Origin of the sequence: Nostoc sp., from assembly GCF_036916575.1 — a bacterium.
Taxonomy (GTDB): Bacteria; Cyanobacteriota; Cyanobacteriia; order Cyanobacteriales; family Nostocaceae; genus Nostoc.
Genome location: NZ_JBALGC010000114.1, coordinates 1 through 52,375 on the forward strand (window position 1 = coordinate 1; position 52,375 = coordinate 52,375).

At 42.7% G+C, this 52,375-nt stretch carries 46 protein-coding genes, 1 tRNA gene and 2 pseudogenes; 25 read left to right on the forward strand and 24 right to left on the reverse strand.

Translation table 11 applies throughout. The features are described 5' to 3' along the window. Positions 1–73: 73 nt before the first annotated feature. The 3 genes from V7L29_RS25260 to murA form a co-directional block, all read right to left on the reverse strand. On the reverse strand, positions 74–217 hold the full coding sequence (locus tag V7L29_RS25260; RefSeq protein ID WP_334737185.1) for a hypothetical protein: 144 nt from the start codon (positions 215–217) through the stop codon (positions 74–76). 178 nt (positions 218–395) lie between these two features. Next, positions 396–1,274: a M48 family metallopeptidase gene (locus tag V7L29_RS25265; protein WP_334737153.1), complete on the reverse strand. Its 879-nt coding sequence runs from the start codon at positions 1,272–1,274 to the stop codon at positions 396–398. A 188-nt stretch (positions 1,275–1,462) separates the two neighbouring features. After that, positions 1,463–2,830, reverse strand: a complete 1,368-nt coding sequence (murA, locus tag V7L29_RS25270) for a UDP-N-acetylglucosamine 1-carboxyvinyltransferase (protein WP_334737182.1) — start codon at positions 2,828–2,830, stop codon at positions 1,463–1,465. A 540-nt stretch (positions 2,831–3,370) separates the two neighbouring features. Here murA and V7L29_RS25275 point away from each other — a divergent pair. Beyond that, positions 3,371–3,451, forward strand: a tRNA-Leu gene (locus tag V7L29_RS25275). 176 nt (positions 3,452–3,627) lie between these two features. Further along, entirely contained in the window at positions 3,628–4,419 is a 792-nt protein-coding gene (locus tag V7L29_RS25280) for a TrmH family RNA methyltransferase (RefSeq protein ID WP_334737154.1), read from the forward strand. Positions 4,420–4,473: 54 nt separating this feature from the next. On the opposite strand, the gene V7L29_RS25285 is transcribed toward V7L29_RS25280, so the two are convergent. Beyond that, positions 4,474–4,953, reverse strand: coding sequence for a hypothetical protein (locus V7L29_RS25285; RefSeq protein ID WP_334737155.1), 480 nt, complete (start codon positions 4,951–4,953; stop codon positions 4,474–4,476). A 130-nt stretch (positions 4,954–5,083) separates the two neighbouring features. On the opposite strand from V7L29_RS25285, the gene V7L29_RS25290 reads away from it, so the two are divergent. Both V7L29_RS25290 and V7L29_RS25295 read left to right on the forward strand, forming a co-directional pair. Beyond that, positions 5,084–5,767: a glutathione S-transferase family protein gene (locus V7L29_RS25290; RefSeq protein ID WP_334690614.1), complete on the forward strand. Its 684-nt coding sequence runs from the start codon at positions 5,084–5,086 to the stop codon at positions 5,765–5,767. 78 nt (positions 5,768–5,845) lie between these two features. After that, positions 5,846–6,697 carry a CmcJ/NvfI family oxidoreductase gene (locus V7L29_RS25295; protein ID WP_334737156.1) on the forward strand — a complete coding sequence of 284 codons (852 nt, stop codon included), beginning with the start codon at positions 5,846–5,848 and terminating at the stop codon, positions 6,695–6,697. Positions 6,698–6,979: 282 nt separating this feature from the next. On the opposite strand, the gene V7L29_RS25300 is transcribed toward V7L29_RS25295, so the two are convergent. Together V7L29_RS25300 and V7L29_RS25305 are read right to left on the reverse strand one after the other, a co-directional pair. Next, positions 6,980–8,383 (reverse strand): tyrosine phenol-lyase, encoded by a 1,404-nt coding sequence (locus V7L29_RS25300; RefSeq protein ID WP_334690612.1) that lies wholly within the window; start codon positions 8,381–8,383, stop codon positions 6,980–6,982. Positions 8,384–8,474: 91 nt separating this feature from the next. Further along, the gene (locus tag V7L29_RS25305) at positions 8,475–8,714 is read right to left on the reverse strand and encodes a hypothetical protein (protein WP_334737157.1); all 240 of its coding nucleotides are present in this window, start codon (positions 8,712–8,714) and stop codon (positions 8,475–8,477) included. A 644-nt stretch (positions 8,715–9,358) separates the two neighbouring features. On the opposite strand from V7L29_RS25305, the gene V7L29_RS25310 reads away from it, so the two are divergent. Continuing rightward, entirely contained in the window at positions 9,359–9,673 is a 315-nt protein-coding gene (locus tag V7L29_RS25310) for an S-layer protein (RefSeq protein ID WP_334690610.1), read from the forward strand. 155 nt (positions 9,674–9,828) lie between these two features. On the opposite strand, the gene V7L29_RS25315 is transcribed toward V7L29_RS25310, so the two are convergent. Beyond that, positions 9,829–10,407 carry a Uma2 family endonuclease gene (locus V7L29_RS25315; protein ID WP_334737158.1) on the reverse strand — a complete coding sequence of 193 codons (579 nt, stop codon included), beginning with the start codon at positions 10,405–10,407 and terminating at the stop codon, positions 9,829–9,831. An 87-nt stretch (positions 10,408–10,494) separates the two neighbouring features. Next, entirely contained in the window at positions 10,495–11,628 is a 1,134-nt protein-coding gene (aroB, locus tag V7L29_RS25320; protein WP_334737159.1) for a 3-dehydroquinate synthase, read from the reverse strand. Between the two features lie 98 nt (positions 11,629–11,726). Here aroB and V7L29_RS25325 point away from each other — a divergent pair, with 98 nt between their 5' ends. Together V7L29_RS25325 and petL are read left to right on the forward strand one after the other, a co-directional pair. Next, positions 11,727–11,921, forward strand: coding sequence for a hypothetical protein (locus V7L29_RS25325; protein ID WP_334690607.1), 195 nt, complete (start codon positions 11,727–11,729; stop codon positions 11,919–11,921). Between the two features lie 28 nt (positions 11,922–11,949). Then, positions 11,950–12,045: a cytochrome b6-f complex subunit PetL gene (gene petL, locus V7L29_RS25330; RefSeq protein WP_334690606.1), complete on the forward strand. Its 96-nt coding sequence runs from the start codon at positions 11,950–11,952 to the stop codon at positions 12,043–12,045. Positions 12,046–12,153: 108 nt separating this feature from the next. On the opposite strand, the gene bioB is transcribed toward petL, so the two are convergent. After that, a complete protein-coding gene (gene bioB / locus V7L29_RS25335) occupies positions 12,154–13,161 on the reverse strand; it encodes a biotin synthase BioB (RefSeq protein WP_334737160.1) in 1,008 nt (335 codons plus the stop codon). Between the two features lie 97 nt (positions 13,162–13,258). On the opposite strand from bioB, the gene V7L29_RS25340 reads away from it, so the two are divergent. The 3 genes from V7L29_RS25340 to V7L29_RS25350 all read left to right on the forward strand — a co-directional run bounded on the left by V7L29_RS25340 (position 13,259) and on the right by V7L29_RS25350 (position 14,874). Next, a complete protein-coding gene (locus tag V7L29_RS25340) occupies positions 13,259–13,399 on the forward strand; it encodes a hypothetical protein (RefSeq protein WP_334737161.1) in 141 nt (46 codons plus the stop codon). 59 nt (positions 13,400–13,458) lie between these two features. Further along, positions 13,459–14,034 (forward strand): GNAT family N-acetyltransferase, encoded by a 576-nt coding sequence (locus V7L29_RS25345; RefSeq protein ID WP_334737162.1) that lies wholly within the window; start codon positions 13,459–13,461, stop codon positions 14,032–14,034. 384 nt (positions 14,035–14,418) lie between these two features. Beyond that, positions 14,419–14,874, forward strand: a complete 456-nt coding sequence (locus tag V7L29_RS25350; RefSeq protein ID WP_334690602.1) for a hypothetical protein — start codon at positions 14,419–14,421, stop codon at positions 14,872–14,874. Positions 14,875–14,899: 25 nt separating this feature from the next. On the opposite strand, the gene V7L29_RS25355 is transcribed toward V7L29_RS25350, so the two are convergent. After that, a complete protein-coding gene (locus V7L29_RS25355; protein WP_334737163.1) occupies positions 14,900–15,577 on the reverse strand; it encodes an SMI1/KNR4 family protein in 678 nt (225 codons plus the stop codon). Positions 15,578–15,699: 122 nt separating this feature from the next. Between V7L29_RS25355 and V7L29_RS25360 the strand changes: the two genes are divergently transcribed. After that, complete coding sequence (locus V7L29_RS25360; protein WP_334737164.1) at positions 15,700–17,157, forward strand: protein adenylyltransferase SelO; 1,458 nt, start codon at positions 15,700–15,702, stop codon at positions 17,155–17,157. A 57-nt stretch (positions 17,158–17,214) separates the two neighbouring features. Here V7L29_RS25360 and V7L29_RS25365 read toward each other — a convergent pair whose 3' ends face one another. Continuing rightward, positions 17,215–18,939 carry an ABC transporter ATP-binding protein gene (locus V7L29_RS25365; protein WP_334737165.1) on the reverse strand — a complete coding sequence of 575 codons (1,725 nt, stop codon included), beginning with the start codon at positions 18,937–18,939 and terminating at the stop codon, positions 17,215–17,217. Positions 18,940–19,805: 866 nt separating this feature from the next. Here V7L29_RS25365 and htpG point away from each other — a divergent pair. Together htpG and rpmB are read left to right on the forward strand one after the other, a co-directional pair. Further along, positions 19,806–21,797, forward strand: a complete 1,992-nt coding sequence (htpG, locus tag V7L29_RS25370; RefSeq protein ID WP_334737166.1) for a molecular chaperone HtpG — start codon at positions 19,806–19,808, stop codon at positions 21,795–21,797. Between the two features lie 270 nt (positions 21,798–22,067). Beyond that, a complete protein-coding gene (gene rpmB / locus V7L29_RS25375; RefSeq protein WP_334690597.1) occupies positions 22,068–22,304 on the forward strand; it encodes a 50S ribosomal protein L28 in 237 nt (78 codons plus the stop codon). A 136-nt stretch (positions 22,305–22,440) separates the two neighbouring features. Here the strand turns inward: rpmB and V7L29_RS25380 are convergent, their stop codons facing one another. Continuing rightward, positions 22,441–22,647 (reverse strand): hypothetical protein, encoded by a 207-nt coding sequence (locus V7L29_RS25380; RefSeq protein ID WP_334737167.1) that lies wholly within the window; start codon positions 22,645–22,647, stop codon positions 22,441–22,443. Positions 22,648–22,660: 13 nt separating this feature from the next. On the opposite strand from V7L29_RS25380, the gene topA (V7L29_RS25385) reads away from it, so the two are divergent. Next, positions 22,661–24,829 carry a type I DNA topoisomerase gene (gene topA / locus V7L29_RS25385; protein ID WP_334737168.1) on the forward strand — a complete coding sequence of 723 codons (2,169 nt, stop codon included), beginning with the start codon at positions 22,661–22,663 and terminating at the stop codon, positions 24,827–24,829. Between the two features lie 401 nt (positions 24,830–25,230). On the opposite strand, the gene V7L29_RS25390 is transcribed toward topA (V7L29_RS25385), so the two are convergent. Then, positions 25,231–25,749: a phosphoribosyltransferase gene (locus V7L29_RS25390; protein ID WP_334693425.1), complete on the reverse strand. Its 519-nt coding sequence runs from the start codon at positions 25,747–25,749 to the stop codon at positions 25,231–25,233. A 325-nt stretch (positions 25,750–26,074) separates the two neighbouring features. Between V7L29_RS25390 and V7L29_RS25395 the strand changes: the two genes are divergently transcribed. The 4 genes from V7L29_RS25395 (at position 26,075) to V7L29_RS25410 (ending at position 30,592) form a co-directional block, all read left to right on the forward strand. Further along, complete coding sequence (locus V7L29_RS25395) at positions 26,075–27,526, forward strand: MFS transporter (protein WP_334737169.1); 1,452 nt, start codon at positions 26,075–26,077, stop codon at positions 27,524–27,526. Positions 27,527–27,684: 158 nt separating this feature from the next. Beyond that, positions 27,685–28,743 (forward strand): chlorophyll a/b binding light-harvesting protein, encoded by a 1,059-nt coding sequence (locus tag V7L29_RS25400; protein ID WP_334693423.1) that lies wholly within the window; start codon positions 27,685–27,687, stop codon positions 28,741–28,743. Between the two features lie 83 nt (positions 28,744–28,826). Next, positions 28,827–30,347: a chlorophyll a/b binding light-harvesting protein gene (locus tag V7L29_RS25405; protein ID WP_334737170.1), complete on the forward strand. Its 1,521-nt coding sequence runs from the start codon at positions 28,827–28,829 to the stop codon at positions 30,345–30,347. Between the two features lie 53 nt (positions 30,348–30,400). Then, on the forward strand, positions 30,401–30,592 hold the full coding sequence (locus V7L29_RS25410) for a hypothetical protein (protein ID WP_334737171.1): 192 nt from the start codon (positions 30,401–30,403) through the stop codon (positions 30,590–30,592). Positions 30,593–30,741: 149 nt separating this feature from the next. Here V7L29_RS25410 and V7L29_RS25415 read toward each other — a convergent pair whose 3' ends face one another. The 6 genes from V7L29_RS25415 to psaK all read right to left on the reverse strand — a co-directional run bounded on the left by V7L29_RS25415 (position 30,742) and on the right by psaK (position 36,246). Next, positions 30,742–31,824, reverse strand: a complete 1,083-nt coding sequence (locus V7L29_RS25415; protein WP_334737172.1) for a TIR domain-containing protein — start codon at positions 31,822–31,824, stop codon at positions 30,742–30,744. Between the two features lie 113 nt (positions 31,825–31,937). After that, positions 31,938–32,408: a toll/interleukin-1 receptor domain-containing protein gene (locus tag V7L29_RS25420; protein ID WP_334737173.1), complete on the reverse strand. Its 471-nt coding sequence runs from the start codon at positions 32,406–32,408 to the stop codon at positions 31,938–31,940. A gap of 173 nt (positions 32,409–32,581) precedes the next feature. Further along, positions 32,582–33,628 carry an RNA 3'-terminal phosphate cyclase gene (gene rtcA / locus V7L29_RS25425; protein WP_334737174.1) on the reverse strand — a complete coding sequence of 349 codons (1,047 nt, stop codon included), beginning with the start codon at positions 33,626–33,628 and terminating at the stop codon, positions 32,582–32,584. 398 nt (positions 33,629–34,026) lie between these two features. Next, positions 34,027–34,854 carry an ABC transporter permease gene (locus V7L29_RS25430; RefSeq protein WP_334693418.1) on the reverse strand — a complete coding sequence of 276 codons (828 nt, stop codon included), beginning with the start codon at positions 34,852–34,854 and terminating at the stop codon, positions 34,027–34,029. Between the two features lie 14 nt (positions 34,855–34,868). After that, positions 34,869–35,642: an ABC transporter ATP-binding protein gene (locus V7L29_RS25435; protein ID WP_334737175.1), complete on the reverse strand. Its 774-nt coding sequence runs from the start codon at positions 35,640–35,642 to the stop codon at positions 34,869–34,871. 343 nt (positions 35,643–35,985) lie between these two features. After that, positions 35,986–36,246 (reverse strand): photosystem I reaction center subunit PsaK, encoded by a 261-nt coding sequence (psaK, locus tag V7L29_RS25440; RefSeq protein ID WP_334693416.1) that lies wholly within the window; start codon positions 36,244–36,246, stop codon positions 35,986–35,988. A 903-nt stretch (positions 36,247–37,149) separates the two neighbouring features. Here psaK and V7L29_RS25445 point away from each other — a divergent pair. Beyond that, positions 37,150–38,385, forward strand: a pseudogene (locus tag V7L29_RS25445) (glycosyltransferase family 4 protein); the annotation flags it as partial. A 757-nt stretch (positions 38,386–39,142) separates the two neighbouring features. After that, the gene (locus tag V7L29_RS25450) at positions 39,143–40,876 is read left to right on the forward strand and encodes an Rqc2 family fibronectin-binding protein (RefSeq protein ID WP_334737176.1); all 1,734 of its coding nucleotides are present in this window, start codon (positions 39,143–39,145) and stop codon (positions 40,874–40,876) included. Positions 40,877–41,492: 616 nt separating this feature from the next. Here V7L29_RS25450 and V7L29_RS25455 read toward each other — a convergent pair. The 5 genes from V7L29_RS25455 to topA (V7L29_RS25475) all read right to left on the reverse strand — a co-directional run bounded on the left by V7L29_RS25455 (position 41,493) and on the right by topA (V7L29_RS25475) (position 49,516). Beyond that, entirely contained in the window at positions 41,493–44,252 is a 2,760-nt protein-coding gene (locus V7L29_RS25455; protein ID WP_334737177.1) for an HD family phosphohydrolase, read from the reverse strand. 490 nt (positions 44,253–44,742) lie between these two features. After that, positions 44,743–45,687: an ADP-ribosylglycohydrolase family protein gene (locus V7L29_RS25460; protein ID WP_334693412.1), complete on the reverse strand. Its 945-nt coding sequence runs from the start codon at positions 45,685–45,687 to the stop codon at positions 44,743–44,745. A 100-nt stretch (positions 45,688–45,787) separates the two neighbouring features. Beyond that, on the reverse strand, positions 45,788–46,237 hold the full coding sequence (gene aroQ, locus V7L29_RS25465) for a type II 3-dehydroquinate dehydratase (protein WP_334737183.1): 450 nt from the start codon (positions 46,235–46,237) through the stop codon (positions 45,788–45,790). A 22-nt stretch (positions 46,238–46,259) separates the two neighbouring features. Next, positions 46,260–46,400, reverse strand: coding sequence for a hypothetical protein (locus V7L29_RS25470; RefSeq protein WP_334693411.1), 141 nt, complete (start codon positions 46,398–46,400; stop codon positions 46,260–46,262). Positions 46,401–46,864: 464 nt separating this feature from the next. Beyond that, entirely contained in the window at positions 46,865–49,516 is a 2,652-nt protein-coding gene (gene topA, locus V7L29_RS25475) for a type I DNA topoisomerase (protein WP_334737178.1), read from the reverse strand. Positions 49,517–49,955: 439 nt separating this feature from the next. On the opposite strand from topA (V7L29_RS25475), the pseudogene V7L29_RS35625 reads away from it, so the two are divergent. The 5 genes and pseudogenes from V7L29_RS35625 to V7L29_RS25495 form a co-directional block, all read left to right on the forward strand. After that, positions 49,956–50,183 (forward strand): annotated as a pseudogene (locus V7L29_RS35625) (hypothetical protein). A gap of 43 nt (positions 50,184–50,226) precedes the next feature. Further along, the gene (locus tag V7L29_RS25480; RefSeq protein WP_334737179.1) at positions 50,227–50,652 is read left to right on the forward strand and encodes a hypothetical protein; all 426 of its coding nucleotides are present in this window, start codon (positions 50,227–50,229) and stop codon (positions 50,650–50,652) included. Between the two features lie 54 nt (positions 50,653–50,706). Further along, complete coding sequence (locus V7L29_RS25485; RefSeq protein WP_334737180.1) at positions 50,707–50,916, forward strand: hypothetical protein; 210 nt, start codon at positions 50,707–50,709, stop codon at positions 50,914–50,916. Continuing rightward, the gene (locus V7L29_RS25490) at positions 50,823–51,044 is read left to right on the forward strand and encodes a DUF6745 domain-containing protein (RefSeq protein ID WP_442944259.1); all 222 of its coding nucleotides are present in this window, start codon (positions 50,823–50,825) and stop codon (positions 51,042–51,044) included. Before V7L29_RS25485 ends, V7L29_RS25490 begins: the two co-directional genes overlap by 94 nt. A 650-nt stretch (positions 51,045–51,694) precedes the next feature. Then, the coding region (locus V7L29_RS25495) for an Npun_F0296 family exosortase-dependent surface protein (RefSeq protein WP_334737181.1) at positions 51,695–52,375 on the forward strand (681 nt) is incomplete at its 3' end.

A 52,375-nucleotide genomic window follows, 5' to 3' on the forward strand; every position in this document is an offset into this window, starting at 1 on the left:
CACCGAATTTTAATTACTGTACCGTATATGCTGCGCTGTTTCTTGAATCCTTTACCAGTAAGCATTTCAAGACTTAACGGGAAAAGTCAGGTACAAAATAAACATCAATCTCTCGGATTTGGGCTGGAACTTTCCGACTTGTTTCCACTTCCCCCAATGGTTGTAACAATTCTTTAAGATAGTCTTTGGCGAACTGGTCGTAAGGGAACCTGGCCATTAGCTGATTTTTCGGCTGTACCAATATTTTAGATCACAGTGCAATCGCCCATAGCTTGCCTGAAGAAATTTAGGAAGTGCGATGTCTACGACGGGCTGCGCCAACGCATTAGCAAATCCTCTGGAGTATTGTAAGCTAAAACACATCTAATTTAGATAACTAAATTTCATTTGTAGCTCTACCAGTTTCGCCATCCGCCTTTGGGTACAACTTCATTACTTGTAGACTTAAGTCCATGACTTTGCAACAGAGTTTGATATTCTGTGCTGCTTGACCAACGGTCAATTTCTCGCGCCCGCAGCACTGGTACTGGATGGGTTAATTGGGCTGTACGGGCAGCTTTGACCATTTCGCCTAGTTCGGTCTTGCTAATGTCATCGTAAGCGCGGGCTTGGGCAACAAAGGCATCGAGATTCAGTTGTGGCGCTAAGGTGGGGGAACCACCCGCCAGCTTCATTAACACTGACATGACAACTTTGGGATCTTGGGTTGCTAGTAATGCGGCGCGATCACAGGTAAACTCAGCACAGCGAACCCATTCTAAAAGCTGCGCCTGTATCGCTTGAGCAACGAAGGTGCCAACATTGGGCACAATCGCCGCAGCTAATATTAATAAATTTACAGGAGTCAAATAAACGCTATGGTCACACTTGAGATGCCCCAATTCGTGGGCAATTACTGCTTGTATTTCCTCTGGTGTGAGGATATCAATCAGGGATGTGTGTAGCACAACAAAGGGCTGCTTACCCCGCACAGCAAAAGTATAGGCGTTGGGAGCCGGATGTTGCCGGACGTACAACTGGGGAGGCTCTATATCCAGGATTTTACAGGCGTCTAACAACAGCTTATATAAATCAGGCAGTTGCTGTTCACCCACCAGAACGCTGGAAGCAATATTTTCCACATAGAAAACCTGCTCTGCCATTGGGCCGAGCCAATTTCGCACCAACATATCTATGCCTGGTATTTGCTTGAGCGTTTTGGTAGCTTCCAGGTCTAATGGATGACGAAATGAGTCAGCTTTTAAACCAATCAGCGGGGTTTTGAAGAAGGACATAGTGCAGCAAGCTATAAAAAAACACAACTATGGAATCTGGCTGGTTAAATAAACAGCCTCCCACAGTTAGTATAACGATTTAAGTAGGGTGGGCAGGGGGAGCAGGGGAGCAGGGGGAGAAAATTTTACTTTGTCTCCCTCGTTTCCCTCATTCCCCTTGTTCCAACATCAGTCTCAACCGATCAATTTCAACTTGACAGGCTACTAATGCTGGAAGCGATTTCTGCATCTGCTGATGTTTCGCCTACGCGCAAGATTTTAGCCCCCAATTGCTGTAACTTCACATCGAGTCGATCATAGCCGCGATCAAGGTGCTGTAATCCCTGAATTATGGTTTGTCCTTCTGCCGCCAGTCCTGCTATGACTAGCGCTGCCGATGCTCGTAAGTCTGTGCCTAATACTGGTGCGCCAGACAATTTTGGTACTCCCCGAACGAAAGCAGCGTTGCCTTTGACACGAATATCTGCCCCCAAGCGATTCAATTCTGAGGCATGACGTAAGCGATTTTCAAAGACGGATTCGTTAATCACGCTGTCGCCTTCCGCCAATGCCAGCAAAGCCATGAACGGCGCTTGCATATCTGTGGGAAAACCTGGATGGTATTGAGTTTCAATATCCGTTGCCTTGAGGGTTTTCGCTGGCAGGATACGTAAGTATTCAGGCTTTTCCTCAATTATTATCACCCCAATATCCCGCAGCTTGGCAATCACTGGTACAAGATGTTCTGGAGCCACCGGCGAGAGGGTAAGTTCTGAGCGGGTAATTGCTGCTGCTAACAAAAATGTCCCGGCCTCAATGCGATCGGGAATAATACTGTAGTCAACAGAATGCAACTTGGGAACTCCTTCAATAATAATTCTGCTAGTCCCCGCCCCCTTTATCTTAGCTCCCATCGCGTTACAGAAGTTAGCCAAATCAACTACTTCCGGTTCTCTGGCAGCATTTTCGATGATCGTTTCGCCCTCTGCCAGGGTAGCCGCCATCATCAAGTTTTCCGTCGCTCCGACGCTAGCGATATCTAAGTAAATCTTCGCACCTTTTAATCTCCGGCTGCTGCCAGGAACGTAGGCATTACAAATGCCATGCTCAATCTGTACCTCAGCTCCCATTGCTTGCAGTCCCCGGACATGCAAGTCAACTGGTCTTGCCCCAATAGCACAACCGCCTGGTAAGGGCATTTGCGCTACTCCCAATCTTGCCAGAATGGCACCAATGGCGAAAAAACTCGCCCTCAACTGGGTAACTAGTTCGTAGGGAGCTTTTGATGTTTTAATTTCGCTGGCGTTGATGTCTAAAATGTCGCCTTGCCGTGTTAAGCGTACACCCAAAGCCGATAATACCTGACCCATCCGCTCTACGTCCGCTAATAACGGGACATTGCGGATGCGACAATCACCTGGACACAGTAAGGCTCCAGCCATGATTACCAGTGCTGAATTTTTTGCCCCACTAATTTTCACATGACCTCGCAAAGGATGCCCACCCCAAATTTGCAAGACTGAGGAGTCTGCTTTTGGAGCAAATTTGGCATCTGGTAAGCTGGTAAAAGGATTAATAAGCCTACCTCCAAAAGTAATACGTATTTTATATGTTTGAAGTTGGTTTTGATTCTACAGTAAAGATTCAATTTGTCCACGTTTTAAGGCAAAATCTTGCAGAAAAAAATTGTTTTTTGAATGAAAAACATAAGCTGAAAATAAGCAATAGCAAGCTTTTTGACCTCTTTAAAGATTTAACAAAAAAGAACGAATAAGTAGTAACTTTATGCAAAATTAAATACTCAGTAAAATAACTTAAGTATTTTCTAAAAATCATTGCTGTATTGTTGAGTTAATATTTTGATTCGACCTAAGTAAGTCGGCACAATAAAACCAAACTGTGTGAAGAAAAATAAACAAGGCTCAAACCCTTTTTCCCCCAGTTAAAAGCCGCCAGCAAGAACTGCCTTATCCCAACGATAATTATTCACGCCAACCTACTTATCCCCTGAAAAGCTCATTTCCAGTTTGAGACTTATAACAAGAGGTAATGTTTTTACTTGACAAAGGTAAAAAATTACGCAATAATAAAGAATTGTCGATTAAAGATAATTGCCAGCGGAACTGGCGGAATGGCAGACGCGCTAGATTCAGGTTCTAGTGCCGCAAGGCTTCCGGGTTCAAGTCCCGGGTTCCGCATATTAATTTTGGATTTTAAATTGCCGATAGCGCAGCGTAAAGCCTTCTCCTAACAGAGACGCTGCGCGAACGGCATAGCTTCTCTACAAGACGCTAACGCGAACGCTTAGAGCGAGTCCGCAAGCGTCTTTTAGATTAATCCAAAATCCAAAATCCAAAATCCAAAATCCAAAATCGTGTTGACCAGTTTACAAAATTCCCTAGTCAAGCAAATCCGCAAACTCCACTCCACCAAGGAACGGCACAAGCAGCAGTTATTTTTGCTGGAAGGGACGCACCTTTTAGAGGAAGCTTGTACGGTGAATTACCCACTAGAAACAGTATGTTGTACCCCAGAATGGCAAGCAGCCAATACTTGGCTGTGGTCAAAAGCTTGTAGCCGATGCGATCGCGCCGAAATTGTCAGTAAAGAAGTCTTGGATGCGATCGCTACTACAGTCCAACCGGATGGTGTGGTTGCAACGGCAAAACGAAGCTATCGCCAAACTCAACTACCATTTACTGGTTTAGTGCTAGCTTTAGAAACGGTGCAAGATCCGGGGAACCTGGGTACGATGATCCGCACTGCTGCTGCCGCTGGAGCATCGGGGTTGTGGCTAAGTGGAGATAGTGTAGATTTAGACAACCCTAAAGTTCTCCGGGCTTCAGCAGGGCAATGGTTTCGCCTAGCAACGGCAGTAACCGAAGATTTAAAAGCTACAGTTAAACAAAGTCAGCAGGCAGGAATGCAGGTAGTGGCAACCTTACCCAGTGCGACTTTAACTTATTGGGAGGTGGACTGGCGCAAACCCAGTCTGATTTTACTGGGGAATGAAGGTGCTGGATTGTCGGCAGATTTAGCAGCGATCACAGATAAACAAGTCAGAATTCCTTTGAGTCCTGGGGTAGAATCCTTGAATGTGGCGATCGCAGCCGCTTTAATGTTGTACGAAGCTCGGCGGCAAATGAGTCAAGAGAGACGCGATTAATCGCGTCTGTACAGGAGTTAGAAGTTAAAACTTAGAACTCATAACTCATAACTTTTATTTGGTTTTCGTTTTTTCTTCGAGATATTGTTCAATATCAGCAACTGCGTCCTCAAGAGCAGCTAACTCAATCGTTGTCAAGTCTTGATCGAGTTCGACTTCAGTGACAGTACTCGTATGCACTTGGGGGATCTCTTTTTCCTCAGTCAAACTTTCTTGTAAGATATCCTCCAACTGATCCAGGGATTGTTGAAATACTTGATCAGCGGCGCGGCGCTGTTGTGGCTGACTTTGCTCCATAATATTGACTTGAAAATCCTGATTTACTGACTTAATTTTGATTGCAGTTCCTACAGATTTAAATTTTGCACTTATAACATCATAGTTGTGTGCTGTATCAACTTTAGCAGTGGTTATCAAGAATATCGATACTTGGCTTTTGTTACTTTTGCCAAGCTGTCTCCAATTGTTAAGACTTGTATTTTTGCAAAGACTATCAAATACTCCTAAGGCATAAAACGGTAAACCGATAGACAATTAGTAGTATTATTTTATAGTATGTGATGGCGCTCTTGCGTCCAAACTGGGCGGTGTCTAGCAACAAGCCTGGAGTTTCTGATTCTTTGGGGCTGCACTGTCTACGCAATATTTACAAGGAAAGTATTTTATGAGTACCGTACAACTTTACTTTGCCAAAGCCTCCACCTTTTCCCAAAGAACGCGTGTGGTTTTACTAGAAAAAGGAATTGACTTTAGCGCCACTGAAATTGACTTACAAAACAAACCAGATGGCTACACTCAGATTTCGCGCTACGGCAAAGTCCCTGCGATCAAACATGGGGATATCGAAATTTATGAATCTGCCATTATCAACGAATATCTTGACGAAGTCTTCCCAGAACCACCTCTATTACCCCGCGATCCGGGTGCTAAAGCGATCGCCCGGATCTGGATCGACTATGCCAACACTCGGTTTGTACCCGCCTTTAACAAACTCCTGCGTGGTAAAGATGCTCAAGAACAGGGACAGGGACAAAGAGAGTTTTTAGAATCTCTGTTGTACATTGAACAAGAAGGACTAGGTAAGGTGTCTGGTGATCGCCCTTACTGGTTAGGAGATCAGCTGAGTTTAGTAGATATCAGCTTCTATCCCTGGTTTGAACGCTTGCCCCTCCTGGAACACTTCCGCAATTTCACCTTACCAATAGAAACCCCCCGCTTGCAGAAATGGTGGAATACTGTGCGCGATCGCCAGTCAATTCGGGCTGTGGAAAATCCTGCAAGCTTCTATATAGAACGATTTGCCAAGATTCTTGGTGCGCCCACTGCCGTTGCTTCTGCTCAAAAGTAAGACAAGAAATAGGGAACAGGTTAGAGTCCCTGTCCTCTGTCATTAAAACATTGTTGAATTCACTGGGAGATTTAATCCATGAGCTTAAACAGTCAATTGTTCAAGGATCTACCGCACGTTGAGGGAGAACTCAATTACCTCACCCCGACAGCAGAAAAACCTGTCAACTACACCTACGAACCACTGCCAGGGATTCCACAGCGAAGCGGGAAGTATGAGGTATACAAACTCCCAATCTACGATGCTCGGACAATCTCAGAAGATGTGTCCTTAGATCAACAGGGATTCGCTTTGGCCGAACACCACACCACTATTAAAGACTTTTATGATCAAGATGAGGTGAGCCACGTTTACTACCCTGAGGCCGAGCAATTCCTCAAGGATTTGACAGGTGCCCAAAAGGTGATAGTGTTCGATCACAACCTCCGTAATGCCGAACGGGCGAAGCAGGGGGAGCAAGGCATCAAGACGCCAGTAAGAGGCGTACACAACGACTTCACCGCTAAATCTGGCTATAGTCGTGCCCGTGCGGTGTTGGAAGCAATCGGTACTGAAGACGCTGATGAGCTTCTACAGCACAGATTCAGTGTAGTCAACCTCTGGCGACCGATCGCAGGGCCAGTGCAGGAGTCGCCATTAGCAGTGTGTGATGCCCAAAGTATCGCACCAACAGACCTTGTGGCTACCGACCTTGTATATCGCGATCGCGTCGGCGAAACCTACGCGATTACATACAACCCGAAACATCGGTGGTTCTACTTTCCGCAAATGCAACGGAACGAGGCGCTACTCATCAAGTGTTTTGACTCAGCAGAGAAAGGTTTGGCGCGGTTCACCGCCCACACTGCATTTGATGACCCAACAAGCCAACCGGATGCCCCGCCACGTGAGAGTATTGAGTTACGGACATTGGTTTTCTATGCCGCATAAGAAATAGGCAGGGGAGCAGAGGGGCCTGGGAGTGGAGTTCAAAGACTCGTTGGCGAGTATCAAAGACTCATTCACAACTATTAAAGACTCGTCGGCGAGTATCAAAGACTCATTCACGGAGTTCAAAGACTCGTCGGCGAGTATTAAAGACTCATTCACGGGTATTAAAAACTCGTCAGCGAGTATTAAAGACTCATTCACGAGTATTAAAGACTCGTCAGCGAGTATTAAAGACTCATTCCCTATTCTCCATGCCCCATGCCCAATACCCAATACCCCCTACTACTGCAATTCAAATCTTGCCTGAAAGAAGCGGAGATACTTCGGCTCGTAAATCATTTTGAGTCCGCGTAGGCGATCGCGATTATAATAAACTTCTTCAACTGCCTCAGCAGTAAGATCCATGTGAGCTTGGGTGTAAACGCGGCGTGGAATAGTCAAACGTACTAGTTCTAACTCTGGATAATAATTATCGCCTGTTTCTTTGCTGCGTCCTGCTGAAACAATACCCCGTTCCATTGCCCGAATACCTGCTTCTAGATATAGTTCTGCTGCTAGACGTTGTGCCGGAAATTGGTCTTGGGGAATTTGTGGTAAAAAGCGTTTGGCATCTAAATAAATGGCATGACCACCAATAGGCACAACAATTGGAATATCCCAATCTAAAAGCTTTTGTCCGAGATACTCAACTTGCCCCACACGGGCACGAATATGATCATCTTGAACTGACTCTTCTATACCCCGTGCCATAGCTTCCATATCCCGCCCAGCCATACCACCGTAAGTATGTAGACCTTCATAGATTACTATCAGGTTACGTGCTTCTTCGTAAAGGTTATAGTCATTCAGAGCTAGCCAACCACCGATGTTAACTAGTGCATCCTTTTTGCCACTCATGGTGCAACCGTCGGTATAGGAGCAAAATTCTTGTAAGATAGTTGTGATCGCCTCTTTACTATAATCCTCCTCTCTCTGTTGAATAAAATAAGCGTTTTCCACAGCGCGGGTGGCATCAAGAATAATGCGGATACCGTAGGTTTGGGCTAACTGATATACCGCCCGCAGGTTAGCCATTGAAATCGGCTGTCCGCCAGCCATATTCACAGTTCCAGCGACGCTGATATAGGGAATACGTTCTGCTCCGACTCGCTCGATTAGGTCTGTGAGCTTTTGCAAGTCTACATTGCCCTTAAATGGATGCAGTGATTGGGCATTGTGGGCTTCATCAATAATCACATCTACAAAAGTGCCGCCTGCTAACTCCTGATGCAGTCTGGTTGTAGTGAAATACATATTGCCAGGTATGTAGTCACCTGGTTTAATTAGTATTTGAGAAAGGATGTTTTCTGCACCACGCCCTTGGTGAGTGGGCACAATATGGCGATAGCCATAATACTTCTGGATGCTTGCTTCTAAATTGTAGAAATTTTTGCTGCCGGCGTAAGCTTCATCACCCAGCATCATTCCTGCCCACTGGTAATCACTCATGGCTGAGGTGCCGCTATCAGTCAGCAAATCAATGTAAACATCTTCAGAACGTAACAGAAAAGTATTGTAACCCGCTTGAGCGATCGCCTGTTCACGTTCAGCACGAGTGGTGATTTTTAATGGCTCAACCACCTTGATTTTATATGGCTCTGCCCAAGAGCGACGGCGGCGCGGGGAAGTTTGCTTGGCGTCAGTCATAGATTGATTCTCCTTTATGTATGTTGGCTGAACATTTGCATACCATTTTGGTTGCTAATACTTGCTGTTGCCAAGACTGTCATAACTAGTTTTAGCGCTCTTGAGGGGCACACCACTGAGCTATTGGTTCAATTCGTGCTTGCTGCATCAATTCCAAAACTTGCGATTGATTACAACCATAGGTAGATGCTAATAATTCCTCGCCTTGTTTTTTTGCCTTGTCGGCAGATACACCAAATGCAATGATTTCTTCGTCTTGATTAGCTGTAATTCTCTCAACTGGAATAATACAGATATATTGCGGTTCATTATGTCTTATTTGTTGCACCATTATTTACCTACCAATTTCACTGTTAATTGTGTCTATTTTCAAGTCTAGAGAAATCGCAAGTGAAAGTGAAACAGACTCACTATTTACGTAGTTTGTGATTTGAGAAACACTAACTTTTATCCGTGGTTAACACAACATTAAGAATTCTCTCAAAATCACCAAATTTTTGAGTGTAAACACTTACGTATGGGAAAATCAAGTTAAGCATCAACAAATATTTTTTTGTAATTTTTTGTTTTTAGATCAGTGATGCGTTGAGACATATGCATTGGCGATTGCTGCATAGATTAATTTAAATCTATGCTGGTTAATCTTTGGGAATCAGCAAATTAAGGCTGATATCCCCAAAGATGAATTTTTTTTACTCAATGCAGGCTTAATGCATTGAGTTAGTACAAGTTTCATAAAAATTGGAGGTTATAAAATGGCAATTCGGAATAATTTAGTCGCAAATTTCTGGCAAAAAGTACAAAAAGATTCAGTTAGTTGGGGATCGTTAGCCCTTTGGATCAGTGCATTAGTTGTTCTATTAGTAATGCTTACAATGTTTTCTAACGCTTAATCTGAGTAAGGTTATTCTAGTTCCTGGGCAGCAGCCTGGGAACTAAGATAGGGTAGACTTTCATCCCTAAAAAACTCAAATTATGAACTGTAAACTTCTGGCAACAGTTATAGTGCTAGCTACTACTAGCTTTGTTACTCCTGCTAAATCTCAAGAACCTACTACCGACACTCCAGGAAAATCGAATCAAGTTTTGAATGCTTGTGTCCAAAATCAAGCAGAAACTTTACCAAATCCCTTTAGTGATGTGCCAGCAAATCATTGGGCTTTGAAAGCGGTTATGACTATGCACTACTGTGGCGCTTTCCGCAAAGCTACACCACCAGCTTTATTTCAAAAACTACAACCAACAAATAATCAGCAGCAACCACAGAAAGAACCGCAGTTTCAAAAATAGGGCGTTGCTCACTAAGGCGATGTCTACGACGGGCTACGCCTACGCTTGATTCATATTTTGGTTTAGCAGCGCCGAAATTTGAGTAGCTAAAGCCGCCGATTGAAATTTAAATGGATGTTGAGATGAAGAGAATTGTGCTAGATGCAAAAAGTGTGCTATTCGGTATCTAATGGTATTTTTGCCTTTTGAAATACCTGATCAACAGTAAATTCCAATCCATCAAATAAAGAATCTTTGAGCAATTCTTCTCCCATATAAGTTTGTGGTGCTGCATCTGGATAAAAAACAGTAATACTTCTAGCTTTACTATCTAATACCCACACCCGCAGCACCTTAGCATCTAAATAGTCTTTGGCTTTAGCTGCCATTTGTCCAAAGGTTTGTCCTGGCGAAATAATCTCAATCACTAAATCGGGAGGAACAGGACAAGCTTCGTCTTCGTCCCAGTTGGCGGGAAAACGTTCATTAGAGATATATAAAATATCTGGAATTGGCATCCAATCTCGTCCCCGACGGGTTAATGCAACAGCCCATTCTGGGTAAACCTCTCCTTTCCCCTCACACGATTGCTCAATCAAATTGAGAAGGACGCGGGTAAGTTTTGCGTGAAAAAACTTTGGTGACATCTTAAGAATTGCTTGACCATCAACAAGTTCGTAGGTAATATCTCCCTCGCCTGGTGGAAGATTCAAGAACTCTTGCAAAGTTAATTGATTTTTGGCTTGGAGTATCATGGCTGAATAATTCGTAATTCGTAATTCGTAATTGAAGAACAGAGCAAATAATTTTACTTCTGATTCCTAAATTCTTCTTCAAATTGTTCACATTCCCCGCAACACTTGCCGAATAATATCCGATGGCACTTCATCGGTAACTGTGACTACACCAATCTCTGTTGGTAAAACAAACCGCACTTTCCCTGCTTTGACTTTTTTATCTAACTGCAACGCCTGAATAATTTCTTCAATATCCACCCCAGCTGGTAACTGAGTCGGTAAACCCGTTTTTTGAATTAAAGCATTTTGACGTTCCGTGTCTTTTTTTTGCCACAGTCCCAAATCCACAGCAATTTGTCCGGCTGCTACCATGCCAATAGCCACCGCTTCACCGTGATTCACTAGACGATAACCAGTCAAACTTTCCACTGCATGACCGATGGTATGTCCATAGTTGAGAATCGCCCTCAATCCGCCTTCTTTTTCATCTTTGCTAACAACGTCAGCTTTCGCTTGACAAGAGCGCGTTAATATATTGTTTATTAATTCAGGTTTTAGATAGCGGAGTTGGTCGAGGCGTTTACTTGCTTCCAATTGGGCAAACAATTCGGCATCCCAAATCACACCGTACTTAATAACTTCTGCCATTCCTGCCCGAAACTCGCGCATAGGAAGAGTTTTCAACACATCTGGGTCAATCAAAACCAAGCGCGGTTGATGGAATGCCCCAATTAAGTTTTTGCCGTGGGGATGATTCACGCCAGTTTTGCCACCAATTGCCGAATCCACCATCGCCAAGAGAGTGGTAGGTACTTGGACAACATTAATGCCGCGCAGCCAAGTTGCGGCGGCAAAGCCAGTCATATCGCCAATCACACCTCCGCCCAAAGCCACCATCGTAGAAGAACGTTCTAGGCGGTTTTCCAAGGCGATATCGTAAAGTTTTTGGATGGAATTGAGAGTTTTGTAGCGTTCACCAGGTGGTAGGGTGCAGCTAGCAACTTCAAATCCAGCAGATGTCAGGGATGCGTTAGCGGAGCTTAACGTTCGCGTAGCGTCTCGCAGAGAAGTTATCGCTCTTTCCCCATAATGCTTAAAAATCGTCGGATTAGAAACTAGCAGTACCTTCTTGCCTAACTTCAGATTGGCCATGTGTTGACCCAGTTGATCTAAACTCGAAGGTGCGATCGCAATCTCATAAGACTGCTCTGGTAAATTCACATTAATTACAGAAGTCATTGCCCAACCCCAAACGAGCGCCCGTGGGCTGTATTCTATCGCAATCGGGGAGTGGGGAGTAGGGAGATGAGGGGGACAAGGGCAATAACCCATGCCCAATGACGCCAGTTGCTTCTCCTGTTGGAGACGCTCTTGCTAGCTTGCTTCCCCGTAGGGGTACAACGGATAGCGTTCGCGTAGCGTCTCGTAGAGAAGCGGTAGCGAGTCTTGCCTACGGCACGCTGCACGACCGAGCGTCGGGAACCTTTGCAACGCACTGGCTCCCCAATGCCCAACAACTAATGATTCAATAGATTTAGGAAGTATTGTGGAGAAAAACAAATGTTTGCAATTGCAGCTTACATCGGCTTTTTAGCTTTGTTCTTTGGTTTAACTGTAGGTCTGTTCTTCGGTTTGCGGACTGCCAAAATAATTTAACCAAGACTCTTGTGGGGCGGGCAGCGTTCGACTGAGCGCTCACGCCGAAGTCTTGCCTGCCCTCAGTTTAATAAGGACGAGCGAGACGCCCATCCCACAAGAAGATATTTATCCCATTACAGCTGGACTTGCTACCTTTTCCTGTCTTTGAGAAGGCGGACGCATTCCTAAACCAAGTAAATTCAGCATTTCTCGGTCAGTATCGTAATCTGGACAGGGAGTAGTCACTGTCAACATCTTGTTATCGTCACTGGAAAAAATAGAATTGGCTCCTGCCATAAAGCAGAAAGCTTGTTCTACTTGAGAAAGTCTAGCTCTACCGGCACTAAGACGCACATCGGAAGCTGGCATTAAAATCCTGGCTGTGGCAATCATTCGCACAATATCCCAAATGGGAACATCAGGCTGATTTTCTAAGGGTGTGCCTGGTACTTGTGAAAGAATATTAATTGGTACTGACTCTGGATGCGGATGTAAGTTTGCCAGAGTTTGTAACATACCAACACGGTCATCGACAGTTTCGCCCAATCCCAGGATACCGCCGGAACAGACAGTAACATTTGTTTGACGGACATTTTCAATTGTGTTCAAGCGATCACTATATGTTCTCGTAGTAATAATTGTGCTGTAATATTCTTGCGAGGTATCTAAATTATGGTTGTAGGCGTAAAGTCCGGCTTCTTCCAATTTCCTAGCCTGATTTGCCGTCAACATACCTAGAGTGCAGCACACTTCTAAACCCATTGCGGTTACATCCTTGACCATTTCCAGGACTTCCTCAAATTGTGAGTTATCCCGCACTTCCCGCCAAGCAGCACCCATGCAAATGCGACTAACACCAGTTTCTTTAGCTTTCTGGGCGATGCTAACTACCGTTTCCTTTTCTAAAAGTGCTTGTGCCTTTACTTGTGTTTTATAGCGGGAAGATTGGGCACAGTAGCTACAATCTTCTGGACAACCTCCCGTTTTAATCGATATGAGTTTACAAACTTGTATTTTTGTTGGGTCATGATATTGGCGATGCAAGCTAGCAGCTTGATAAATAAGCTCTAGCAATGGCGCGTTGTATATCGCCCGAATCTCTAATTCCTGCCAATCGTAGCGTATTCCCACCACATCACTATCCTTCTTGTAGACTGGGTTAAATCTTGAGCTGTCTTTTGGTTGAATTTCCTGCGGTACAGCGTTTGGGCAAAGCGATTTTATTGAAGTTATGCCGCGCACTGTGCTTTATCACCCATTGGCTCTCAATCCTTCCACTCTAGATATTAGACATCAGCTTATCAAGATTTTGGTTGAATGGCAGATTCACAGCAAAAATACTCACTTCACTGCTGCTAAACCACAGGTATGAGAGAATTTACAAAATTAGCGAGAATGTTTTGGGAAGAGATCCCGTCGATTAAGTAGTTTATGATATCAGAACTGCCACTAATTACAAGCGATCGCCTATTATTACGAGCAGCGATCCATAAAGATATACCCCAAATTATCAAATACTTTACTGATAATAAAACTTATCTCACTCCATTCTACCCTCTTTGGGGCGATGGTTTTTTCACTGAAGAATATTGGCACTATCACATAGAGAATAGTTTTTTGGAATTTATCAATGGGCAATCTTTAAAACTATTTATTTTTACCAAAAAAAATCCAAATATAATTATTGGAACGATCAATTTTAATAATTTTGTCCGAGGAGCCGCTCATTTTTGCTATGTGGGATATAGCCTTGCTGAAAAGAAACAAGGTAAAGGATACATGACAGAAGGGCTAAAAGCCGCAACTCAATATCTATTTCAAGAGTTAAATTTCCACCGAGTCATGGCTAATTATATGCCTCACAATCGTCGAAGTGGCAGTGTACTCAAAAGACTGGGTTTTGTCATTGAAGGATATGCTAGAGACTATTTGTTAATTAATGGGCAATGGGAAGATCATATTATGACAAGTCTGATCAATCCTAATTGGCAAGCACCTAAGTTTTAAAAGTTGCTGAGTACTATTATTAATATTTCTTTTCTTTCCCCACTATCCCTACTTTTTAATTTACTTATTTATAAATACTATTTTTGAACGCAACTTCGGCAACTTTTCGGGAGTGGGTAATGCTTAACTTTCGCTCAAACCCTTATTTTTAGTTTGTCAGCATTACCTATCCTACAGCTATTGATAATGGTACAATATCTGAGTTTTAATGAATTTGAGATATCAGTTGTGAATCTCTACAATTTCATAGTAAATTCATAATAAATACACAACAACTCCACAAGCAAATGCAATAGTAATATTTGTTCACTACCCGGCTCAGTTATCAAGGTTCGCTTTAGCCGATGTGTCCAATTTTATTAAATGATTGAGGAGTTTTTTCAAATGTCTATTAATTCTATAAAGCGTTTATCTATCTTTTCTACCATCTTCGCTTTTGCTACCATCTTACACGGAGTTGTCTTAGCAGTACCAGTTCCCAATTCCGCCACGACACCAGCCTCAAAAACTCAGACTAGTCCTGCATCACACCAGCCAATCAAACTCACAAAGCAACAGCGATTACAAATCCAAATGGCTCGCCAGCAAAGAGATAAGGATATTGAGGCTCTATTAAACGCGCCTCAAGATACTAAATTCAAGGCGGCACTGCAATCCCGTCAGAGAATCAGAATAGTGTTAAAATCTTTGGATCTGAATCAAGACCAACAGAAAAAGGTTCAATCAATTTTGCAAACTTATAACCAGCAAGTGAAACAAATTCTATCTTCACAGGCATCACAACCAACATCAAACTCAGTAGGAATTACTCCACAAACATCACAACCAATTAAAAAATAAAAAACTCAGTTTTCTTTAATCAAGGTTAAGTTTCGGAAGACTGGCGGATTTGATCCAAACTTCGGTTGAGCCAGTCTTCATACCAATCATAAAAATATAAAGATTGTTCCTCATCACTATCTTGATGAAAATCATCAGAGTTGGTGTCATGGAAAGCATGACAAAAACTCAAAGAAGCAGGATATATCCCATTATCATTAGTACGGTCATCTATCCAGATTTTTCCTGACTGCTCCCCAGTAATGACTAACATCGCATAAATTCCACAACCATAATTTGTAATGGTGAGAGTGCCCTGAATCAACTTATCATCAAAGTAAGCATCACTCTTGGCAACAAAACCTGTATTATTCATGACAATCAAATCTAAATCATTCCATGCTGCTGTTAAAGGAAATGGTTTAGAGAGAATTTTGTCGTTCTCCTGGTATAGTTTTTCTGGGGTGACATCTTTAGATTCAATTCCCGATAGTCCGGATAACCCGTATCCTGGCCCCGCACCACCATTGCCAACTTCTAAAAGAAAGTTTCGATATTCACTTGGTAGCGTAATATTGTATCTGGATTCAAACGCTTGAATATCTTTGTTACTCAAGCAAGGTTTAAATTGATATCGGTGTGATTCTGAGCCAAAAACCTCAAATGTAGCGTCTAAGATAGCTAATTGAGTTAACTTTTCCTTTAATTGTAAAACTTTATTCATTATGCGCTCTAGATTTTGATGGTGGCGCTGCCATATTTAAGATATGGGTCGCTTTTTGCGTCTATGCTGATGCTGAAGCCAGAGGTAGTATTAAGGGAAGAATGAATTAAGCTTTGCTCGTAATGACTCTGGCTGAAACTCCAAACTACAAGAATTCTAGCAATCCTTTTCTCACCCTCAAATACGAAAGCGCCTTAGAATCTTTAGGCGGTGACTATTACGATGAGGTTGCAGCGGCGGAATTTCCCCAACACCTCCTGCGTTGGCGTAACGATGAACTATTACCCCGTTTCGGTCTAGACCCCCAAATAGTCAAAGACGAAGATTTTATCACAGCTTTTGGCAAATTTCAGGGGCGCAAACCCTTGTTGGCACTTCGTTACCACGGCTATCAATTTGGTGAGTATAATGGACAGTTGGGTGATGGTAGAGGCTTTCTCTACGGGCAAGTACGCGCCAATGATGGCGAATTGTACGATTTTGGCACGAAAGGTTCTGGGAGAACGCCCTACTCCCGTGGTGGCGATGGTATGCTTACGCTCAAAGGTGGGATGCGGGAAGTTCTGGCTGCGGAAGCACTGCACTACTTGGGTGTACGTACTTCGCGCTGTCTGAGCATGATTGAAACAGGTTTACCCCTCTGGCGGGGCGATGAACCTTCACCTACCCGTTCATCTGTGATGGTCAGGATGAGCAGTTCTCATATTCGGTTTGGCACTTTTGAGCGACTGCACTATTTCCAGCGTCCAGATTTAACTAAGAAGCTGTTAGACCACGTAATTGAGCATTATTATCGACACTTAAGTGCTGAACAAGATAAATATGCCTTGTTTTACGCCGAATTAGTTAAACGGGTTGCAGAACTAGCAGCACAGTGGATGGCGGCTGGCTTTTGTCATGGGGTTCTCAATACTGACAATATGTCGATTACGGGAGAAAGTTTTGATTATGGCCCTTACGCGTTTATCCCTAGTTATAATCCTTACTTTATAGCTGCATATTTTGACTATTCTGGACGCTACTGTTACAGTCACCAACCAACTATTTGCCAGTTGAATCTAGAAATGCTCCAGGAACCTTTAAAGGCAATTATTAATAAAGGTGAAATGGAAGCTGGATTAGTTAAGTTTGGCGAATATTATGAAGCTGAATACAGTTCTTTGATGTTGAAAAAGTTGGGTTTTGAAGATTTGCCGCATCCAGAAGCAGGGAAACTCTTGAATCTAACGATTGAATTCTTGAAAGAGAGCCAAGTTGGTTATCACCAATTCTTTTATGAGATGGCTCGTACTTTTTCATCTAAATGGCGAGATGAACCAGGTTTTGTGATGAATAGTTCAGATATTGTACCAGTACCGGGTGCGTCAGGAATTTTTGATGATTGGTGCATACTGTATCATACAATTTTGAATGATTTGGAGCGCGATTGTATCGATGTAATTGCCCAAACTCTAACTGTTCATAATCCGGAAACGGCATTATTAAGACCTGTGATTGAATCTATTTGGGAATCAATTGTTCAGGAAGATAATTGGCAACCTTTTTATGATTTAGTGGAGCAAATTCAATCTAGAAAATAGTTAACAAGGAGGCATTGGGCATGGGTTATTCCCTTTGTCCCCTTGTCCCCCTTGCCTCTAACTAAACTGCTGGGCATAAGACCGCGCATAGCGACGCTCTAGGGCTAATAATTCTTCATGGGTTCCCGATTCGACGATTTGTCCCTGTTCGAGAACTAAAATGCGATCGCACCGTCTGACTGTAGATAAACGGTGAGCAATAATAAACACTGTGCGTTTTTGCATCAGTCTTTCCAGCGCTTCCTGTACCAGTGCTTCTGACTCGGAATCTAATGCTGATGTCGCCTCATCAAGAATCAAGATTTGGGGATTGAGCAGAACAGCACGAGCGATCGCAATTCTTTGTCTTTGTCCACCTGATAAGTTTACCCCACGTTCACCCACCCAAGTCTGATAACCCTCTGGCAGTTTGCTAATAAACTGATGGGCATTAGCAATTTTCGCCGCCTCTTTAACTGCTTTAATGTCAAAAACATCTTGTCCAAAGGCGATATTTTGGGCAATTGTCCCCGAAAACATAATGGTTTCTTGGGGAACAATCCCAATTTGTCGCCGCAAACTATGCAGCTTGACATCTCGAATATCAACACCGTCAATGAAAATTTGCCCAACTTCGGGGTCGTAAAAACGCGGTAGGAGATTCACAAATGTGGTTTTACCAGCACCAGAAGCACCTACAAGAGCGATCGCTTCACCTGGTGATACCAATAAACTGATATCTTTTAATACAGGTTCACCTGGTTTATAGGCAAAAGAAATATGACGATATTCTACCTTGCCGTTGACTGGGGGTAAAGCGATCGCATTTATCTTTTCGCTCACCGTCGGTTGAATTGCCATCAATTCAAAAACGCGGTCAACAGATGCTTCACCCTGCTTAAATTCGTTGTAGTTGTTAGTAGTGTGACCAATGGGGTCAATTAACAGCGCCGCCGCCGCCAGATAACTGAAAAAATTCGCCACTGTCAAGTTACCTTGGGAAATTTGCCATGCTCCCACAATCAGTAACGATAACGCACTTAAGGCTTCCAGAAATCCGACGATGGGAATTTGAATCGCTTTCAGGCGTTCGGCTGAGTATTTTGCTTTAAGACTGCGTTCTGCTTCATGGCCAAAGCGGGCGATTTCGTAATTTTCGGCAGCAAAAGCCTGTACCAAACGAATACCGTTGAAAACTTCTGCGAGGATAGCTGATAAACCCGACACGCGATTTTGACTTTTCAAGGAATACTTGCGTAACCGTTCCCCAAACCAGCCGACTAAAATACCCATCAGCGGTGCAACTATCACTGTTGCTAGTGTTAATTGCCAATTCAAGTAAATCATGTAAATCGGAATTGCCAGCAACTGCAAAATGCACGGGATAAAGTCGTGAAATACTTTATTTACTACTTCGCCAACCCGGTCAACATCTTCTGTGAGGCGGTAAGATAAATCACCTGCTTTTGCCGTTTCAAAATAGCTAAGATTTAGCTTTTGGAGATGGGCGTAGACTTGCTGGCGGAGATGAAAAGCAACTCTCAAAGCAGCTTTTGCCATGTACATATCTTGTATAGACTGAAACAAGCCTCTGACAAGAAAGACTAAGGCACAGCTGCCAGTTATTTGAGCGATCGCTACTACATTACCTTGTGCAAAGGGAGTTGCCAATTTACCGGCGAGATTGATCAACACTAATGTCGCCAGTACGTATCCCAAGATACCAACAAATCCCTTGATAATGGTTTGCAACTGGAGTCGGATATAAGGCAGCAGTAGCCAGTAATTAGAATGCGTTTTCAAGCTCGAAAATCCACAACGATATTCTCCTTTGTTTGACGCTATCAGCTTTTGGGGAGTTTCTGAGCAGTTAACCTAATTAGTTTCAAGTGGCGTTGCTAAATCAGGAGCAAAACAGATCAACTTTCTCTTCTTCCTAGCCTCTGGGTATTGGTAACAACTTAACAAAAAGGTAAGCTTGTCACTAATAGTCAGTCACTAATAGTCAGAGACTGGGAACCAGACAAACCCACCTGCGTGGGTTTCAAAAGCTCAGTCCGCGAAGGCGGACTTCGTTTGTATAGCCACGACTTCTAGTCGTCGGGTCAAAGTACTGTTATTTTCAAAGTTTTTCCAGGAATCCTGTAGTTGTATAACCACCACATTTGTCAGTCCATCAGGTTAGGTAGGCATTGTTTATGCAACTCATCACCTCGTTAGATATTATAAATTCGGAATATTTATCCAAAAATCGGCTCATTAGTTACCATCACCAGTTGCGTCTAATTTTTTCCCTGGGTAATCAGGATATCCCAAAAAGCGGATTTTAAACTCTGTTGCCAAAGCTGGGTTAACTCTCAAGCAAGAATTTATCGATCCAACTTATCCGTACCATTATTTTTTGATGTTAGAGAAAAATTCCAATAATACTTAGACAGGAGTCTCAACTAGGCTAATAGACCTCCGTTGAAAATCGGCAGTAGGGAAATCCGAATCACAAAATGGGGGCAAACAATGCTTAAAAAACGAGCGATGCCTAAGCTATGATTTTAAAATTCTAATTGGTATCGTGTCTTTCTATGTTCTCCGGGTTTATCCTGGAAAACAGAGGGCTAGGCTATATTAGCCACTATCATCATTTCAGATACTAACGTCGAAGATTACCAATTATGCTAGAACAAGGCACTATCAGTATTCATACTGAGAATATTTTCCCGATCATTAAGAAGTCGCTCTACTCAGATCACCAAATCTTCTTGCGGGAACTGGTATCCAACGCTGTAGACGCCATCCAAAAGCTGAAAATGGTATCCCGCGCCGGAGACTACGCTGGAGAGATAGGCGACCCGGAAATTGAAATTGCCATTGACAAAGATCACAAGACTCTATCCATCTCTGATAACGGTATCGGGATGACCGCAGAAGAAGTTAAGAAATATATCAATCAGGTTGCCTTCTCTAGTGCTGAAGAATTTATTCATAAGTATGAAGGCAAATCAGATCAACCGATTATTGGTCACTTCGGTCTTGGCTTCTACTCCTCATTCATGGTGGCGCAAAAGGTAGAGATTGATACTCTCTCATACCAAGAAGGGGCGCAGGCAGTTCACTGGACTTGCGATGGTTCTCCAGCTTTTACCCTAGAAGAATCGCCCCGGACAACTCGCGGCACCACTATTACTCTCAGCCTGCAAGGAGAAGAGGAGGAATTTTTAGAATCAGCACGAATTAAAAATCTTGTCAAGACCTACTGTGACTTCTTACCAGTACCGATTAAACTTGATGGCGAAGTATTAAATAAGCAAAAAGCACCGTGGCGAGAGTCTTTAAGTAACCTGAGTCAAGAAGATTATTTAGAGTTTTACCGCTACCTGTATCCTTTTCAGGAAGAGCCGCTGTTGTGGGTACATCTAAATACTGACTATCCCTTTATCATCAACGGGATTCTGTATTTTCCCAAAATGAAGCCGGATGTAGATGTTACTAAAGGGCAAATCAAGCTATTTTGCAATCAAGTTTTTGTTAGCGACAACTGCGAAGAAATTATCCCGCAATTTTTGACTCCAATGCGGGGTGTAATTGATAGCACCGATATTCCCCTGAACGTATCGCGCAGTGCCTTGCAAGGCGATCGCACCGTGCGGAGAATTGGTGACTACATTGCTAAAAAAGTAGGTGATCGCCTCAAAGAACTTTTCCGCGATAACCGTGAACAATACATTAGCACTTGGAAGGATCTTGGTACTTTTGTGAAATTTGGCGTTCTCAACGACGAGAAATTCAAAAAACAAATTGAAGATATCATTGTCTTCCGCACCACAGCCAAGTTTACAGAAAAACCTGCTACTGAAACTCCAGCAGTTGAAGTACAGTCTTCTGAAGGTGATGCTTGGCAAGATGTCACTCCTCCCTCACCCAGTCCTGAAAACTCAGCATCCAGCGCTCCTTATACTACCCTCAAAGAGTATCTAGAACGCAACAAAGAACGCCACGAAAACCGGGTTTTCTACAGTACCGATGAAGCAACCCAAGCTACCTATATAGAACTGCACAAAAATCAAGGCTTGGAAGTCCTATTTATGGACTCCTTCATCGACACCCACTTTATCAACTTCCTAGAGCGGGAATATCAAGATGTTAAATTTACGCGCGTAGATTCCGACTTAGATAATACCCTGCTAGAACAAGACAAAACTACGGAAATTATTGATCCTAAGACTAACAAAACTCGGAGTGAGACGATCAAAGAGTTATTTGAGAAATCCCTCAACAAACCTAAACTTAACATCCGCACCGAAGCTTTGAAATCAGACGATCCTCAAGGGACACCACCTGCGATCGTGCTTTTACCAGAGATTCTCCGCCGCCTGCGAGAAATGAATGCCATGATGCAGCAGCAGACAGCAGAGTTTCCCGAAGACCACATTTTGCTGGTGAATACTGCTCACCCGTTGATTCAAAATCTGGCAAATCTTAACCAAGGTAGTATCATTCAAGGTGAGGGTCAATCGCCTACAGAGCAGTTAGTGAACTTGATTTGCCAACACGTCTATGATTTAGCGCTGATGTCTCAGAAAGGGTTCGACGCTGAGGGGATGAAATCCTTCGTCGAACGTTCAAATGAGGTACTCACCAAGCTGACGGAACAAGCTAGTAGATAGTGCTGTTAGCGGATAGCTATGGTTTAGGCCGTGCTGAGTTAGAAGTTAAGAGCAAAGCCGGAGACGCTCCGCCTCCGGTTAGAAGTTAGGAGCAAAGCCGGAGACGCTCCGCCTCCGGTTAGAGTCAGGAGTCAAGAGTCAGGATTTTTTTCTCCTTCATCTCCTCCTGCTCCCCCTGCTCCCTCTGCTCCCCATCTCCTCTCCTACTTCTGTTGCCTAAGACCTAAAATGAAAAGGCTGTATTAAAATAACAATCTGGAGATACTTGCTATGTCCCGTCGCTGTGATCTAACTGGTAAGAAGGCAAATAACGCCTTTGCTGTATCCCACTCCCACCGCCGTACTAAACGCCTTCAGCACGCCAATCTGCAAAGCAAGCGTGTTTGGTGGCAAGGCGGAAATCGCTGGGTGAGATTAAAGCTGTCTACCAAAGCAATCAAAACCTTAGAAATTAAAGGGTTAGAAGCAATGGCAAAAGAAGCTGGCATTAACCTGAATCATTACTAAGTAATGTATAATGTATATTTCATAACCTGAGACTTTCGGAAAGTGGAATACAGGTGATTTGTAGGGGCGCACAGCTAGCTGTGCGCCCCTACTATTTAATATCAAACCTAATCTCACTAGATTGTTGAGGCTAAAATCATAGTAGTTGAGCCAATTCCAACGGCGATCGCTGTTGGAGGAGTATTGCGTTGGAATGATTTACTTCTAAACTGAATTCAGCAATTTCTAAAGCTTTTTGGTACAGTATTAATCTAGAAAATCCAGATAACGAGAAGAGGCGTTCGCCTTTGGCGTTGGCGCAGCCATCGCTAATTGCAATTGCCAGTTTATTGCTTAGAATCAAGAATGCAGTTGCTATGATCAAACGCCTGCTTGTGGTCGAGTCTCCCGGAAAAGTCAAAAAACTCAGTCAAATTCTGGGTTCAGATTGGAAAGTTCTCGCCAGTTGTGGTCACATCCGAGAACTTAGCAATGAAGGGGACGATTCCTTAGGCTTCGTCATGGACGGCAGTAATGTCCGGTGCAATTACGTGCCGCGTGACCAACGAGCAAAGGAAACAATCCAGAAGCTTAAATCTGCGGTGAGGCAGGTTGATGAAGTTGTCTTAGCAACTGACCCAGACCGGGAAGGCGAGACTATCGCTTGGCATCTCAAAGAAACGCTGGGTTTAAGGGAACCGAAACGAGTAATTTATACTGAGATTACAGCATCGGCGGTGCAGAGTGCGATCGCTAATCCCAGAAAGCTAGACCAAAATTTAATCGGTGCTGGGCTGTGTCGAGATTGCCTAGATAAGTTGGTAGGTTATAAAGGTAGTCCTTTAGTTTGGGCATTGAATAACGGCGCTAAGAGTGTTGGCAGAGTCCAAAGCGCGACTTTGCATCTGATTTGTCAGCGAGAAAACGAAATTCTGACTTTTGTACCCCAAGATTACTGGAGTGTCTGGGTAGATTATGCTGAAGGATTTCGAGCTTTTTACAAAGGTACGGTCGATTCTGCAAAAGATACAGCAGAACAAGAAACTGAAACTCATGATGATGCAAAGGTAGGTAATAGTCCAGAAACACCCGAATCTAAACGTGTTCTTTCTGAAGCAGAGGCTACACGTTTAGTTGAAGAAGCACAGCAACATCCACATCAGGTGATTCATTTTGAAGGAAAAATTGTTAATCGCCAGCCACCGCCACCATTTACAACTTCCAGCCTTCAGCAAGCTGCTGGTTCAAAGTTGAGGTTTGCTCCTGATAAAACTATGGTTGTTGCCCAAAAGCTGTATGAAGCAGGGCTAATAACATATATGCGAACAGACTCCGTAATGCTGAGTCCAGAATTTTGTGCCAGCGCCCGTAAATGGTTAGAGCAAAATGATCCGCCGAATGTACCGCCGCAAGTCGCCAAGCATCGCAGTAGCAAATCGGCTCAAGAAGCACATGAAGCGATTCGTCCCACGGATGTGTTTCGCCCCTCAGTTCAATTGCGCTCTGAACTTCCTGATGATCAGTTTAATCTGTATGTGATGATCTGGAAACGGTCAATTGCTTCTCAGTGTCGTGCTGCTCAATTGCGTAAAACTCTGGTGATTACTCAGTCTGGTTCTTTACTGTGGTCAGCGAGAGGGCAAGTGATTGAATTTTACGGTTATGCCCGCTACTGGAACAATCTCAGCAAGGATAGTGTTTTACCTTCATTACAACAGGGACAAGCATTGAAACTTGAGAATGCTGGACATGAAAAAAAGCAAACGCAGCCACCACCGCGTTATAGCGAACCAAAGTTGGTGCAATTGATGGAACGTAAAGGAATTGGTCGCCCAAGTACTTATGCTCCTACTGTTGCTACCTTAAAAAAACGAAATTATGTCGAGTTGAAAAAAGACCATCTGCAACCGACAGCGTTAGGGTTAGAAGTTGATGCATTTTTACTCAAAGCACTGCCTGATTTACTAGAGGCGGAATTCACAGCAAAAATGGAAGATGCTCTTGATGCCATTTCCGAAGGAAAAAACTCTTGGCAGCATTATTTAACTAGTTGGAATCAGAATTATTTAGTACCAGCGCTCTCCAAAGCTAAAACTGTAGTTGCGAGTTCCTCAACAGGTAAAGCTAATGTGATAAACGAGCGCAAATATGAAACTTCTAAGACTCGATGCCCTGAATGCAAAAATTTTCTTGCTAAAATTCCGAGTAGTAAGGTTAAAAAGAAATATTTCCTCAAATGCACAAAAGGCTGTGAAAATGTCGTGTTGTTTTGGAGCGACTTTAACAAAACTTGGCAGCCACCACAAACGAAAGCAGTCCAGGCTGAGAATCAACAAAAGCCTCCCATGAAGATGACGGCATATCCCTGCCCGGTATGTAAGAAAGCTCTGGAAGAGTACAGTTATATCAAAGAGGGGCAGAGTAAGACAATGTTGCGATGTTCTGACTCACAAGCTCGTAAGGATACCAAACATAAAGATGTGGCTTACTTCAGTACCCCAAAAGGGTGGTGGAGTCCTAAGTTTGGGGAGATATCAAAAACTTAATGTTATTGGATTAATGAAAAGTCCTATTAGCCAGGGAATCCAGTCTCGAAGCAACCCCATTTGCTCGTGCTTAGACCATAATATATCACTTATCCATGCAGTAAATAAATAAACTACAGTAGCGGTAATTGCTGCCAACAACCCGAAAGTTAGAGGAGAAAGACGAAATTTTTTTTAATTATTAGATATGCAACAGGATTAAATCGGTGAAGGTTTCGTTTGTACGAAATATCGTTTGTCATTCTTTCTTTAACATTTTTGAATTCTTAATCAGGACTTACGCAAGAACTCTCTGAAACTCTTATTCCTTTGTATCCTTTGCGTCCTTGGCGGTTCGTTTTATCATGATTTTGCGTAAGTCCTGTTAATTTTGAATTTTGCGTAGCGGAACTAAGTATTTATCAACACCGTTGACTGACCTTAGCGGCGAGTTCTGCGGGGTTCAGATACTCGTAATGTTCAAAGGGTTGGTGAATCCAGGGGTTGTCAGCCAAATAATCGACATAATAATCGGGTGCTATAACTGAACAGGCTTTATACCAAAGTACAGCAGTGCGAATTTCTTCAATGGGAAAATCAATATTTTGCTTGAGCCAAGGTATAGTCTGTTGGAGTGTGATCCCAGAGTCTACTAAGTCATCCACTAGGAGAATGCGCGAACCTAACTTTTCGGCAGTCATTGTCAAGTGGCGAGAGAAAATTAAATTACTTCTTTCTTGCTTACCAGTCCCACTGTAAGATGAGGTTGCTAAAATTGCCAGTGGTTGCTGGTATATACGGGAGAGAATATCTCCTACTTGTAGTCCTCCTCTGGCAAGACAGATAATCTGGTTAAATTCCCAACTGGATTCATAAATCTGAATAGCCAGTTGTTCAATTTTTTGGTGATAATCTGACCAAGAAACATAAAGGTCTGGCATAAGTCTAACGGGAGTGGTAGATAGCTAGTGTATTGAAGGCAATGTCTGTCTTGAAAAGTGACGCTCCTGCGTCGCTCTAAGCGTTGGCACAGTCTCTTGTAGAAAAGCTATGCCGTAGGCTTTACGCTGCGCTATCAGAGACGCTCGCGGACTCGCTACCGCTATGCTAACGGCGGAAGCCGCCGCTTTGACGCCAGTTGCTACCCTGTGGGAACGCTAAGAGCGAATAAGTCGGGAAACCGCAAGGGCGCACTGGCTCGACTTTTCGCTACGACAGGCTGTTTGGTGACGCAAACTTTTTATTTTAGTATGAGCGCAAGTTATTATGAACGATTCTGCCGCTAATAGCGATACCCAACGAGATCCTAAGAGTGAAAAACTCGACCTTAAAACAAAACTGGCTTACGGTGCAGGGGATTTAGGCCCAGCAATTACTGCAAATATTTCCGTCTTTTATTTGCTGTTTTTCTTTACCAATATCGCTGGTATCCCTGCGGGTTTAGCTGGCAGTATTTTGATGATTGGCAAAATCTGGGATGGGATAAATGATCCGATTATCGGGTTTTTGAGTGATAAAACGAAATCTCGTCGCTGGGGCCGTCGTCTTCCTTGGATGTTTTATGGAGCAATCCCCTTTGGAACTTTCTTTTTCTTGCAGTGGATTGTACCGCAATTTAGGGCAAATCAGAGTGATAATATTTGGCCGATGTTCTGGTATTACGTAGTGATTGGGGTGCTATCTCAGTCCTTTTACACGATTGTGAATTTGCCTTATACGGCGATGACTCCAGAACTAACTCAAGATTACGACGAACGCACCAGCCTTAATAGCTATCGTTTTACATTTTCCATTGGTGGTAGCATTCTGTCATTGATTTTAGCGCAAATCGTTTTTTCCCAAATTGCCGATCGCCAACAACGATATCTCGTTTTAGCAGCAATTTGTACTGTAATTTCGATTTTAGGATTATATTGGTGCGTTTTTGGAGTTCGCGATCGCATCCTGGCTTTTGAGTCCAAACGTATTCAAGCTGAAGAACCTGCATCTCTCTCCTTCTTGGAACAGCTAAAAATTGTCTTTAGCAACCGACCTTTTTTATTTGTTATTGGTATATATCTTTTTTCTTGGCTAGGTGTGCAGATTACAGCCAGCATTATTCCCTATTTTGTAGTCAATTGTATGGGTCTCAAAGAATCAGATGTGCCCACACTGCTGATTGCAGTGCAAGGGACTGCCCTGCTGATGCTATTTGTCTGGGAGGCGCTGAGTAAAAAAATCGGCAAAAAACTTGTTTATTTTATGGGAATGAGTTTATGGATAATAGCCGCCGCTGGACTATTTTTCTTACAGCCCGGTCAAATAGGTTTGATGTATTTGATGGCTGTGATGGCGGGTGTTGGTGTATCCACAGCTTATCTAATTCCCTGGTCAATGATTCCAGATGTGATTGAATTAGATGAACTCCAAACCGGACAACGCAGAGAAGGCATTTTTTATGGCTTCATGGTTTTGCTACAAAAATTTGGTTTAGCTTTCGGGCTGTTTTTGGTGGGAAATGCTTTGCAACTAGCCGGTTTCAAAGAATCTGTAGCCGGAAGTCCACCACCCATGCAACCGGAATCAGCACTGTTTGCTATTCGCATTGCTGTTGGCCCTATACCTACAGTTTGTTTGATTTTTGGCTTAGTTTTAACGTATTTTTACCCAATTACCCGTGAGATGCACGCCCAAATCATGCTGAAACTCAAAGAACGGCAAGAGAAGAGGGAGAGTTAGGGCAGTACCTAATTATCTTGGAAATTTGGTAAATCCAGCCAAGTCGTCAGTCACCATCTTCAAATTATTAATGAGAGTAACTTGCATTAAATAAAATTTTAGGGTAAGCTATTTTTAAATTTGTTGCAGATAATTATCAACAAACTATAGGTAGGAAAATGACAATTTCTAGAAGTCCGCTGTCGGTGGAGCAAGACCTTACCGATTCGCCTTGGTGGGCTGGTAATGCTAGACTTACCAGCTTATCAGGGAAATTACTAGGCGCTCACGTCGCTCATTCTGGTCTAATCGTTTTCTGGGCAGGAGCTATGACTTTATTTGAGCTAGCCCACTTTAATCCAGCAGAACCGATGTACACGCAAGGCTTAATTTTGTTACCTCACCTAGCTACTGAAGGTTGGGGTGTTGGCGCAAATGGTGCAGTCGTGGATACTTATCCCTACTTTGTAATTGGAGCTTTGCATCTAATTTCCTCAGCCTTTTTGGGTTTCGGAGGAATCTTTCATTCCCTACGTGGCCCGGAAAAATTAGAGGGCAAAGTTCCTTTCTTTGGCTACGACTGGTCAGACACGGGCAAAATGACCACAATCCTTGGTATACATCTGGTTTTACTGGGTTGTGGTGCATTCTTGTTAGTCGCCAAAGCAATGTACTTTGGTGGTTTGTACGACCCAAATGTTGAAAATGTCAGGGTAATTACAAATCCAACATTAAACCCAGCTGTCATTTTTGGCTATCTATTTGGCGCAATTAATAGATTCTGGATTGCTGGCGTTGACAACCTAGAAGACGTGGTTGGCGGACACATTTGGATTGGTGCGATATTGATTATTGGTGGACTTTTCCACATAGCAACTAAGCCCTTTACCTGGACGCATCCACTATTTGTTTGGTCTGGAGAAGCTTACCTTTCTTACAGTCTCGGTGCTTTGGCACTGATGGGCTTTATTGCAACTCTGTTTGTATCGGTAAACACCACTGTTTATCCTGAAGTTTTTTATGGGCCAGCGCTCGTGGTTAGGCAGAATATTGTGCCCTACTTTTCATCACCTGACCCTGACCTTGTAACTGCTCGGACTTGGTTAGCCAATGCCCACTTTTGGTTAGCTTTCTTTTTTCTCCAAGGTCATATCTGGCACGCCTTGCGGGCGCGTGGGTTCGATTTTCGCAAAGGTAGGGTGAGTCAGGAGGCAGTGATTCCTCAACCAATTAGCTAAATTCAATTTAATGCAATTAATTTGCAATTATCTGAAAGCAGAAGTTCAAAAAAATTGCTAAATATTTTCAAGGAGTACTAGAAATGACAGCAGTAATTGAAGATAGCCCATACAAGCAACAAATACCTGATGTTGGCTGGTGGGCTGGTAACTTTCGTCTCACTAATTTATCAGGAAAATTACTAGGCGCTCATGTTGCCCATTCTGCATTGATTTTGTTATGGGCTGGAGGGATGACGCTGTTTGAACTGTCACGCTTCAATCCTAATGTGCCAATGTATGAGCAAGGGTTAATCATACTGCCTCATCTAGCGACTCTCGGTTTTGGTGTCGGTGCTGGTGGGCAAGTTATTAGCATCTATCCCTACTTTGTAATCAGCGTCTTACATCTGATACCTTCAGTGATTCTGGCAGCCGGTGGTATTTACCACTCCTTGCTGGGGCCAGAGGTGTTAGAAGACAATCCTACTTGGGCTGGCTTTTTTGGCTACGAGTGGAATGATAAGGACAAGATGACAACCATCTTGGGCATTCACCTAACGCTTTTAGGTTTGGGTGCTTTGGCTTTAGTTACCAAGGCGGTGTTTTGGGGGGGACTATTTGACCCCTGGGCTGCTGGCGGTGGAGACGTAAGGGTAATCAATCATCCGACACTTAACCCATTCCGCATTTTTGGCTACCTATTTGGGGCTTGGGGTTCGGAAGGAATGGCAGCTGTTGATAACTTGGAAGATGTGGTCGGTGGTCACATCTGGGTTGGTTTGATATTAATTGGCGGTGGTATTTTCCACATCTTGACTAAGCCGTTCGCTTGGGCACGCCGAGTTTTGATTTATTCAGGAGAAGCGTATTTATCTTACAGCATTGGTGCTGTAGCATACATGGGCTTTTTGGCAGCATATTTTGCATCAGTCAATAATACTGTCTATCCTGAAGTTTTCTATGGTCCAGTTCGGGTTATAGAAACTTCTGCTGGTATAGTTTCATCTCGTGGTTGGTTGGTAACTTTCCATTTTGTCCTAGCGCTGATATTTCTGTTAGGTCACATTTGGCACGCCCTCCGCGCCCGTGCTATTGAAGCCGGATTTGATTTTAAAAATGGTGACATGGTTCAACCGCCACAGGTGAATCGCCCAAGTAATCAAGCAAGCTTAGTCAACTCTTCTGATGTGACGCTGAAGTTTCTCAAATACTTGCCAATTTACCGCCCTGGTATATCTCCACTGTGGCGGGGATTAGAAATTGGCATGGCTCATGGTTACTGGCTAGTTGGCCCGTTTGCCACATTAGGTTCATTAGGTTTATTACGCAATTCCAATCTGGGTAGCTTGGTTGGTTTATTTGCCGCAGGCAGTTTGATTGTCATCCTGACAATGGCTTTTTCACTTTATGGCACTACTACCTTTGAAAGACAGCAAGAAATGTATCCACGAGGAGCAACGGTAGCAACAGTTCCTCGTGTGCCACAGACTCTCAATTCTACTGAAAGATGGAGTCAGTTTACTGAAGGTTTTCTGATTGGTGGGATTGGTGGAGCAATTTTCGCTTATCTGTTGTTAACTAGTATTGCTTTGTTTGGTGCGATCGCTATTAACTCGATTTAGTCATGTAGAGACTAGCGCTGTCAAGGTGTAACCTTCAAGATTCAGTTTTCTCTGTGACGGGCAGTCAGCTCAAGTTGGGAAACCCCCGCATAGCGGCTGCCTTCGTCTTTGTGCCCACCGTACCCCTACGGGGAAGCAAGTTAAGCGCAGCGTCTTTATTAGGAGAAGTTCTGATGCCTGTCTTGAAAAGTGACGCTATGCACAGTCAAACTGGCGTGCGACTGGCGTACGAAGACACTAAGTAAAATAACATGGATAAATTAATGTCTAAATAGCCAGATGTCATTTGGTTAAATACAAGCCCTAGTTTATTATGCTTGGCTTAACCCCTTTTGTCTGAACTTTCACATCATACAACTATTTAGTGCTAAAATATATTTTGCTTATCTTAGTACTATTTATTGCAAGTTGAGTTACATTTACGAACTTGCGCTTTCAATTTAATATAAGGCGAATTTTTTGCAACTTTTGAGAAAGGCTCTACTTTCAAGATAACTAGCTTTTCTTCTTTTTTAAGTTTAACGATTGTTTTTCCAGATAAAGATTTTTCCTTTATTAAATTGACTTCATATTTAACAGTTACGATTGTTCCTAGTGATGGAATGACAGGAGGCTCAATACGAGGAAATTGTTTAGGATTTGATGGTTGAAGAACTAGTTTTTGTCCAACAGATAAACTACCTGAGGTTTTATTAACCATACCTATCCATATCCAGCCAGTAGGATTTACTATTTTTGTTGAATTTACAATTGGTTTAGGTGCTGAGAAAGGGATTTCTAATATATCAGGTGGTTGAGAAATGAAGCGTAGAAGTATGCCACCTAATACAAGGAAAATAACTAGTCTCACAGCGATGTTGCTAACTCTATTCCGGCGACGAGACCTTGATGGTCTAAACAAATATGAAAAGGTTGCTCTTGCCACATATATAAAAGTGTTTCCAGCAGCTTTTGCAATAAGTATCACAATTCTCCTAATCCTACGCAGAATTTTTTTAATAAGGAAGGTAGAATCGGTAAGTTCCTCGGCTACTTCTCGAATACCTATAGCAATATTTTCAAAAGCATTATCATAGGGTCTCCATTTAGTGACAGGTTTTTCACCCTTGGGTAAAACTTTGACATTGGGGAATGCAACCTTCCAAGAATTCTCGACTGGACGAAGCAGAATAGTAATAACACGAGATGTTCTAGCTTTATGCTGTTTCATAGCTTGTTTCGCCAAAACATCCCAGTGATAATCTGAAGCAGTAAATTCTGAACTAATTAGCACCAAAATTATATCGGCTGTCTTTAGATTTGTATCAATCTCACTTTCCCATTCTTTACCTGGACTGATCATGCCTTTGTGCCAATTGGTGATCACACTTTGCCGCTTCAAAATGCTGAGGTGATTCTCTAGTTTTTGCCGCATTTCTTCATCTTGAGCAGAGTCAGAGCAGCAATAAAAAACTTTGACAATCTTAGTAGCAGGCATTGACCTTAGCACCTATTAATATGGAAAATTTATTACTTTCTTTTCATAGCATTTTTTATTTAAATTTCTGATAATTTACTCAGTTATAATTATGAATTTTCAACATTTAATTTCTATAAACTTACTGCCAATTCTTTCGCTACTAACCGGATACCTTCAGCAACACTTAAAAATGCATCACTACGATTTCTCCACCTCTTAACAGGTTTAGCGTCTTTGGGCAGGGCTTGAAGCCTTCCAAACGGTGCGCTCTTCCAATCAACAGAATCGAGAATTATAGGGATAACTCTGGCTTCTTTGGTTTCATGCCGTTCCATTGCCCGTTTTACCTCGACATCCCAGCAATAATCTGAAGCGATAAAATTTGCACTTATGAGCAGCAAAATTATCTGAGATGAATCTAAGTGAGTGTCTATCTCATTCTGCCATTCTTTTCCTGCTCCAATTTTGCGATCATGCCATCCTGTAATCACTCCTTGCCGCTTTAAAAGAGTCAGGTGATTTTCTAGTTCATTACGAAGTTTTTCATCTTCATGAGCATAAGAATAAAACACTTCAATAGCTTGATGAGTTTGCACTGACATAAGTTTGTTTATGACTCAAACTTTTAAATAAACTTTAAATCTTTATCAAAGTTGTCTGCTAAAACTTGCAATTTTTACTTGAAAGCAGAAGGAATCACAAGATTGATTAAAATTTACAGAATAGTGATTTCTAATACTTTACCATGAACCCCTACTAGAGTAATAGCAGTAGTTCATCTAGTCAAACTCTTTACAAATACTATTTTCTCAGCTTCATCTACTGTGATCTGCGCCAGCCCAAACTGTTCAATAACTGCTGCATTGGTCGTCAAATGCCTACTCACCTCAGCAACCTGGTACTGACTTTCCTGTGAAGCTAAAGCAGCTGGCAATAATAACTGATCTGCTAAATGTTCATCTACTGCTGCACCGGTTTGATGAAACTCAAGCAGTTGCTGACAAGCAATCTCTGCAACTGTTTCTGCTGACAACCGCAAACGCCCGAATCCACCAAAGCCAGTCAAGCTGTTCTGATACTCAGCAGTGAGGAAAATACCCGCCCCAGGTGCAATACCTCTTTCTCGTAAGGTCTGTACAGCAACTTTTAAATGGGCTGACCGTAACAAATTTTCGGCACGATTCGCCATCCGTTGGGGAATATGGGAAGGCAATTCTGTCACCACTGCTAGTCCTCGCACCTGTTGTAACTCTCCCCGTTCCAGTAAGTTAATTCCGCCGAGTTGACTACCGCCATTCACCTGCAACTGTACCTCTCCCCCACCTTGGGGATACCAGCCCCAAGCGCCTAACTTGACTTGAGAGTGTACACCCATGCGTTGCAATATCGGCAGATAAACTTGCTCTATGTACGTCACTGTCGGGCTAAAGTTTACATGAGTTCCACCCTTTAGTGTTACCTGGGAATTACCGGATGCTAGTGCCAAAGGTAAGAGAATTGTCTGTAAAACTAGAGCGATCGCACCCGCAGAACCACCTTGTTGTGCTTTACTAACATCAAAGGTATAAATTCCAGCTTGCACAGCACTACCTGGGATGAATTCCAGTTGCATTGAACCCAAAGCATCACCGCGTAGTTGGGCATGACAAATTCTAGCCGCTGCCCGAACTGCTGTTAAGTGTTGTGCTGCTAATCCTGGGTTCTTGCGTCCAGCGCGAATACCTACAATTCGTATGGGTTTGCCAGTGATAGCCGCTAAACTTAAGGAAGTACGAAGAACTTGTCCGCCTCCCTCTCCATAGGAACCGTCAATTTCAATCATGGTCGATTTTGGGATGTTGGATTTTGGGTTATCCCCACGGCTTTTAAAGTAATTTATAATTAAGTTTTGTAACGGGGATAAAGACAAGAGCCACAAAACTTGCCGCTTGTTAGTTGCTATGCAACTTAAACCCACAGAATTAGTTAAAATCAAACCACAAATTATAAACGCCCAACAGCTAGCTTTTTGGAGGGAGGTTACACAAATATACAGAGAAAGTTCTGATATGTATTTGTGTAATTTGCTAATTTAGGCGATGTGCAACTTAAATATTCTGTCCAAAGCCGCCAACTTCACCCCAGCCTCTACCCGCGCTATCCCCCGGCTTCACCTAAAGAATCTCTTGCATCCGCTTCATATCTAAAATTACGCTACCGTGCAGCGGTACGCATTGTCCATTAATTTTCTTCTTTGACAGCACTTTCATGCCACTTACTTAATATAAAGTCAGATAAAGCACTCAAGCTCACAAAAATTAGTACACCCAATCCGGTTGTGAGAAATAATGCTGCAAACATCCGAGGAATTTGTAAGTTGTAGCTGGAGATTAAAATCCTGTAAGCAATTCCAGATTTTGCCCCACCAGTACCCGCGACAAACTCGGCTACGACTGCACCAATTAATGCTAAACCACCGCTAATTTTTAAACCACCTAAGAAATAGGGCATGGCGCTGGGTAAACGGAGATACAGCAGTGTTTGCCAGCGAGAAGCTTTGTAAAGCTGAAATAGGTTGAGCAAGTTTCGGTCAACGCTGTTGAGTCCTAATGTCGTGTTGGATACGATAGGGAAGAAGGCGATTATCCAGGCACAAACTACTAAGGCGGCGAAGGTGTTATTTTTTAGCCAGAGGATGATTAAGGGTGCGATCGCAACTATTGGAGTTGTTTGTAAAATTACTGCATAGGGAAATAAACTGCGTTCAATCCATTTACTTTGGGTGAACAAAATCGCTATTAGCAAACCAGAAATTGCCGCAGCAATAAAAGCAATAACTGTGATTTGCAGTGTAATTAATAGTGATGGAAAAAGCTCGTTCCAGTCAGTAATTAAGGTTTTAAATACTAATAAAGGGCCAGGGAGGATATAAGGAGGTAGATGTGTTATCCGCACAAATATATCCCATAACACTAATGCTAGAATGCCAACTATCATCGGTGCCCAAACATCAGCAGATATAAACTTACTCAGTGTTTTTTGTGATTGGGTGCGACGGACAAATAGCATATAAATTTAAAATTTTAAGTTTGAGCAAAGCTACTAAGGCTCATAGCTTGGGCTAAATGCTGAGAAATTTCACGGCAATATTGGTTATACAGCAATGATGTCCGAAAGTCATCGCCACGGGGATAGGGAACATCAATTTTTACATCTGCTACAATTCGTCCGGGACTTGTCCCCATGACTAGCACCCTATTTGATAAGTACACTGCTTCATAAATATTGTGGGTAACAAAAACCACTGTCCAGCAGTGTTGAAGCCACAAATCAAGTAAATCACCATTGAGTTTGCTACGAGTAATTTCATCTAATGCCCCAAATGGTTCATCCATCAACAGTACATTTGGCTGAGTAACTAATGCCCTAGCAATTGATACCCGCATCTTCATCCCACCTGATAACTGACGGGGATAGTTCTCCTCAAAACCCTCTAATCCTAACAGTTCTAATGTCTGCTGTACCAATGCTTGACTATCTTTTTTGGGCATTCTCGCCAACTTTAGCGGTAGGCGTATATTCTCCCTGACGTTTGCCCAAGGCATGAGTGCGGCATCTTGGAAGACAAAAGCCAGCTTTCTTGCTTGCTGAGTTCTACCCCAATCAATACTACCAGAACTTATGCGCCCCAATCCGGCAATCAGTCGCAGAACTGTACTTTTACCGCACCCTGAGGAACCAACCAAACTGACAAATTGCGACTCTGGAATTACTAAATTCAAGTCTTGTAGGGCAATAGTGCCATTGGTGTAGACCTTGCCAATCTGATTGAGTGTGATAATGGGACGGTTACTCATTCATTCTGTAGATTAAAATTTGACTGTATCAGACAATATGCAAAAGATGTTTGATGGTTATCCTAATTTTTAGTTTAAACTCAAAGCCCATTCGTGACAGGTTAAGGCAAAATTAGTTTTGTCAATAGTAGTTACGCGACAAATTATGGTAATAACTAGGTATCAAATTCAATATTGTACGGGCTTCATCGGGTAAGAAGGGGAAGCAAGCTACGTGTAGCGTCTCGTAGACAAGGGGCCTTAAACCCTTGAATTTATGATAAAAAAGAGCCAGAGAACTAATTCTATGGCTCAAAGCTGGAGACAAAAAAATCATCAAATAAAGGCTAACTTGGGTAAGAACCTAAATTCTTCCCAGGTTATGCAGCCCTAAGATAGTGCCCACTCCTAAGATATGACCAAAGGCGGTAGTTGCTAAAAGGGCTGGTAAACCAAAACCACCAAAGAAATTAGCTGAGGGTAGTGCTGGTTCTGCGTTGGGATACTTGATGGTAGATTTGCCAAAGGCAATGGCAACGATATTAGCAAGAATCATAATCAGTCCAACTATAGGACTCCATTGCAGAGGTGTGGTTGCAGCAGCGAGTAAGGTTGAAGTAAACACCTGATTTGCTCCTGAAATTTATTAATGATTGAAAATATAATCTGAGACTTTCCAAAGCAAATTTCAGAAAGTACTCAATTTTGCATCAATATTTAACAGTTATTCTTACTACTTAATACAATGTGAGTTTAACGCTGTGAGTTGACTATGATAAATAGTTTGAACTTCAATATAAGAAGTAAACATTTTTTAGTTTTAAATTATACCGAATTATCAAATGTCAAGGAGAATTAATCGGGGTTGATCTATACGCAAGGAATGTTAGTACTAATTAAGTAAAAAATGTCACATTAAATATTCTCAATAAACTCTTTGGCGATCGCAACCTTAGTTATAAAGTATACTATATTAACACCAAAATAACGCTTTATATTTAATAGGCTGGTCAATCTTTTAGCTGGGCTGGTTGCTTACACTTATTAGTACAGCAGGCGCGTAATCCAGCTACCATCTCAATTAACTAAACAATTGATTAAGCCCCTTGTTAAAGGTAGACAAACTTCTGCCAGAGTGTACTAGGAATCCCCAGAGAGTTACTCAGCGCGAATAGTGCCTTGATTTTGAATTAGAGCTTTGCTTTTTGGATAGCTTGCAACTCCAAACTCCAAACTCCTACTGTAACTCCGTCGAACTCATGTTAATGCATCTATCTAGAGAATTTTCCTTATACAACAAAACAATATAATTTTCACCTATCAAAAGTATTAGATAAACCTCTGGCAATTTCTTGTATGTCAAAGAAATTAAATACAAATGTATACTTCTGGCAGAAGATGTAAAAAAATATTAGACATACTAAATTAAAATCAATATTAATCAAAGTTCCTAAACAATTCAGGAAAGTGTGTTATACACGGACTTGGAATAGCCGAAAACTTTGTTAAAATCAGCACTACACAAACTATGAACTCTACCACCGAAAAACGTATTGCCTTGATTTCCGTCCACGGAGACCCGGCGATTGAAATAGGGAAAGAAGAAGCTGGAGGACAAAATGTTTATGTGCGTAACGTGGGTGAAGCACTAGCGCAGCTTGGATGGCAAGTTGATATGTTTACCCGCAAAGTGAGTCTGGAGCAAGACTCGATTGTTGAACACAGCGACAATTGTCGAACTATTCGTTTAAAAGCTGGTTCACTTGAGTTTGTGCCGCGAGATGAAATTTTTGAATATTTGCCAGAATTTGTGGAAAATTTCCTCAAATTTCAAGTAAAAAATGAGATTACATACCAGTTAGTTCACACTAACTATTGGCACTCTAGTTGGGTGGGGATGAAGTTAAATAAAATCCAAAATAGTAAACAGGTTCACACCTACCACTCCTTAGGAGCAATCAAGTATAACACTATAGAAAATATTCCTCTGATTGCTAGTAAGCGATTAGAAGTGGAAAAACAAGTTTTGGAAATAGCAGATCGAATTGTGGCGACAAGTCCGCAAGAGAAGGAACATATGCGATCGCTAGTTTCCACTAAAGGCAATATCGACATCATTCCCTGCGGTACAGATATTCAGCGGTTTGGTTCAATTGCACGAGAAGCAGCTAGAGATAAATTGGGTATTGAAAAAGAAGCGAAAGTTGTATTATATGTAGGGCGTTTTGACCAACGCAAAGGTATAGAAACCTTGGTGCGTGCAGTAAATAAGTCTGGGCTACGGGATTCCAACAATCTTCAGCTAATTATTGGTGGTGGTAGTACTCCAGGTAACAGCGACGGAATTGAGCGCGATCGCATTGAGCAAATCGTCAACGAATTGGGGATGAGCGACTTTACCACTTTTACTGGTTGTCTCAGTCAAGATATTTTACCAACTTATTATGCAGCTGCCGATGTTTGCGTTGTTCCTAGTCACTACGAACCCTTTGGACTCGTGGCGATCGAAGCGATGGCAAGTGGTACACCAGTCGTAGCAAGTGATGTCGGCGGACTTCAGTTTACAGTGGTTAATGAAGAAACTGGTTTATTGGCACCAGCACAGGATGTAGATGCTTTTGCAGTTGCAATTGACCGAATTCTCTTCAATCCAGAGTGGCGAGACGAATTGGGTAAAGCTGGTAGAAAACGCGTTGAAACTAAGTTCAGTTGGCATGGCGTCGCAACTCAGCTAAGTGCACTTTACACCGAACTGTTGCAGCCACAACCAGTAGCGTCAATAGCAAAAGAATTAGTCCACTCAACAGCTGAATTAGTGCAGTCAACAGCAAAAGAACTAGTGCACTCAACAGCCGAATTAGTGCAGTCAACAGTAAAACAGCCAGCTTTGGTTACTAAATAATTCTCTTGCCTAACAGATAATGGTGAGTGGGTAACTCGGAAGTAAGCAAGAATTTTCTTTTCCTAGTCTTCAGTCACCATTACTCAATCATTTATTCTAAATATTTCTCTAGGCTGAGTGATTTTCACTATTGGTTTAATTAGTGGCAATCACTTACTTTATTTATTTGTATATAAGTATGTTGACAAATTTGCCTTTATAACAGTTCTTAATAGCAGTTAGAAATTTACCAAGACTTCCGACGAATTGATGGCGTTAGTAATCATAAGTTATCCCTTTGTGATATAAACTTATAACTTACGCTCTGGACTGGTACAGCACCTATACAATCCAATCTTACTTCTCAAATTAAAGCAGTTACAACTATTGATAGTACTTTGGGTTTAACTTGGCAGCTATCGCTTCAGCTAGCAAAACTAGATACTAAAAGCAACCTGTATAAAAAAGTAACTTATTACTTAAGCGCAAAAGTTTATTTTATAATAGATTTGTGCGTTTTTTTATTCGCAGCTATCACCAAAGCAAGTAACCGCTATGATAGTTGAGGTCTCTTATGCTTTGACTAAACGAAAAAAAAGTATAGCGATCACTACCATTTGAATGTTAACAACTAATCGCTTTGCAACCAGTTGACTTTACCACTCTCACAGCTGCTTGTAGCGAAATCCGCGCTAACTGGCTACCATCACGCTTAGAACAGGTTTACCAGCGCGATCGCTACACTATTGCTATGGCATTACGCACCCTCAAACAGCGAGATTGGCTAGAGGTTTCCTGGCATCCCCAAGCTGCACATATTTGTATCGGCGATTCACCACCGCGAGTACCAGATACCTTTACCTTTAGCCAACAACTGATACACCAATTAGGCGGTTTGGCATTGGTGGCTATTGAAGCGATCGCCCCTTGGGAGCGGGTTATTGATCTGCAATTTGCCCGTCGTCCTGGAGAAAGCGCCTTATATCATGTCTATGCAGAAATTATAGGCAAGTATAGCAATGTGATTCTCACCGACGACAGCAATATAATTATCACCGCCGCCCATCAAGTCAGTCAGCAGCAATCTAGTGTTCGTCCCATCCAAACCGGACAATCTTATGAAACACCACCGAAACTGACTGGAACTGTCCCCAGTTTGAGCGAATCCCAACAACGTTGGCAAGAACGGGTAAGTTTAGTGCCAGGAGCAATCAAGCGGCAATTGCTGAAAAGTTATAGTGGCTTGAGTGCAGCGCTACTAGAGTCAATGCTGCTAGAAGCAAATATCGCACCAGAAACATCCACCGATAGCCTCAACCCCGACGATTGGCAACGCCTGTTTGAGCGTTGGCAAGAATGGCTGCAAGCTTTGGATTCCAGGAAGTTTCAACCAGCTTGGACAAAAGATGGCTACACTGTAATGGGTTGGGGTGGAGTTGAAAACGTCAAAGATATCCAGGAGTTACTCAACCGCTACTACAGTAACCAGATCAATCAACAATTATTTTCTCAATTACGCCATCAGTTGAGTCAGAAATTGAATAATATTCTGGCGAAATTACGGAATAAAGCTCAAACCTTTAAGACGCGCTTGCAGCAATCAGATCAAGCCGATGAGTATCGACAAAAAGCTGATTTATTGATGGCTCACTTGCAAAACTGGGAACCAGGGATGAAGGAAATTATCCTTTCTGATTTTGATACAAGTTTGCCAGTAGCGATCGCTCTCCAACCAGATAAAAATGCTGTCCAAAATGCCCAAAGTCTTTACAAACAGCACCAAAAGCTCAAACGCGCTCGTTCTGCTGTCGAACCGCTACTGTTGTCAGTGCAGACAGAAATTGAGTATTTAGAGCAAGTAGAAGCTGCGATCAGCCAGATAGACACCTACCAAACAGCAGAAGATTTGCGAACTTTAGAAGAAATCCGCGAAGAGTTGATTGGACAAAAGTATCTAGAAGATCCAGAATACCGCAGCCGCAGTGCCAATGAAGTCCCCAGCACCAACTTTCATCGTTACCTTACCCCTAGCGGCTTTGAAGTATTAATCGGTCGCAACAATCGCCAGAATGACCAATTGACCTTTCGTGTAGCTGGAGATTATGACCTATGGTTTCACGCTCAAGAAATTCCAGGGAGCCATGTGTTACTACGTCTAGAACCGGGTGCTGTTGCAGAAGAAGCTGATTTACAATTTGTAGCTAATCTTGCTGCCTACTACAGTCGTGCCCGTCAGAGTGAGCAAGTGCCAGTAGTTTACACTCAGCTAAAATACGTCTACAAACCCAAAGGAGCAAAACCGGGAATTGCAATTTATAAGCAGGAAAGCATCCTTTGGGGAAAACCACAAATAGTCATTAGTCACTTGTACTGAGCGAACGCAAGAGTGTCTCTAAGAGTTGCCTTAAAGCCTGCGGCATAGCTACGCTTAGGGCGCAACCCAAGGTAAAGAAGTATTAGTCATTGGGCATTGGTTATTTCCCCTCTGCTCCCTCTGTCCCTCATCTTCCTCACCTCCCCCATCTATCCCCAATACGCTTGGGTTAAGAATTTCTTCCTTCTCTTTGCGTCCTTTGCGTCCTTGGCGGTTCGTTAAAAAAATTGACTTGAAGAAAGAGTTTTAGCCTTAACCCAAGCGTATTGATCTATACCCTGCGATCTGCTGAATTCTCCTGATAGATAGAGGCTTTTAAGCTTTGTTCATATCTTTTTTTGATGAATATTCCGGAAAAATCTGTGTTGGCTGTTACAATATTGTTAAGAAAAGTTGCCCGTTGCATTTTGGGAACACGCAATTGGGTTTTAACTCTCTTGAGAAGACAACGCAAAAAAGATATTCCAGACCAGCTGTGGGAGGCTGGTCTTTTTGTTTTTAAAATGCTTATCCCATAACTTACTATAAATATCAATACCTTTCCCAAAAACATTGGAAATCTTTAATATTGTGAGTGGTAATAATTTGAGCATTAGCAGCAACTGCTAATTCAATATTACAAATTACGCGCAACGCTACTAGCCTTCAACTTAGGATAAGCAATCCGTTTGTGATGAAACTGCTCCCAAACATCCACAAATATCTGGGCAATTTGTGACATCTCTTCCCGTGTTAGTCCTGAATCTACGAGTTGATTGTCTTGCCATTTGGCACGAAGGATATTATTCAACATTGTTAAAGCTTGTTCGCTGGAGACATCTTTGAGCGATCGCTTCTCTCCCAGATGCTTTGCTGATGTAGGTGCTTGCAGCGATCGCAGCGCCGCTTCGCAAGAATCTGCTAACATTACAATTCCTGTTTCCCGTGATTGAGGAATTGGGCCATCGTAGCGAAAATCTGCGTCGTCTACTGCTAAACTTGGATCTTCCTGAGCCATTTGCTGGGCTTGATGATGGAAATAAGCAATCAGCATGGTTCCCTGATGCTCTGGAATAAAAGCTTGAATCGCTGTAGGCAAAAGGTGTTTACGCGCCATCACCAACCCTTCAGTTACGTGCTTTTTGATAATTTCTGCACTCTTCCAAGGGTTTTTAATCTCTGTATCATGTTTATTCGGCCCCCCCATTTGATTTTCAATAAAGCCAAGCGGGTCGTGCATCTTGCCAATATCGTGATATAATGTTCCAGCCCTGACTAGTTCAACGTTGCATCCTAATTCTTTGGCAGCAGCTTCAGCAAGGGTAGCTACAAGCAGGGTATGTTGAAAAGTTCCAGGAGTTTCAGTAGCGAGTCGTTTTAATAAAGGGCGGTTAGGGTTTGCCAGTTCCGCTAAACGGATTGGAGTAACTAAATCAAAAACTTTTTCTAAATAAGGACTCAAGCCTAAGGCGACAATACTCCAGCCTAAGCCTGATAAAGCAAACAATCCGGCTTCTCGGAGGACGATATACCAGGTTGAACCAAATGCTTGACCAATTAAGATTTTAACAACCAGATAAATGCCTCCTTGAGTTAAGGCGATCGCAACACCCAATAATGCCAATTCTTCACGCGATCGCAATCGTTGTGCTATGTAACTACCTAATATTCCTCCTGCTACGCCAGCCAAAAGCGCAGCCTTGCTCATCTCCAAGCTAATTCCTAATATCGGCAACAGCAATCCGACAACTGTCAACCCTAAGGTGGGACCGTAGAAGCTTCCCAACAATAAACCAAGGGCACTCCAGGTAGTATAAGGCAATTCCATTGCAATTACTCCTGGCACACTCAGAGTCAGCAATAACACCAATAGGCGATCACGTTGCCGCAATTCATAATTGATATGCCGTTCTACCCAGACAAAAATGCCAATAGCGATCGCAATAACGCCTCCTAACTTTACCAACCCCTGCCATTTCACGTCCCGCCGAATTAGGTGATAATGCTCCAACACCTCAAAGTTCCATGCAGTAATCTGCTGTCCTTTTTTGACAATCACCTCACCATGCCGTATTTTCACAATCACGGGTGGCACACCAGCAGCAGCCTTTTGAGCGTTTTGTCTGGTTTGTTCTTCATCTTTTTGCAGATTCGGCTTGAGTACAGCTAACAACAGGTTTTTTGCCAAAGTTTCGGCGTTTTCTGGTACAAAGGTTTGCAATTGTAAACTCACCGCATCCTCTAAGATATTTTTTGGCAGTCCCTGTGGGATACCTTGGGTGAGAATTCGCTCTGTACTCTGATGGATTCCCATTTGTGTTTTTTCCCACTCCACATTTGACAAATCCAAAAGGAGAGATTCCTGGTATATTGCTTTTGAGCTAACAGTCTCTAACTTTAAAAGTTTGGCAGTGGCTTGGGTGTATCTTTGGCGTACTTGATAAATTTGGGCAATCAGTAAGGACAAGTTTTTCTCAGAAGTTGTGACGCGGTAAGATTCTAGTTCTGCTACTGCTTGAGTAAAGTCAGTGTTTTGAGAAAAATCAACTGGCTCTGTCTTCTGTGGTTTTACCTGTGAACTTTGAGAATCAGATTTGGCTAGTGTTATGGGCGGTTGGCGTTCCTGATTGGGTGCAGCTATAGATGATGAACGGGATGAGGCGGCGGTTTGTCCTGTTCCTTTTTTGTGCTGATTTTTACTATTTTCTATAGCTACTAGCAGTGCTTGCCATTCCAAGTCAGGACAAGAACGCAGGTAACGCTGGGTAGAGATGGACAAAACTACAGGAGCAAAAAAAGGAAAAGCTCCAGCAACGCTGCGAATTTCGTTGCCATGATCCAGAAGTTGTTGCAAATTTTCCTTGATTTGTTGGTTCATTCGCGTATCAACCATCAACATTTGTAAGGAGCTTTTACTGACAACTTTGCGCTCGGCTTCTGTTTTTTTGTGATCTTCGATGCTAGCTGTGTAAGGCGCTGTAATCGTCTGGGGCGCGAGATTTCCTACTTGGATTTGGGTTTGGTTGTATAATTTATATCCAATAATGCCTGTGAGTGACACTACAGCGATCGCCAAAATCACCGAGGAACGCTGTTCATGTACCCAGTCTAAACCAACTGCAAAAACACTACTTTTTGTTTTGACCGATTTTGCCTTTGACTTGAGCGCTCTTTCTTGTTTTCGGCGATGCCTACGGCTGGCTATACCTACGCTTTTATCATTGGTTTTTGATAAAAACAGAAGTACATTCTTGAGCATAGTCCTTAGAAGTTCCCTTCTATGGCTTTTACCTTTGGGACTTCTGATTAACTTTCCCTTACGGCGTAAAGCTTTGTACTGTCGCCGCCAGTAAGTCAATTGCTGGGTCAAGAACTGCAAAAATTGCTGCATTTTCATTATCTCTGCCTGTAATTGCCGACTTTGATAGCTCAAAAAAAGACAATCATCAGGGAAGTTTGCTCTGCGGCTGCTGCAACTACGGTGGCGGGGGCTTTTTTGTTGCCAATTTGCCCAATAGTTACCTACAGAATCAGTCTGTCCGAGGGTTAGCGGAAAAATTCTAATATATAAAACTAGTACAGCTTGGCGGAAGTTTACCTAAGTAAGTGGGTGTGAATAATTAAAGGTTTGTAGTAAGCAGCTCCAGCCCTATTTTAAGGGCTGAAGCTCTTACTATAAGCTAATTTAATTAATTTTACATTGCGTAATATAGTTTGATTTATTCTTGTCCACTTACTTACCTTTAACCAGTTGCTCAGAGCAACTTGTGTTGTTTGAAATGGTAGCTGGATTTTTGCCAAGCTGTACTAGTAAGTTTTTTAGTTTTTGGCTAGATTATGTAGTCTTCAGCGTTTGGCATCCGCACCGTTATTCGGTGAAAATAGGATTAACGTGACCGAATAACGCGAGGAGCGGCATAAACTGAAAGCAAAGCCACCTCACATCCCTCCTTTGTTAACTCCCTTGGATTTGGGGCAACATCATACACTCCTGACCACACTGCTACAAATGCATCGGTTAATTTTAACATTTGAGAAAAACTAGTTAGTCCCCATACTGGAGAATTGCTCTGCAAGAGCAAGACTTGCCAATTTACGGGAATTCCACCTGTACCGTTATATGCTCCTGATAAAGCACCAGTAATTGCACCTGTAGCCTGTGAGCTTAGAGGCGTAGCATCTTCCACTTTAGAATTGCCATTGTGAGTAGCCCGCAAAACTGCAAGGCGAAAGTCTTCCAAGGTACTCAAAAAGCAGTAAAATGCTGTAGCAATAGTGTTACTGAGTTTTTCTTCTCTAGCAAACTCAGCTTGCGCCCTTGACAATCCAGCCCCTTGCTCTAATAAATTCTGGACTTTTAATAAATTTTTTGGTATTGATGTCGGTGTTTCTCCGAGAAAAGAAATTGTTTGCGGGATGAGGGTTAGGGGGTCGAGTTTTTCAGTTAGGGCAAGAGATATCGCATATCCTACTGCTAGTATTCCATCCCGTACTACTGGGTCATCCTCCCAGATTTTTAGCATATGCAGCAAGTTTTGTCGGAGCTTAATTGGATTTTCGTGAAAAAAAAGTGCTACTGGTAGTGTGGAAATAATTATTTTTATCGATATGTCATCAGTTGCTGCTAAATGAAGAGATTCTTGTTGCTGACGGCTTATCCAATCATCTAAATCTAATCTACCCAACGCAATCAAACTCTGGGTACTCAAAACCGCCATTCTGCCCAAATCTGGGTAACTCTGAAACTGTTTTTCACCACCAGAAGCTAAACTTTCCCCCAGGAATGCTCCGAGTAAAGTACCTTTAAACCGACTTATAGGAGAGTAACGCATGAATTATATAGTTAGAAAGTGAGGAGTCAGGAGTGAGGAGTTAATTAAAGATTGCTAATTCCTAACTTTACTACCAACTTCTAACTCCTAACTCTAACTCCTAACTCCCAACTCTTAAATGATTTACTAATGCTTGTAAGCCCAACAAGTAACTTTGGACGCCAAAACCACTTATTTGCCCAATCGCTACTGGAGCAATGTACGAATGATGGCGAAAATCTTCCCGGCGGTAAATATTACTCAAATGTACTTCTACTGTGGGCAAGTTAACAGCAGCGATCGCATCTTGCAATGCCACACTTGTGTGAGTATATGCGCCTGCATTAATCAAAATTCCCTGATATACTCCTAATGCGCCATGAATAGTATCTACCAAAATTCCTTCATGATTTGACTGCAAAGGAAAAACTTTCGCCTGTAATTTGAATCCCTCTTCTTCTAACAGGCGGTTAATTTCAGCTAGTGTCAACGAACCATAAATTCCTGGTTCTCGCTGTCCTAGCAAATTTAAGTTTGGCCCATGCAGTGCCAGAATGCTTAAGGGTTGCAACGTCGAGTTTAGCACTTTTGGGCTAGTGGCGACGGCGTGAGCGATCGTTCACAGGAATCGGAATCAGTTCCGGTTCCGGTTCAGCATTTGGCCCTAACAGGCTCTCAATTAGCCTACGCGCTAATTCCTTAAGCTTTTCCAGCACCTTTTCTATATAGTCCATGAACTGACCGCTCCTGAGATACTACCTCAATTTTTGATTAACAGGTACGCAGAAAATGGCATATTTTCGCACCTCTGGCTTCCAACTGGGCACAGACACAATCCCATATATGGGACATAAGCCACTTCTAAAATTTGGCGTTGTGTTTTCCCTTACTTTTTACAGTATCACACTTGAACCTACCGAACTGCATCCTATCAAGGATGGATATTAAGGATCGAACTTGGGACTCTTGACTACGAATTTTAGATTTTGGATTTTGGATTAAAATAATTTTGGGGTTCATGCCCACGCCCCTAGTAGGCGAAATAAATCTAAAATCTAAAAGACGCTCCTTCTCCCAAGGGGAGACGCTTACGCGAACGTCGCTCTAAGCGAAGCTATGCCGTTGGCGCAGCCTCTCGTAGAGAAGGCTTTACCCTACGCTATCGTAAATCTAAAATCCAAAATTAGCTGACTTGCAATTAACCTTTTGTGCCCTTTTTTTTCGCAGCGGTCGTTGATGACTTAGCAGTTGACTTAGATTTGGAACTCGTTGATTTACTCGTTTTGCGAGTCGATTTCCCAGTCGATGCCTTAGCTGCTAACAAGTTCAACGCCGCAGCCAGCGTTATATCTTCTACCGATTGACCTTCTGGAATACTCACATTAGTTTTGCCATGCTTGATGTAAGGACCATAGGGACCATCGTAGATATTGACTGTTTCTCCGTCCTCTGGATGTATACCCAATTCGCGTAAGGCTGCCTTGGACTTGCTGTTGGTGGAACTGCGTCCCTTTTTTGGTTCGGACAACAACTCTAATGCACGTTCTAGGCTAATTGTCAATACATTATCAGCAGCTTTCAGGGAACGGTAATCTTTCCCCTCCTTACCCTGGTCATGAACGACATAAGGGCCAAAGCGTCCCAAACTTGCTTGAATTTTGCCGCCAGTGACTGGATGAACTCCCAATGTCCGGGGTAGTGCCAACAGACCAACAGCCATTTCCAGGGTAACGGTTTCCGGGGTGACGCCTTTGAGTAGAGAAGCTTGTTTCGGTTTGGGGTTTTCGTCAGTCTTGTCACCCAATTGGACATAGGGTCCATAAGCACCAATTTTCACATAAATCGGTTCACCAGTTTCGGGATGCCGACCTACCTGGTCAGGGCCTGTGGTTTTTTGTCGCAGCAATACTTCTACCTGTTTGGGGTCGAGGTCAGCTGGTGTCAAGTCTTTGGGAATTGAGGCAGTGACAACTCCGTTACCATTTTCAACTTCAATGTAGGGGCCATATTTACCAATGCGGACTTTGGCGTCTAGATTCTCCAGTTCTACAGTCCTAGCTTTGGTAGCATCAATTTGACTTTCCTGTTCTTTGACCAGGGTTTCCAGCCCTTTCTCTCCCAAATAGAATTGCTGCAAGTATGGTAGCCATTTCGCTTCACCTGTGGCAATGTCATCAAGAGTTTGCTCCATCTTCGAGGTAAAACTGGGATCAACAACGTCCGGAAAATGTTTTTCCAGCAAATCGGTGACAGCGAAAGCAGTGAAAGTAGGAATGAGAGCGTTACTCACCAATTGGGCATAACCCTTGTCGATGATCGTGCCAATGATGCTAGCGTAGGTACTGGGACGACCAATACCTTCGCTTTCCAAGGTTTTTACCAAAGTAGCTTCAGTGTATCTAGCTGGCGGTTGGGTTTCGTGCCCAACAGCTTCTAGTTCTGTACAATTTGGATGATCTCCCACTTTCAAATTAGGCAAAATTACTTCCTGGTCTTCTAATGCTGCTTCCGGGTCATCTGAGCCTTCAACGTAGGCACGTAAGTATCCTGGAAATTCAATCCGTTTGCCAGAAGAACGGAACCCAGCGTCCTCAACTTGCAATTGCACGGTAATTTGAGTTTGCCGAGAATCAGCCATTTGACAAGCGACAGTACGCTTCCAAATCAAATCGTAAACGGCAAGTTCCCGACCGCCCAAACCAGTTTCTTGAGGGGTGCGGAAACTGCTACCTGCTGGACGAATTGCTTCGTGTGCCTCTTGTGCGCCTTTGGATTTGGTAGTGTATTGCCGAGGTTGGGGACTAAGGTATTGTTGACCGTAGAGCTTTTCTACACAATTACGAGCAGCTGCGATCGCCTGATCTGACAAATGCACCGAATCTGTCCGCATATAGGTAATATAACCCTGCTCATACAAATTTTGGGCAATCCGCATCGTGTCACGGGCTGAGAGGCGCAGTTTTCGGTTAGATTCTTGTTGCAACGTCGAGGTGGTGAACGGTGGCGCCGGTTTGCGCGTCACTGGGCGTTCCTCAATGTCGTTAACACTCCAGGTTTTTCCAGTCAGGCGTTCCTTGAGCGCTACTGCTTGGTCTTCGTTGAGCAATAAGACATTGCGACCTGCGGTAATTTGTCCGGTTGCTGCGTCAAAATCACTGCCGTTAGCTATTTTGGTTCCTCCCAATGTGACCAGTTGGGCACCAAAGGGGGTTTTTTCCTTAGACAAACTAGCTTTCAAATCCCAGTACGTACCCTCATGGAAAGCGCGGCGTTGGTGTTCCCTAGTAACTAAAAGTCGCACGGCTACAGATTGCACTCGCCCAGCAGATAATCCCCAGGCGATTTTTTTCCATAGCAGTGGAGACAGGGTATAGCCCACAAGTCGATCTAAAATCCGCCGCGTTTCTTGGGCGCGAACCAACTGTTCATCGATATTGCGGCAGTTTTTCAACGCTTTTTTAATAGCGTCTTGGGTAATTTCGTGGAACACCATCCGCTTAGTCGGAACTTTTGGCTTCAGCAATTGGTATAAATGCCAACTAATGCTTTCACCTTCCCGGTCTTCGTCCGTTGCCAGAATCAGTTCATCTACATCTTTGAGGGCTTCTTTGAGCTGAGTGACAATTTTCTTTTTGTCTTTCGGGACAACATATACCGGTTCAAAGTCGGCGTCCACATTTACCCCTAGCTGCGCCCATGTTTCCCCCTTGACGGCAGCGGGAATTTCACTAGCCGACTGGGGGAGGTCACGCACATGACCCATAGACGCCTCCACCCGATAGCCTGATGGCAGGTAGTTGCGAATGGTACGAGCTTTGGTTGGAGATTCGACGATGACGAGAGTTGACATGGAAATTTCAAAAAAAGAATAGCTGCTAAGCTAAACAGTCAAATTGAGGTAATTTTTACAAATTGTCAAGATAAAAGGTCACGCTTAGGGCGGTGATTTAATCCTTACATAAACTGCCTGCTTGGGAGAAAATGCGCTGAACTTAGGACTCAGTCTTTCCCAGAGGATAGGGGAGGGTAACGCTGGGTGTGAATTTCCAGCTATTTCAATCTTTAACTTATCTAACGCATAATTGGCGACTACAGTTTTCAAAATACCCCGCAAGAAGTGTAAGACGACGATATTTTTTGTCAATGAGGGAGCAGAGCAGAAAGAGGTAAAATTTTTCATTTTGCCCAATGCCCACTTTCATAAAGCTTGTGCCAAAATTAAACCAAACTTGAGAGCAAAAGCGAAGTGGGGTTTGTACCCATGTCAGGAAAGCAAAACCATGTAACCGATTCGTCAAGGTGATGTAATCTTACTGCCTGTGCAGCAAATTGAAGGACAAAAAATACCTCACTTAACTTTGGCAGAAGGCGAAGTTACCGGGCATAAACATCGCATTAGTGAGTGAAACGCAGAATTATACGAAAAAGATAGCACAGTCTATTTGCGTGTGTTTTCAGAGTCCGCATTCCTAGTTCATGAGGAGCATAAAACTATTTCTATTCCCCAAGGTAACTGAATGGTGAAAATTCAGCGAGAATACGAGCCTGAAGGTTGGCGATATGTCACTGATTGAAAAGTTAACGCCTGAGCAAGAGGCTTTAATTCCAGTTTATCGCCAGAAGTGGAGAGCGATCGCGTTTTCTACTGAGCGTCTCGATAAAGATAAAGCTGTAGAAGCGATAAAATCTGGGTATATAGCAATTCGTAAACAACAGCCTAAAATTATTTTTTGTGAAAGTCCGTATGCTGGTCTAAAACTTGTTATTCAAAAACAACTAAAGCAACGATTGAATACTGAATTTTACAACCAGTTATTGTACCAATTTACAAATGAATTATATGGACAACTAACATATCAATTAGACAGTCAAGTCATCAGCCAAATACTTACTGTTGTACCATCAACTTTAAATATACTGGAAGATATATTAAGAGTAGAATTAAAAATTAAACTTCAACAGGAAACTAATCTTCGTAGTCCTTGATTTAAAGCTCAATTATATTCGTGCGCGTGCAGTTACTTAGATTTTTATATTTCGGTGTTAAATTGCTTTTACAACCAAATACAATGGCAAGCTTTACAGTCGCTACTAAAGTATTGTAGCTGGATTCTGCCTTACGAAAATATTTATATTGTCTGCGATCGCCTGCTTCACTGCGCTTCGACAATCAAAATCGCCTCCACGCTGAAGGCGAATCCGCCATTGAATTTACCGATGGATATAGCCTTTACTCATATCATGGTGTAACCTTGCCTGAAAAATACGGTAAAATCCACCCGCAACAATGGCAAGCTACTTGGCTTTTAACAGAAGAAAATGCCGAACTACGGCGAGTACTAATTCAGGGTATAGGTTACGGCAGAATTTGCGAATAATTGCAAGCTATTGAATTAGATACTTGGACTGAATACACACTATTAAAAATTGATGCTGATGTTGATGAAGAACTAATTTTTTTATCGTAAATCAAGCGGTTTAAGACCCCTACGTCTACACGTAGCATCAGTTTCAGTCGGGATTTAAATCCCCTTATGTAAATGTCTTTAATGCGTGAATTTTGAATTGTTAAATTTACTATTTTTTTAGCTTGTTGTCCAACTCACAATTCAGGTTTGCACAGCAAATTCTTCTGGATCAATTCCCCAATTTACCCAGCGAATCTTCACGCACTGATTTCATTTCAGGTGAAACACGCAAGGCGTGAATGAATCCTGTACTGGGGCAAGTCATTTTTAATAATGCCTGCAATGTTACCTTTTTTACCAATATCCGGTAAAGCCAGTGTGACGGTAGAGTTGCAGATGCGATGTTTAATAATTATCTAATTTTAATATTAAACTACGTATATATATGTAGATGACTTAGAAGATAATTGTGTTTACATTATTGATTTTAAATAGCTTTTTTCTATCTTCAGATTTATTGAGTCAATAAATTTTTTTGATAAAAATAATTCCTACCTACTACACAAATACCAGGACGGTATGCCAAGGTATGGGTATCAAATGTTTAAGGAAATAAATCAATGTCTACTCTGCAAAAACTATCATTAGCCTTAGTTGGAACAGCAGTTGTTTTGATGGGTGCTAACCCAGCTGGTGCTGTTACCCTGACTAAAGGAGGTTCCACACCTGTTGCAGGAGAAGGTCAATATACTAATATTCAAGGAGCTACAACGATCAACTTCAATTCCGGGACAGCAACCGATCCAAACGGATTTGTTACTTACTCTGCAACCAATGGAATTGTTCAAGGGAGTGTAGATGGTCAATATGCTAGCCCCTTCGGTGATACCAGCAAATACTTAACGGTTGCGCCACAAGGTGTCCAAGCTAACGGACAAAATATTGCAGGAAACACTGGTAATGAAACTATTACCTTTGCTAAGGCTGTTGATTACTTTGGTCTCTACTGGGGGTCAATAGACGCATATAACTATGTGGATGTCTATAGTAAAGGTAATCTACTAAAAACATTTAGTGGCGCAGATGTTCCAGGCGCTCCAGCCGATGGTCAACAGAGTGGTAGTGCAAATAATGTCTATGTTAATTTGTTGGCAAATACTAGTATAGGAGAGACTTTTGATAAAGTAGTTTTGAGATCAACTAGCCTTGCATTTGAAACTGATAACCATAGCTACAGATTAGCTAGTGTCCCTGAACCTACTGCAACATTGGGCTTGCTAGCGTTGGGTGTTATGAGTGCT

What these genes read in the sequence shown, in the direction of transcription:
- V7L29_RS25400 (WP_334693423.1), top strand. Translation starts at nt 27,685, where the DNA reads ATGACAATTTCTAGAAGTCCGCTGTCGGTGGAGCAAGACCTTACCGAT.
- V7L29_RS25315 (WP_334737158.1), bottom strand. Translation starts at nt 10,407, where the DNA reads ATGATACTCCAAGCCAAAAATCAATTAACTTTGCAAGAGTTCTTGAAT.
- V7L29_RS25415 (WP_334737172.1), bottom strand. Translation starts at nt 31,824, where the DNA reads ATGCCTGCTACTAAGATTGTCAAAGTTTTTTATTGCTGCTCTGACTCT.
- V7L29_RS25435 (WP_334737175.1), bottom strand. Translation starts at nt 35,642, where the DNA reads ATGAGTAACCGTCCCATTATCACACTCAATCAGATTGGCAAGGTCTAC.
- V7L29_RS25265 (WP_334737153.1), bottom strand. Translation starts at nt 1,274, where the DNA reads ATGTCCTTCTTCAAAACCCCGCTGATTGGTTTAAAAGCTGACTCATTT.
- V7L29_RS25480 (WP_334737179.1), top strand. Translation starts at nt 50,227, where the DNA reads ATGTCACTGATTGAAAAGTTAACGCCTGAGCAAGAGGCTTTAATTCCA.
- V7L29_RS25345 (WP_334737162.1), top strand. Translation starts at nt 13,459, where the DNA reads ATGATATCAGAACTGCCACTAATTACAAGCGATCGCCTATTATTACGA.
- V7L29_RS25430 (WP_334693418.1), bottom strand. Translation starts at nt 34,854, where the DNA reads ATGCTATTTGTCCGTCGCACCCAATCACAAAAAACACTGAGTAAGTTT.
- rtcA (WP_334737174.1), bottom strand. Translation starts at nt 33,628, where the DNA reads ATGATTGAAATTGACGGTTCCTATGGAGAGGGAGGCGGACAAGTTCTT.
- V7L29_RS25390 (WP_334693425.1), bottom strand. Translation starts at nt 25,749, where the DNA reads ATGCCAGACCTTTATGTTTCTTGGTCAGATTATCACCAAAAAATTGAA.
- htpG (WP_334737166.1), top strand. Translation starts at nt 19,806, where the DNA reads ATGCTAGAACAAGGCACTATCAGTATTCATACTGAGAATATTTTCCCG.
- V7L29_RS25300 (WP_334690612.1), bottom strand. Translation starts at nt 8,383, where the DNA reads ATGACTGACGCCAAGCAAACTTCCCCGCGCCGCCGTCGCTCTTGGGCA.
- V7L29_RS25340 (WP_334737161.1), top strand. Translation starts at nt 13,259, where the DNA reads ATGCCGCGCACTGTGCTTTATCACCCATTGGCTCTCAATCCTTCCACT.
- topA (WP_334737178.1), bottom strand. Translation starts at nt 49,516, where the DNA reads ATGTCAACTCTCGTCATCGTCGAATCTCCAACCAAAGCTCGTACCATT.
- V7L29_RS25470 (WP_334693411.1), bottom strand. Translation starts at nt 46,400, where the DNA reads ATGGACTATATAGAAAAGGTGCTGGAAAAGCTTAAGGAATTAGCGCGT.
- V7L29_RS25310 (WP_334690610.1), top strand. Translation starts at nt 9,359, where the DNA reads ATGAACTGTAAACTTCTGGCAACAGTTATAGTGCTAGCTACTACTAGC.
- topA (WP_334737168.1), top strand. Translation starts at nt 22,661, where the DNA reads ATGATCAAACGCCTGCTTGTGGTCGAGTCTCCCGGAAAAGTCAAAAAA.
- V7L29_RS25325 (WP_334690607.1), top strand. Translation starts at nt 11,727, where the DNA reads ATGACGCCAGTTGCTTCTCCTGTTGGAGACGCTCTTGCTAGCTTGCTT.
- V7L29_RS25420 (WP_334737173.1), bottom strand. Translation starts at nt 32,408, where the DNA reads ATGTCAGTGCAAACTCATCAAGCTATTGAAGTGTTTTATTCTTATGCT.
- V7L29_RS25305 (WP_334737157.1), bottom strand. Translation starts at nt 8,714, where the DNA reads ATGGTGCAACAAATAAGACATAATGAACCGCAATATATCTGTATTATT.
- V7L29_RS25360 (WP_334737164.1), top strand. Translation starts at nt 15,700, where the DNA reads ATGACTCTGGCTGAAACTCCAAACTACAAGAATTCTAGCAATCCTTTT.
- aroB (WP_334737159.1), bottom strand. Translation starts at nt 11,628, where the DNA reads ATGACTTCTGTAATTAATGTGAATTTACCAGAGCAGTCTTATGAGATT.
- V7L29_RS25405 (WP_334737170.1), top strand. Translation starts at nt 28,827, where the DNA reads ATGACAGCAGTAATTGAAGATAGCCCATACAAGCAACAAATACCTGAT.
- V7L29_RS25455 (WP_334737177.1), bottom strand. Translation starts at nt 44,252, where the DNA reads ATGAAAATGCAGCAATTTTTGCAGTTCTTGACCCAGCAATTGACTTAC.
- V7L29_RS25295 (WP_334737156.1), top strand. Translation starts at nt 5,846, where the DNA reads ATGAGCTTAAACAGTCAATTGTTCAAGGATCTACCGCACGTTGAGGGA.
- V7L29_RS25350 (WP_334690602.1), top strand. Translation starts at nt 14,419, where the DNA reads ATGTCTATTAATTCTATAAAGCGTTTATCTATCTTTTCTACCATCTTC.
- V7L29_RS25460 (WP_334693412.1), bottom strand. Translation starts at nt 45,687, where the DNA reads ATGCGTTACTCTCCTATAAGTCGGTTTAAAGGTACTTTACTCGGAGCA.
- V7L29_RS25355 (WP_334737163.1), bottom strand. Translation starts at nt 15,577, where the DNA reads ATGAATAAAGTTTTACAATTAAAGGAAAAGTTAACTCAATTAGCTATC.
- V7L29_RS25290 (WP_334690614.1), top strand. Translation starts at nt 5,084, where the DNA reads ATGAGTACCGTACAACTTTACTTTGCCAAAGCCTCCACCTTTTCCCAA.
- V7L29_RS25395 (WP_334737169.1), top strand. Translation starts at nt 26,075, where the DNA reads ATGAACGATTCTGCCGCTAATAGCGATACCCAACGAGATCCTAAGAGT.
- rpmB (WP_334690597.1), top strand. Translation starts at nt 22,068, where the DNA reads ATGTCCCGTCGCTGTGATCTAACTGGTAAGAAGGCAAATAACGCCTTT.
- petL (WP_334690606.1), top strand. Translation starts at nt 11,950, where the DNA reads ATGTTTGCAATTGCAGCTTACATCGGCTTTTTAGCTTTGTTCTTTGGT.
- V7L29_RS25260 (WP_334737185.1), bottom strand. Translation starts at nt 217, where the DNA reads ATGGCCAGGTTCCCTTACGACCAGTTCGCCAAAGACTATCTTAAAGAA.